54 protein-coding genes and 6 pseudogenes are annotated in these 55,967 nt (G+C 60.1%); 35 read left to right on the top strand and 25 right to left on the bottom strand.

Annotated elements, in window-relative coordinates; genetic code table 11:
• Nucleotides 1-348: 348 nt before the first annotated feature.
• Nucleotides 349-570, top strand: a complete 222-nt coding sequence (locus ACZBJS_RS33455) for a DUF3606 domain-containing protein (RefSeq protein WP_316398717.1) — start codon at nt 349-351, stop codon at nt 568-570.
• Nucleotides 571-1,973: 1,403 nt separating this feature from the next.
• Here ACZBJS_RS33455 and ACZBJS_RS33450 read toward each other — a convergent pair.
• On the bottom strand, nt 1,974-2,171 hold the full coding sequence (locus ACZBJS_RS33450; protein ID WP_229184635.1) for a hypothetical protein: 198 nt from the start codon (nt 2,169-2,171) through the stop codon (nt 1,974-1,976).
• Nucleotides 2,172-2,456: 285 nt separating this feature from the next.
• Here ACZBJS_RS33450 and ACZBJS_RS33445 point away from each other — a divergent pair, with 285 nt between their 5' ends.
• Nucleotides 2,457-2,642 (top strand): hypothetical protein, encoded by a 186-nt coding sequence (locus tag ACZBJS_RS33445; RefSeq protein WP_316398749.1) that lies wholly within the window; start codon nt 2,457-2,459, stop codon nt 2,640-2,642.
• A 73-nt stretch (nt 2,643-2,715) separates the two neighbouring features.
• Here ACZBJS_RS33445 and ACZBJS_RS33440 read toward each other — a convergent pair.
• Nucleotides 2,716-2,832, bottom strand: a pseudogene (locus tag ACZBJS_RS33440) (SANT/Myb-like DNA-binding domain-containing protein); the annotation flags it as partial.
• Between the two features lie 144 nt (nt 2,833-2,976).
• Here ACZBJS_RS33440 and ACZBJS_RS33435 point away from each other — a divergent pair.
• On the top strand, nt 2,977-3,546 hold the full coding sequence (locus tag ACZBJS_RS33435; RefSeq protein WP_316398718.1) for a peptidase S14: 570 nt from the start codon (nt 2,977-2,979) through the stop codon (nt 3,544-3,546).
• A 97-nt stretch (nt 3,547-3,643) separates the two neighbouring features.
• Here the strand turns inward: ACZBJS_RS33435 and ACZBJS_RS33430 are convergent, their stop codons facing one another.
• The 3 genes from ACZBJS_RS33430 to ACZBJS_RS33420 form a co-directional block, all read right to left on the bottom strand.
• Nucleotides 3,644-3,874, bottom strand: coding sequence for a hypothetical protein (locus ACZBJS_RS33430; protein WP_463439791.1), 231 nt, complete (start codon nt 3,872-3,874; stop codon nt 3,644-3,646).
• Nucleotides 3,875-3,902: 28 nt separating this feature from the next.
• On the bottom strand, nt 3,903-4,724 hold the full coding sequence (locus tag ACZBJS_RS33425) for an ATP-binding protein (RefSeq protein WP_463439792.1): 822 nt from the start codon (nt 4,722-4,724) through the stop codon (nt 3,903-3,905).
• Between the two features lie 680 nt (nt 4,725-5,404).
• The gene (locus tag ACZBJS_RS33420) at nt 5,405-6,103 is read right to left on the bottom strand and encodes an NAD(P)-dependent oxidoreductase (protein WP_410469815.1); all 699 of its coding nucleotides are present in this window, start codon (nt 6,101-6,103) and stop codon (nt 5,405-5,407) included.
• 52 nt (nt 6,104-6,155) lie between these two features.
• Between ACZBJS_RS33420 and ACZBJS_RS33415 the strand changes: the two genes are divergently transcribed.
• Nucleotides 6,156-6,503 (top strand): winged helix-turn-helix transcriptional regulator, encoded by a 348-nt coding sequence (locus ACZBJS_RS33415; protein ID WP_316398720.1) that lies wholly within the window; start codon nt 6,156-6,158, stop codon nt 6,501-6,503.
• A gap of 407 nt (nt 6,504-6,910) precedes the next feature.
• Here ACZBJS_RS33415 and ACZBJS_RS33410 read toward each other — a convergent pair whose 3' ends face one another.
• Together ACZBJS_RS33410 and ACZBJS_RS33405 are read right to left on the bottom strand one after the other, a co-directional pair.
• A complete protein-coding gene (locus ACZBJS_RS33410; protein WP_316398721.1) occupies nt 6,911-8,512 on the bottom strand; it encodes a DHA2 family efflux MFS transporter permease subunit in 1,602 nt (533 codons plus the stop codon).
• A complete protein-coding gene (locus tag ACZBJS_RS33405; RefSeq protein WP_316398722.1) occupies nt 8,502-9,653 on the bottom strand; it encodes an HlyD family secretion protein in 1,152 nt (383 codons plus the stop codon). The genes ACZBJS_RS33410 and ACZBJS_RS33405 overlap by 11 nt, the downstream gene beginning before the upstream one ends.
• Before the next feature lie 172 nt (nt 9,654-9,825).
• Here ACZBJS_RS33405 and ACZBJS_RS33400 point away from each other — a divergent pair, with 172 nt between their 5' ends.
• The 3 genes and pseudogenes from ACZBJS_RS33400 to ACZBJS_RS33390 all read left to right on the top strand — a co-directional run bounded on the left by ACZBJS_RS33400 (nt 9,826) and on the right by ACZBJS_RS33390 (nt 12,394).
• Entirely contained in the window at nt 9,826-10,602 is a 777-nt protein-coding gene (locus ACZBJS_RS33400) for an AraC family transcriptional regulator (RefSeq protein ID WP_316398723.1), read from the top strand.
• Nucleotides 10,603-11,272: 670 nt separating this feature from the next.
• Entirely contained in the window at nt 11,273-11,566 is a 294-nt protein-coding gene (locus tag ACZBJS_RS33395; RefSeq protein WP_463439790.1) for an aldehyde dehydrogenase family protein, read from the top strand.
• Nucleotides 11,536-12,394 (top strand): annotated as a pseudogene (locus ACZBJS_RS33390) (aldehyde dehydrogenase family protein). The gene ACZBJS_RS33395 and the pseudogene ACZBJS_RS33390 overlap by 31 nt, the downstream one beginning before the upstream one ends.
• 310 nt (nt 12,395-12,704) lie before the next feature.
• Here the strand turns inward: ACZBJS_RS33390 and ACZBJS_RS33385 are convergent.
• Complete coding sequence (locus ACZBJS_RS33385; RefSeq protein ID WP_316398725.1) at nt 12,705-14,273, bottom strand: AMP-binding protein; 1,569 nt, start codon at nt 14,271-14,273, stop codon at nt 12,705-12,707.
• A gap of 230 nt (nt 14,274-14,503) precedes the next feature.
• On the opposite strand from ACZBJS_RS33385, the gene ACZBJS_RS33380 reads away from it, so the two are divergent.
• From ACZBJS_RS33380 to ACZBJS_RS33345, 8 genes are all read left to right on the top strand, one after another.
• The gene (locus ACZBJS_RS33380) at nt 14,504-15,694 is read left to right on the top strand and encodes an ABC transporter substrate-binding protein (RefSeq protein ID WP_316398726.1); all 1,191 of its coding nucleotides are present in this window, start codon (nt 14,504-14,506) and stop codon (nt 15,692-15,694) included.
• Between the two features lie 36 nt (nt 15,695-15,730).
• Nucleotides 15,731-16,522 carry an ABC transporter ATP-binding protein gene (locus ACZBJS_RS33375; protein ID WP_316398727.1) on the top strand — a complete coding sequence of 264 codons (792 nt, stop codon included), beginning with the start codon at nt 15,731-15,733 and terminating at the stop codon, nt 16,520-16,522.
• Nucleotides 16,519-17,238 (top strand): ABC transporter ATP-binding protein, encoded by a 720-nt coding sequence (locus ACZBJS_RS33370; protein ID WP_316398728.1) that lies wholly within the window; start codon nt 16,519-16,521, stop codon nt 17,236-17,238. The genes ACZBJS_RS33375 and ACZBJS_RS33370 overlap by 4 nt, the downstream gene beginning before the upstream one ends.
• Nucleotides 17,238-18,107, top strand: a complete 870-nt coding sequence (locus ACZBJS_RS33365) for a branched-chain amino acid ABC transporter permease (RefSeq protein ID WP_316398729.1) — start codon at nt 17,238-17,240, stop codon at nt 18,105-18,107. The genes ACZBJS_RS33370 and ACZBJS_RS33365 overlap by 1 nt, the downstream gene beginning before the upstream one ends.
• Nucleotides 18,108-18,130: 23 nt before the next feature.
• Nucleotides 18,131-19,171, top strand: coding sequence for a branched-chain amino acid ABC transporter permease (locus tag ACZBJS_RS33360; protein WP_316398730.1), 1,041 nt, complete (start codon nt 18,131-18,133; stop codon nt 19,169-19,171).
• Nucleotide 19,172: 1 nt separating this feature from the next.
• A complete protein-coding gene (locus ACZBJS_RS33355; protein WP_316398731.1) occupies nt 19,173-20,009 on the top strand; it encodes an AraC family transcriptional regulator in 837 nt (278 codons plus the stop codon).
• 121 nt (nt 20,010-20,130) lie between these two features.
• Nucleotides 20,131-21,156, top strand: a complete 1,026-nt coding sequence (locus ACZBJS_RS33350; RefSeq protein ID WP_316398732.1) for a glutathione S-transferase N-terminal domain-containing protein — start codon at nt 20,131-20,133, stop codon at nt 21,154-21,156.
• Nucleotides 21,157-21,173: 17 nt separating this feature from the next.
• Nucleotides 21,174-21,875 carry a glutathione S-transferase N-terminal domain-containing protein gene (locus ACZBJS_RS33345; RefSeq protein WP_410469816.1) on the top strand — a complete coding sequence of 234 codons (702 nt, stop codon included), beginning with the start codon at nt 21,174-21,176 and terminating at the stop codon, nt 21,873-21,875.
• Here ACZBJS_RS33345 and ACZBJS_RS33340 read toward each other — a convergent pair.
• Nucleotides 21,853-22,989 carry a CaiB/BaiF CoA transferase family protein gene (locus ACZBJS_RS33340; protein ID WP_316398733.1) on the bottom strand — a complete coding sequence of 379 codons (1,137 nt, stop codon included), beginning with the start codon at nt 22,987-22,989 and terminating at the stop codon, nt 21,853-21,855. The two genes, ACZBJS_RS33345 and ACZBJS_RS33340, sit on opposite strands and share 23 nt — an antisense overlap.
• A gap of 279 nt (nt 22,990-23,268) precedes the next feature.
• Between ACZBJS_RS33340 and ACZBJS_RS33335 the strand changes: the two genes are divergently transcribed.
• Nucleotides 23,269-25,350, top strand: coding sequence for a PQQ-dependent dehydrogenase, methanol/ethanol family (locus ACZBJS_RS33335; protein WP_316398734.1), 2,082 nt, complete (start codon nt 23,269-23,271; stop codon nt 25,348-25,350).
• Between the two features lie 434 nt (nt 25,351-25,784).
• On the opposite strand, the gene ACZBJS_RS33330 is transcribed toward ACZBJS_RS33335, so the two are convergent.
• Nucleotides 25,785-26,330 carry an MFS transporter gene (locus ACZBJS_RS33330; RefSeq protein ID WP_316398747.1) on the bottom strand — a complete coding sequence of 182 codons (546 nt, stop codon included), beginning with the start codon at nt 26,328-26,330 and terminating at the stop codon, nt 25,785-25,787.
• A 25-nt stretch (nt 26,331-26,355) separates the two neighbouring features.
• Nucleotides 26,356-27,252 (bottom strand): branched-chain amino acid ABC transporter permease, encoded by an 897-nt coding sequence (locus ACZBJS_RS33325; protein ID WP_316398735.1) that lies wholly within the window; start codon nt 27,250-27,252, stop codon nt 26,356-26,358.
• On the opposite strand from ACZBJS_RS33325, the gene ACZBJS_RS33320 reads away from it, so the two are divergent.
• The 4 genes from ACZBJS_RS33320 to ACZBJS_RS33305 all read left to right on the top strand — a co-directional run bounded on the left by ACZBJS_RS33320 (nt 27,239) and on the right by ACZBJS_RS33305 (nt 29,944).
• Entirely contained in the window at nt 27,239-28,189 is a 951-nt protein-coding gene (locus tag ACZBJS_RS33320) for an Ldh family oxidoreductase (RefSeq protein WP_316398736.1), read from the top strand. The genes ACZBJS_RS33325 and ACZBJS_RS33320 overlap by 14 nt on opposite strands.
• Before the next feature lie 58 nt (nt 28,190-28,247).
• Entirely contained in the window at nt 28,248-28,907 is a 660-nt protein-coding gene (locus ACZBJS_RS33315; RefSeq protein ID WP_316398737.1) for an MFS transporter, read from the top strand.
• 13 nt (nt 28,908-28,920) lie between these two features.
• Nucleotides 28,921-29,571, top strand: coding sequence for an MFS transporter (locus ACZBJS_RS33310; protein ID WP_316398738.1), 651 nt, complete (start codon nt 28,921-28,923; stop codon nt 29,569-29,571).
• A gap of 139 nt (nt 29,572-29,710) precedes the next feature.
• Complete coding sequence (locus tag ACZBJS_RS33305) at nt 29,711-29,944, top strand: UxaA family hydrolase (RefSeq protein WP_225649235.1); 234 nt, start codon at nt 29,711-29,713, stop codon at nt 29,942-29,944.
• On the opposite strand, the gene ACZBJS_RS33300 is transcribed toward ACZBJS_RS33305, so the two are convergent.
• Nucleotides 29,902-30,174: a histidine kinase dimerization/phosphoacceptor domain -containing protein gene (locus ACZBJS_RS33300; protein ID WP_316398739.1), complete on the bottom strand. Its 273-nt coding sequence runs from the start codon at nt 30,172-30,174 to the stop codon at nt 29,902-29,904. The two genes, ACZBJS_RS33305 and ACZBJS_RS33300, sit on opposite strands and share 43 nt — an antisense overlap.
• 527 nt (nt 30,175-30,701) lie before the next feature.
• Between ACZBJS_RS33300 and ACZBJS_RS33295 the strand changes: the two genes are divergently transcribed.
• From ACZBJS_RS33295 to ACZBJS_RS33280, 4 genes are read left to right on the top strand one after another with little or no spacing between them, the layout of a single operon-like run.
• Nucleotides 30,702-31,685, top strand: a complete 984-nt coding sequence (locus tag ACZBJS_RS33295) for a DUF3618 domain-containing protein (protein WP_316398740.1) — start codon at nt 30,702-30,704, stop codon at nt 31,683-31,685.
• A gap of 10 nt (nt 31,686-31,695) precedes the next feature.
• Nucleotides 31,696-32,265: a hypothetical protein gene (locus tag ACZBJS_RS33290; protein ID WP_141340627.1), complete on the top strand. Its 570-nt coding sequence runs from the start codon at nt 31,696-31,698 to the stop codon at nt 32,263-32,265.
• A complete protein-coding gene (locus ACZBJS_RS33285; protein WP_141340626.1) occupies nt 32,262-32,678 on the top strand; it encodes a phage holin family protein in 417 nt (138 codons plus the stop codon). Before ACZBJS_RS33290 ends, ACZBJS_RS33285 begins: the two co-directional genes overlap by 4 nt.
• Nucleotides 32,675-33,394, top strand: a complete 720-nt coding sequence (locus ACZBJS_RS33280) for a hypothetical protein (RefSeq protein ID WP_316398742.1) — start codon at nt 32,675-32,677, stop codon at nt 33,392-33,394. The genes ACZBJS_RS33285 and ACZBJS_RS33280 overlap by 4 nt, the downstream gene beginning before the upstream one ends.
• A gap of 50 nt (nt 33,395-33,444) precedes the next feature.
• Here ACZBJS_RS33280 and ACZBJS_RS33275 read toward each other — a convergent pair.
• Nucleotides 33,445-33,669, bottom strand: a pseudogene (locus tag ACZBJS_RS33275) (ATP-dependent DNA ligase); the annotation flags it as partial.
• 1,679 nt (nt 33,670-35,348) lie between these two features.
• On the opposite strand from ACZBJS_RS33275, the gene ACZBJS_RS33270 reads away from it, so the two are divergent.
• Nucleotides 35,349-35,531 (top strand): hypothetical protein, encoded by a 183-nt coding sequence (locus tag ACZBJS_RS33270; RefSeq protein ID WP_158074179.1) that lies wholly within the window; start codon nt 35,349-35,351, stop codon nt 35,529-35,531.
• Between the two features lie 901 nt (nt 35,532-36,432).
• Nucleotides 36,433-36,906, top strand: coding sequence for a hypothetical protein (locus tag ACZBJS_RS33265; protein ID WP_316398743.1), 474 nt, complete (start codon nt 36,433-36,435; stop codon nt 36,904-36,906).
• Between the two features lie 24 nt (nt 36,907-36,930).
• Here the strand turns inward: ACZBJS_RS33265 and ACZBJS_RS33260 are convergent, their stop codons facing one another.
• Both ACZBJS_RS33260 and ACZBJS_RS33255 read right to left on the bottom strand, forming a co-directional pair.
• Nucleotides 36,931-37,113, bottom strand: a complete 183-nt coding sequence (locus ACZBJS_RS33260; protein WP_076826811.1) for a hypothetical protein — start codon at nt 37,111-37,113, stop codon at nt 36,931-36,933.
• A 269-nt stretch (nt 37,114-37,382) separates the two neighbouring features.
• Nucleotides 37,383-37,667: a hypothetical protein gene (locus ACZBJS_RS33255; RefSeq protein ID WP_316398744.1), complete on the bottom strand. Its 285-nt coding sequence runs from the start codon at nt 37,665-37,667 to the stop codon at nt 37,383-37,385.
• A gap of 273 nt (nt 37,668-37,940) precedes the next feature.
• Between ACZBJS_RS33255 and ACZBJS_RS33250 the strand changes: the two genes are divergently transcribed.
• The 3 genes and pseudogenes from ACZBJS_RS33250 to ACZBJS_RS33240 all read left to right on the top strand — a co-directional run.
• A complete protein-coding gene (locus tag ACZBJS_RS33250) occupies nt 37,941-38,132 on the top strand; it encodes a hypothetical protein (RefSeq protein ID WP_253638711.1) in 192 nt (63 codons plus the stop codon).
• A 471-nt stretch (nt 38,133-38,603) separates the two neighbouring features.
• Complete coding sequence (locus ACZBJS_RS33245; protein ID WP_316399202.1) at nt 38,604-38,945, top strand: hypothetical protein; 342 nt, start codon at nt 38,604-38,606, stop codon at nt 38,943-38,945.
• 217 nt (nt 38,946-39,162) lie between these two features.
• Nucleotides 39,163-39,396 (top strand): annotated as a pseudogene (locus tag ACZBJS_RS33240) (DNA polymerase/3'-5' exonuclease PolX); the annotation flags it as partial.
• Between the two features lie 1,382 nt (nt 39,397-40,778).
• Here ACZBJS_RS33240 and ACZBJS_RS33235 read toward each other — a convergent pair.
• On the bottom strand, nt 40,779-41,216 hold the full coding sequence (locus ACZBJS_RS33235; RefSeq protein WP_316399204.1) for a hypothetical protein: 438 nt from the start codon (nt 41,214-41,216) through the stop codon (nt 40,779-40,781).
• A 769-nt stretch (nt 41,217-41,985) separates the two neighbouring features.
• A pseudogene (locus tag ACZBJS_RS33230) lies at nt 41,986-42,612 on the bottom strand (PHP domain-containing protein); the annotation flags it as partial.
• 317 nt (nt 42,613-42,929) lie between these two features.
• Between ACZBJS_RS33230 and ACZBJS_RS33225 the strand changes: the two are divergent.
• Entirely contained in the window at nt 42,930-45,140 is a 2,211-nt protein-coding gene (locus ACZBJS_RS33225; protein ID WP_316399206.1) for an ATP-binding protein, read from the top strand.
• A 488-nt stretch (nt 45,141-45,628) separates the two neighbouring features.
• On the opposite strand, the gene ACZBJS_RS33220 is transcribed toward ACZBJS_RS33225, so the two are convergent.
• Nucleotides 45,629-46,105: a hypothetical protein gene (locus ACZBJS_RS33220; RefSeq protein WP_316399208.1), complete on the bottom strand. Its 477-nt coding sequence runs from the start codon at nt 46,103-46,105 to the stop codon at nt 45,629-45,631.
• Between the two features lie 148 nt (nt 46,106-46,253).
• On the opposite strand from ACZBJS_RS33220, the gene ACZBJS_RS33215 reads away from it, so the two are divergent.
• Nucleotides 46,254-46,619: a nuclear transport factor 2-like protein gene (locus ACZBJS_RS33215; RefSeq protein WP_253589123.1), complete on the top strand. Its 366-nt coding sequence runs from the start codon at nt 46,254-46,256 to the stop codon at nt 46,617-46,619.
• Nucleotides 46,620-47,576: 957 nt separating this feature from the next.
• On the opposite strand, the gene ACZBJS_RS33210 is transcribed toward ACZBJS_RS33215, so the two are convergent.
• On the bottom strand, nt 47,577-47,786 hold the full coding sequence (locus tag ACZBJS_RS33210; RefSeq protein WP_156436216.1) for a hypothetical protein: 210 nt from the start codon (nt 47,784-47,786) through the stop codon (nt 47,577-47,579).
• A 550-nt stretch (nt 47,787-48,336) separates the two neighbouring features.
• On the opposite strand from ACZBJS_RS33210, the gene ACZBJS_RS33205 reads away from it, so the two are divergent.
• The 3 genes and pseudogenes from ACZBJS_RS33205 to ACZBJS_RS33195 all read left to right on the top strand — a co-directional run.
• Nucleotides 48,337-48,693, top strand: coding sequence for a hypothetical protein (locus ACZBJS_RS33205; RefSeq protein ID WP_092088757.1), 357 nt, complete (start codon nt 48,337-48,339; stop codon nt 48,691-48,693).
• 388 nt (nt 48,694-49,081) lie between these two features.
• Nucleotides 49,082-49,330, top strand: coding sequence for a hypothetical protein (locus ACZBJS_RS33200; RefSeq protein WP_456828002.1), 249 nt, complete (start codon nt 49,082-49,084; stop codon nt 49,328-49,330).
• A gap of 844 nt (nt 49,331-50,174) precedes the next feature.
• A pseudogene (locus ACZBJS_RS33195) lies at nt 50,175-50,366 on the top strand (epoxide hydrolase); the annotation flags it as partial.
• Between the two features lie 395 nt (nt 50,367-50,761).
• On the opposite strand, the gene ACZBJS_RS33190 reads toward ACZBJS_RS33195, so the two are convergent.
• The 3 genes from ACZBJS_RS33190 to ACZBJS_RS33180 form a co-directional block, all read right to left on the bottom strand.
• The gene (locus tag ACZBJS_RS33190) at nt 50,762-51,295 is read right to left on the bottom strand and encodes a hypothetical protein (RefSeq protein WP_253589125.1); all 534 of its coding nucleotides are present in this window, start codon (nt 51,293-51,295) and stop codon (nt 50,762-50,764) included.
• A gap of 94 nt (nt 51,296-51,389) precedes the next feature.
• Nucleotides 51,390-51,887, bottom strand: coding sequence for an Hsp20/alpha crystallin family protein (locus ACZBJS_RS33185; protein WP_253589126.1), 498 nt, complete (start codon nt 51,885-51,887; stop codon nt 51,390-51,392).
• An 84-nt stretch (nt 51,888-51,971) separates the two neighbouring features.
• Nucleotides 51,972-52,421: an Hsp20 family protein gene (locus tag ACZBJS_RS33180; RefSeq protein WP_253589127.1), complete on the bottom strand. Its 450-nt coding sequence runs from the start codon at nt 52,419-52,421 to the stop codon at nt 51,972-51,974.
• A 23-nt stretch (nt 52,422-52,444) separates the two neighbouring features.
• Here ACZBJS_RS33180 and ACZBJS_RS33175 point away from each other — a divergent pair, with 23 nt between their 5' ends.
• Nucleotides 52,445-52,615, top strand: a complete 171-nt coding sequence (locus ACZBJS_RS33175) for a hypothetical protein (protein WP_316399212.1) — start codon at nt 52,445-52,447, stop codon at nt 52,613-52,615.
• 279 nt (nt 52,616-52,894) lie between these two features.
• Here the strand turns inward: ACZBJS_RS33175 and ACZBJS_RS33170 are convergent, their stop codons facing one another.
• The 3 genes from ACZBJS_RS33170 to tnpC all read right to left on the bottom strand — a co-directional run.
• On the bottom strand, nt 52,895-53,527 hold the full coding sequence (locus ACZBJS_RS33170; RefSeq protein WP_301322286.1) for a MarC family protein: 633 nt from the start codon (nt 53,525-53,527) through the stop codon (nt 52,895-52,897).
• A gap of 38 nt (nt 53,528-53,565) precedes the next feature.
• Nucleotides 53,566-53,787, bottom strand: coding sequence for a hypothetical protein (locus ACZBJS_RS33165; protein ID WP_092088749.1), 222 nt, complete (start codon nt 53,785-53,787; stop codon nt 53,566-53,568).
• An 872-nt stretch (nt 53,788-54,659) separates the two neighbouring features.
• The coding region (gene tnpC / locus ACZBJS_RS33160) for an IS66 family transposase (protein ID WP_463439789.1) at nt 54,660-55,967 on the bottom strand (1,308 nt) is incomplete at its 5' end.

Below are 55,967 nucleotides of genomic sequence, written 5' to 3'. Positions count from 1 at the left end.
TCGAAAACAGCGAAACGAATATCAACTGACTTCAACAACCAGGCAACCAAAAGCCAGCGCCGCCACGCTGTCCGCGATTTAGCGAAACTGCTGTCCGTCAGTTAGCGAAACTGCTGTCCGTCAGTTAGCGAAACCGCTGTCCCGTTTTTGCGAAATACGCAATGAAGCCGGGGAAGAGTGCCTTCGCTCCGATCGCCTCCGGCTTCCTCCGCTGAAACGCCACAACGCAACTCCACAAACAATGAGCTGATTCAAACGGGCATGATCGCAATCGTTCCGTCGATCGAGGTCCGCATTTGGAACTGGCGATCCTAACCTGCGTTGGCCTTCACTAACAGGGAGGCCAAGATGGCGAAGAAGCAGACGGTGCGGGGTCGCAAGCAGGATAGGGCTCGTGTCGCTGGTGGGCAGGACTACGAGGTGAGCTATGAGGCCAAGAAGACCGGGAAGTCTGCCGCCTCTGGGAAGAAGGCGGTCAAGAAGGTCGGCAATAGCCGGAATCGAGTTGAGAAGCGCCTCGGATTGGCAATGAAAAAGTCTCTAGGCGCGACGCGGTCGAGGTCACGCTAACCTGTGGGGGGACGAAGGAGCCGCCCATAGCGGGGCTCTGTTTTTGCCTCACTGGCATCAAAGCCGCTTTGTGAATCAAAGGCCCCAATTAGCGAAAGCAAATGCGTCATCGACGATGGACACCTGAAGAAATCGAGAGACTAAAAGCTATGATTGTCTCTCGGGCGAGTGCTAACCGCATAGCGGTTGCGCTGAAGCGACCGATTAACTCTGTTTTCGAGCGAGCGCGTGCCGTTGGTATGCCCCTCCCGACAAAGACCGAGGAGCGGAGACGCGTGAGGATCTCGCTCAATCAGAGCGGTCCTCGCAATCGCTAGGCGGCTCGGTTCAATAGTGAACACTTGGCCCGACGCCGGCATAGCTGGACCGACGTTGCGAACATCGATTTAGCCGGGCGGGCGCCCGCGACGGGGCAGTCTAGGGCCAATCCGTTTATCCGCGGCCGAGTGAAGCATGCCGGCGAATCTCATCGCTTCTATCCTGGCTGGTCAAGGCGGCAGAGATTATCGAGCGCGAGCGCCGCTTACTTAACCTGGATGAATGCGGCAGAACCACCCGAAGGATGGCTCGGCCTGTGGATGCGAGGCACGCCGGATCATCCGGTAGACGGAAGATTGTTGAAGAGCCTCGACCTGGCAAGCAACATTTCTCCAGTTATCGGCAACCTCATGGAAGCGCGTCCAGTTCGACTGGTCAGGCCGTCCGGCCATTGCCTAAGCTTCAGCAAGTTGCATCATTTCAAATGGTGACATGCGATCAGTCTGAGCCACCCGGGAAATTCGGGCGATTACACAGAGCAACAAGTAGTCTTGTTGCCATGCATAGGTAAATGCGGGAACCACCATCCCCCTGAGACTAAGCCCCATGTTCGAGTTCAATCACATGGATGGTGTGGAGTACGGCTTCGTCGGGCTGGCGGCTGGTTCGTCCGTCGCGCTTGTCGTCAGCGTGATCTGTCTCCTCATCTGGTGACGCTCGCCACCCCTCAGGCGTCACCCACGGCCCCAGCGATTGCCCGTCGCTGGGGCCGTTCTCGTTTCGGGAACAAGTGGCAATTTGCGGCGTTGCAACAGCGGTCGGGTTGAGGGGTGGGACGACCATCGGCCTCAGCGCTCTCCCCGGGGCGCTGGGGCCGATCTTTGAGCGGCGACTGTAGTAGCGTCGCCGGCAGATCTTTATGAGTTACATTCTCGGCTTGAAAACATCTGCAAGAGAACTGCGCCCGAACTATGAGCTGGTTGCCGAACGTGAGACGAACGGGGCGGTGCCTTGCAGGCACCCGATCTGGCCAATGAAAATAGGTCATTCCTCCCGCCACGGCCGCGACGACGAAAGCCAAAGCGGCGGCGGCGAAAATCCAAGGCATGTCCTTGCGCTCTTGGGGGGTCATCAAACAATGCCTTCTAGGGGTGTAGAAGTGAAAGCAGGCGTTGCCGGTTCTGCTCTCTGTCAAGCTGATTTTTGCGCATCACTTCGAGTTCGGCTTCAACCTTGGTGACGTTTTCATTCAGCCGCTTCGATTCGATCAGCCGCGCCTCAAGCTCAGCGAGCCGCCTTTCACCTTCGACCACGTCGAGTTCAATCTGCCTCAGCTCGTCCATGATCGCGTCTTTGTACATCCTAGTCCAGCGCACCTGTGCAGTTTACAGCCGTGTGAGCTCAACCTCTTCCCAGAGCTAGTCGTTCCTTAAAACCTTGCGCTGGAGGGTTTTGGGCGGAAGGTCATCGTGGGAATAAGCGGCAATCGGAGAGGCAGGACGAAGGGCTGCTCGGCTTACCTGCGAGGATGGCACACGGCGGCGAGGTGCGCTTGCACCTTCATCGGGCCGCCGGATGCCCCTGCTGGCCCTCAGGAACGCTCCGGAGGCTGATGAATTTTTCCGGTCATGAGTGTGGACGATTATCTGGAGAGGGCTGAACACTACCGGCGGGCCAAAGAGACCGCCGACGACACGTTCACTCGCCATTTTCTTGAGCGGATGGAGCACAGTTATCGCGTCCTGGCTGCGAGCGAAGCAGCCCTCGCGGCTTCGCATAACGTGGAAGAGAAGCTGAACGATCGGCGCGACTAGCTGAACCCTTCAGCTTATTTCCCGTTTTCCCGTTACTCGCAATCAGCTTGCGGATGATAGCCAGTCGGGCGCTGACGGCCGCCTCGGTACGACCCAGCTTCTGGGCGATCTCGCGCTGTGTCAGCCCGGTCTCCCGGATCAATTGCAATAGCTTTTGCTCTTCCTCAGCGGAGCACGATCCTGCCGGCATGGGAACTCTCCAAATAGTTCCGTGATGAAATGCCACTAGTAATTGCAGATTCCTGGAGCCGCGTCTGCCCGGTGCGCCGGCCGATCGGGAACCGGTACGGCATCTGCATGTAGTCAGAGACCAAAGCCGCAAAAGGATTGTTAGATGCAACTCGCAACGCTACCGGCCACTGCCTTCAAGTCTCCGGCCATAAGCCTCTCTGGCATTGTCGACTATAATATGTACACCGCCTTTCGAACGCAGTTCGACAACGCGGCCGACAAAGACCTTGTCGTGATCGAACTGTCGACCCTGGGAGGCGACCCCGAGGTCGCCCGAATGATGGGGGAGGACGTGCGGTTCGCGAGTGAGATGGAGCCGCAACGCCGCTTCGTATTCCTCGGTAAGGCTGTGATTTATTCGGCGGGCGTTACGTTCATGAGCTTCTTTGCGCGGCCAAACAGATACCTCGCGCGCGGCACGCGACTGATGATCCATGAACGCAAGCTTTCGAAAACCTTGGTGATCGATGGCCCTTTAACAACATGCATTGCTGTTGTCAGGGCGACGCTCAACGAAATCGAATGCTCGATCGCCATACAGAATGAGGGCTTTCAAAATCTAATCATGGGCTCGAACGTGACAATCGATGAGGTCATGCAGAAAGCGCCATCAAACTGGTATTTGGAGGCGCAGGAGGCGAAGACGCTGGGTCTGATCGAGACAGTTCTGTAACGCCCCGAAACGACGCGACAACGTGGTACCAGCGAGGCCTCGCGTAGGGGCTTCGCCCGTCCCTGCTCGGCGGGACGCTGTAATGAAATCGTGTCGCTTACCAATCGAATCGGACCGAGTACCGCTGCTTCAGCCTCAGTTCGGTGGTCTTTGCCGATATGAGGTCCTGCGCCTGATCAGCGCCATCACGCATGACGGGCACCAAAGTCCAATCAGTACCGGAGGGGTTGATTTCGACGTGGCAGACATACTCTCCGCCTGGGAGACTGCGGATTTCGCGCAGTGCGATGAGTTCGAGATCTTTGGCGCATGCCATTGTCACGGGCACGGGAGTGCTCCTAGCCTCTCACCCGGAATCAACTCGGGTTGCTCCCAGCTGTTCCTTTCGATACCTGATGCAGGGATCCGCCGGCCGGATGGCGCTGCGCTCGATCCGGCAGACGATCTCGGCGGGTGGAGCATGAATGTCTCTCCTCAAAAGGCCGAACGGCGCAACTCACGGGCGGGACCAAAAGGAGCTGACGGCGACGTAGCGGCGCGCTTCTTGGTCCGAGCCACGACAGCGCCAGCCGCTGATCCAGCAGTTCCGCGGTGCCGTGCACACCATAAGCCTCCACCCGCCTGGCCGCGAGTTCGATCGCAAGAGCAACGCCATCCAGCCTGCGACACATATTTGCAACGACAGGCGCCTCGTCGTCACTGAAATGCAACTGTGCTCCGCTGGCGCGTGCACGTTCGACAAAGAGTTGGACTGCTGGAAACGTCCGGGCTACTTCCGCAGTAAGCCCCGTGCCCTCAGGAGGGTAGGCAAGGGCGTCGAGCCGATAGACATGCTCCCCGTTGGCCTGCAGCGCCTCTCTGCTTGTCGCCAGAAGATGGACTTTCGGCGCAGACGCAAAAATCGCAGATGCGAAAGTTGCAACCGATTCCACGAGGTGCTCACAGGTATCCAAGATGAGCAAGATTCGTTTATCTCGTAGAAAGGCAGCGATACTGGGCGCCGCATTTTCCGATTGCACCGACAAGCCCAGTAGGGAAGCAACGATGATATCTACCAGGCCGGAATCGCTCACCATGCTCAAATCTACGAAAACTACGGCTCCATCGAAGCTTTCCATCAACTGATGACCGACTGCGATCGCGAGCGTCGTCTTGCCGACACCGCCTGCGCCCACGATTGTGACGAAGCGCGACGTCCGTATCTACGTCGAGGTGAATGACCTTAATCTCTCAAAAATTGCGAGCGTCGGCAGTCTGTGGGTGTGGGTGTTGCGCGTCCAGGATTTGAACCTACTCGCGGACCATTTCTCGCCGGCGAGGGATTGCTTCGAACGGCGGCTTTTGACGAACTACCAAGGCACGTCTCGAGTTAGGCTGCGCTTCGATAGGAAAACAGGACTCCGAAATAGTGGGTCTCGCGATGTGCCGGAAATGGGCATTGGGCCATCCGTTGCATCATTCGAGTGCCGAATAAGCCCAATTCGTGCCAGCCGGCTTCCGTAGCGGGGCGGCGAGCGGCTACCCGAACTGAAACGAACGTGCCGCTAGTTCCTCATTGTGGCGAGGAGCGCGGGTCGCTGGGTATGAGAATCGCTGGAGGATGCTGTGACTGCAGATCGCGATCAGACGTACGAGAACGTGCTTGTCGAGGTCGCCGCAAGTGTTGCGTGGGTCACGTTGAACCGGCCCACGAAGCGAAATGCGATCAGCCCGGCGCTGTCCTCTGAAATGTTACTGCGAGACCAGAGGGCGATTAGCGAGGGATATGCGGCCAACGTGAGCCCAACCGTCCTAGACATCGCCGACCGCGAGCCGACGAGTTCACTAAGTTTGTGGTACAGAACACTGAGGCGTGGCTCTAGGTTGGCACGGCAAAAGGGGCTTGGTGAGCCCAATTTGATCCGAAAAGCTCGGCGACGATGGCTGTCGCCGCAGCGCCGTAACCGACCACCTCCCAAGGTGCTGCCGGGGCTGAGGCAAGTCGAGCCCGTCCCGTGTAATCCATCACCATGCGAGGGAGCCGAATGATGGTCCAAGCCAAATTGGAGCTGGCCAGCGCTCGCATCTGCGCTTCTCCGTCCAGGATTAGGTCTGACATTTGAGGCATAAGGGCAGCACGGCGAGCGAGGAGGTGGGGGTGCTCCACGCCAATCTCTCGGTCCTCACGTGTTGCTGAGCCAGTCGTGGCGACGAGCCTCGACAGCCGAAGTTGTGGCATGGTCAGAACTAGATTGACTGCCGCAGCCGTGCAGACGTCCGCCACTTCGGCTTCGGCACTGCCGAGGGTTGAGACGACCACGTCGGCGCCGGTCAACAGCTGGAGGAGAGACACGGGATCGTGAGCATCGCCGTGAATGAGCACCAAGCGCGAACAATTGGTGTTTACAGGACGTCGGTGGACAAGAGCTCTGATCCAGTGCCCTTCCACCAACAGGGATTGAACCACGAAACGACCGAGGCGTCCGCTTGCGCCAAGGACCGCTACCGTGACCGGGTTTCGTGGTGCTCGCGTCCTTTCGAGACGCTCCCTGGATGTGCTATGAACTTCGGGTTTCATCCGGAAAACCTGCCGAGCCGGCGCCAGTCAAGCAACGCACCACGAGGTAAGTTTGGATGCACTGAAGGACCATTGGGACGGCAATCCCGCTTCCTGTCCTCTGGGCTTGGCAATCAACACCATTGGTGGACGCTGGAAGCTGCACATCCTGCGCACGCTCGTGCTTGATGGGCCCCAGCGATACAACAGGCTGCTTGAGAGCATCGAGGGGATTAGCGCCAAGGAACTCACCCGGAATCTGCGACAACTGCAGAGCGCCGGTCTTGTCAAATCGATCACGATCGATTCAGGCAATGCCTATGCTCTGACCGCGCTCGGGCGTGAGATTGAAGCTCCTTTCCGCGCGCTCGGCATCTTCGGTGCGGCATTGGCGGACGAGCGGCGCGCAAGACGTTCATAAGTTCGTGCTTTTTGCGGGCCTCCGTGGGCCGGTCTCCTGGCGTCGAGGGGGACCTCGCTGACCATGCATTTTGGCTTGGGAACGAGCCCGATTGTATACCCCAACTACGCCCGCGCGGAGGCCGCTTACGTGGTTCAAGATCGCTTCAACGATATGCGGCAAGACGCTTGGGTTGGTGCCGAACACCGGGTTTCCCGGAATGTCGAGCCGGGACGAAGCGTCGACTTGGCGCAAGAGGATTGCTCCGGCTAGGTCGGCCTCGCCCGCCTTCACGAGGCGGACACACTTCATGACCTGGACCTGCGCCACACTTGATTTCGCCCTTCCTCAGCAGATCGATCGGCCTCCGACCACCTAAAGGGGGCGAACTCCCACTTCATTGTCCCCGGCCTGATGGCAATATCCGATTATGCTTTGCTGCTCGGTGGACCACCGCGCAGGGCGAGGGCGCCGGCGACGCAGAGGGCCATCGCGATCCCTGCCAGCAGGAAGGTATCGCTGTAGGCCAGCAGCCGCGCCTCGCGGTGGACGAGGCTATCCAACACTTGCAATGCTTGCTGGCGAAACGGTTCGGCCGACGCTGCGTGCATTGCATCGAAGCCATCGATCTGCGTCCCGCTGAACCGACGGACGAGAGCGATGATCCGCTCTCGTGTCTCCGGACTGAAAACGGTGACCGTCTCGCCCACTCGCATGGCGTGGAGTCTTTCTCGTTCGACCACGATCTGGCTGGCGATCGCAATCCCGATGGCGCCGCCGACGTTGCGGACGGTGGAAAACAACCCCGATGCAGAACCGAGCTGCGATTTTTCGATGCCGCGCACCGCCATCACCGATAGGGCGACCACGACGAGCGATTGGCCGATGCCGCGCACGATCAACGATGGGATGATCACGTTGCTCGCGGCGTTGGCGTCGAGGTGGATGTTCATGAAGCATCCAAGCGCGACGAGGGCAAAGCCGAGAATGATGACGGACCGCGCGCTAGTCCGCTTGATCAGCGGCGGAGCTGCGAACGACATCGCGAACTGGACCAGTCCATAGGGGATCATGGCCAGCCCGATCTCGCTGGCGTTGTAGCCGTGAAGCTCGGCAAAGTAGTTAGGCACCAGAAAGACGACGCCAAACACAACAGCGCCGAAGGCGAATTGCATGAGGCTGGCGAGGCCGAAATTATAGCGCCCCAGGAGGCGAAGATTAATGAAAGGATTGCTCCGCCACAATTCGATCGCGACGAATGTCAGCAGGCCGATGGCGGCAATCAGCATCATCGTGGTGATCTCGGACGATGCAAACCAATCCTTTCGCCCGCCTTCCTCGAGCACGATCTGCAGCGCGCTCAATCCGATCGCCATGGTGAGGATTCCGGCCCAATCGCCGTTGCGCAGCTTGTTGGTCTGCAACGGCTGTGGGTTGATCGACCACAGGATGGCGGCCAGCAAGGCAATCCCGGGTGGAATTTGCAGATAGAAGATCCAGCGCCAGGAATAGGCGTCCGTCAGCCAGCCGCCGATCGAGGGACCCGCCGCTTGGGCGACATTGTTGGCGACAGCGAACAACGCCATGCCGAGCGGATGTTTCGCAGGGGGCAGTTCGGTAACGATCAGTTGGAAGGAAAGCGGAATGAGAACACCGCCGAACGCTCCTTGCAGCGCACGCGCAACGATCATCGCTGCAATGTTCGGAGCGAGTGAGCAGGCGACCGAGAAGATTAGAAAGCCCACGGTTCCGATCACCAGCACCCGGCGGATGGTGAACACCGCCACCAGCCAACCGGTCAGTGGAATGACGATGATCTCGGCGACGAGATACGCGGTAGTGATCCACGACCCTTCCTCGAAACTAGCGCCGAGCGATCCTCTGATGTCCGGCAGCGATGCATTGGTAACGTGCACGTTCATGCCGGCCATGAAACAGCCGAACACGCCGCCGATGACGGCGACCCAGGCGCGCAACGAAACTTGCGCGTCGTCTGGCCCGCCGCCGGGCGCCGATGGCTTACCGGGCATGGTCGTGATGCTCCGTCCGGCGGGTGTCGATCCGGGTCACCGCCGACATACCGGGGCGCAGCCGTTGTCGATCCGGCTGGTCCGGATCGATCACAATACGGATCGGCATGCGCTGGACAATCTTGGTGAAGTTGCCGGTGGCGTTGTCTGGTGGCAGCAGCGCAAACTGGGCGCCGGAGGCCGGCGCGAAGCTGTCCACATGGCCGCGCAGTGCTTCGCTTGCGAAGGCATCAATCTCGATTTCGACCGGCTGGCCGATCGAGATGCGGTTCACCTGGGTTTCCTTGTAGTTGGCGACCACGTAGCTTGCGTGCGGCACCACGGCGAGCAGCGGCGATCCCGGTTCGACATATTGCCCGGGACGGGCAACGCGCTGCCCGACGACGCCGTCAGTCGGGGCCCGGATGGCTGTAGACGCCAAGTCGATTGTCGCCACCTCCAGCGTGGCCTCGGCCTGCTGCAGCGCTGCCCTCGCCTTGTCCAGGGAGGCAGCCTTGCCCTGACGTTGCACCGTCAGGACCGCCAGGTGCTCGCGCTGGCTGCCCAGGGCGGCCTGCGCACCCGCTTGGGTGGCGGCCGTCTTCCTTTCATCGGCTTCGGCGTTTTCCAGGCGCTGGACCGTGCTGATCTGCTGCTGTGCCAAGATCTGCTGGCGCTGCAACTCGAGAGTGGCACGCCGGGCATCGGCTTCCGCGGCCCGAAACCGTGCCTCAGCCTCGACAATGAGGCTCCCTTGTTCGGCAATCTGCGCATCGAGCGTTGCGATGGCAGCGGTCTCGACCTCGATGTCGGCACGGGCGGCCGCGACTGACGCTCGGGATTGGGTGAAGCGGGCCTGATAAGTTGCGTCGTCGATCTGCGCCAGCAGGTCGCCGCGATGAACGCCCTGATTGTCGCTGACCGCGACGTCGGCAATGTAGCCCGCAACACGCGGACTTATGACGACCACGTCGGCGCGGACATAGGCGTTGTCCGTCGTCTCGATGAAGCGGGCGGCGAGCCACCAATGGAGACCATAGCCGAGCGCAAGCACGCCGGCCGTTGCGCCCGCGATATGCGGCACGAAGCGGCGCGCGGTCCGCCCTCGCCTGCGTTCTGTCTGGGATTGGGGCTGCGCGGTATCGAATGTGGCTTCGGTCATTTGCTGGTGGCTCGAACTTGGGATGGAGGGCGAACGACAACGGCTCCGCGCCTCTCGTCGGCCTGCACCGCAAGGTGCCGGAACACTCAGAGCGCCCGCTGGCGTCGCGACGGATGCCTAGCACCCGGAACGCTTGTCTTGCGCACCCTCATTGGACAATAATCATCGCAAAATGGACATCGAGCGCACCCATGAAGCCTGCCAACTGACCCCACGCCCTGTGGCGGCGATGGCCAGCAGCCATATGGATGGCGAGTTCATTTCTCCCCATCATCACCCGCGGGCCCAGCTCGTGCATGCGATCGCCGGCGTCATGACGGTCAGATGTCCGCAAGGAAGCTGGGTCGTTCCAAGCGGCCGTGCTGTCTGGATGCCGGCCGGCATGGATCATTCCATCCGCATTTCGGGCCAGGTCGAAATGCGGACGGCGTTCGTTGCGCCTGACGCCCGTCCAGGCCTGCCGTCAACGTGTGAGGTGATCGAGGTCTCGGCGCTGCTGCTGGCGCTGCTTGTCTCGGCAACGCGCATTCCGTTCGAATACGACACGTATGGTCGCGACGGCCGGATCATGGAGCTTATCCTCGACGAGGTGCAGTCGGCACGGCGGTTGTCGATGCATGTTCCCATGCCTCAACATCCCCGCTTGGCAACGCTGTGCGAGCGTCTGATCGCCGATCCCTCGGCGCCGGCGACGCTGGAGGAATTGGCAGGCGGTCTCGCCATGAGCGGACGCACGCTCGCGCGGTTGTTTCACAGCGAGCTCGGCATGAGTTTCGGTGAATGGCGGAGGCGGATGCGGCTGCTGCTCAGCCTGCCACGCCTTGCTGCCGGCACGTCGATTCTCGAAGTCGCGCTCGAACACGGCTATCAGAGCCCGAGTGCGTTCGCAGCCATGTTCAAGAAGACATTCGGCGTCGCGCCCAGCCGGTATCTGGACGACCTCGCGTAGGAAAATGGGGACCATGCCGGCCACAGCTTTGACACCTTGGCGACATTGGCACGGCGGGCGGAATATGCTTGGTGGAACGTAGCCTGTCCATATACGCTCGGCGTTTCACTTCCACGACGAAGATCAGCTGACGCTCGTGATCCACGGCCGCTGCATCTCGGCGAGGCTGGGTTTACCAGAGACGGGAACTTATCTCTACATCACAGGCGGTGCGGAAAAGATCGGGCTAGATCTAGTCTCGGCGAGTCAAGGAGTCGAGCCCAACGCATGGTCGCCGGTTCGTTGAACAAACAAGTAAGGCCGCGGCCGGCAGAAATTAGGTTCTGTTGATCATCGCACCAGCACCTAGGCGGACATCGTGAATGTGCTAAAGCCAGCGAGTTCGGCCTTACATTCAGCCAACCTCTTTTTGGACACCGATGAGATCAAGCTTGATGGGCAATTGACAGTTCGGCGGGATTGAGCGGCGCGCCCGAAGCATTCCTCTATCGCAATCGTCGCTATCGTGTCGAAGATGCACATCAGCGGGAGGAAAAGGTGGCGCTTACCAATCTGCTCGCGACTACGCAGGCGTTTCTCGACAGACCTCATGGCCACGTCATAGGAGATCAGCGCGTCGGTTCAACCGATCGAGGACTGATAGCTGTGCGCGATCCAGCATCGGCATCGGTTGTCGCGCACGTGCCTGGCAGGGGGAGCCGGCGAGATCGATTCCGCCGTTCGAGCGGCCCGGGATGCGCTGCAAGGCCCTTGGGGAAAGATGACCCCGGCTCAACGCGAGCATGCCCTACTTCGTGTTGCGTTGAAACTGGAGCAACATGCCGAGGAACTGGCTCAGCTCGAGGCAATCAACCAAGGCAAGAACATCGTCGCAGCTCGGGCGATCGATGTGGGCTTCTCGATGGACCGGCGCTGCGTTTCGCCGAGCTTCGTTTGGAGTCAGAGTTGCCTCCGGGCGTCCTGAACGTAATTACTGGAACTGGAGAGCAAGCAGGTGCGCCCCTCTCGCGTCACCCGGGCGTCGACAAGGTCACGTTCACTGGATCAACGGCTGTAGGCAAGCTGGTTGGTTCGGCGGCAATCGCGAACGTCAATCCCGTCTCTCTTGAGCTCGGCGGAAAGTCACCCTTCATGGTATTCGATGACGTTGACGTGAACCAGGTCGCAAAGTCTGCCGCAAGCGTGATATTCTTCAATGCTGGTCAGGTCTGCGCTGCGGGATCTCGGCTTACGTTCAAAAGCGTGCGTTCGATCGCGTGGTCGAGGCGGTCTGCGCACTCGGAAAGAGCATGAAAATGGGGCCCGGATTGGACCCGGACTCCGAAATTACGTCCTTGGTTTCGGCCCGACAGCTGGAGCGGGTGTCGAAATACGTCGACATCGGCGTCGAGGAGGGAGCAATCGTGGCACTCGGCCGTCCTCCCACCTCGGCGACGGTTATTTTTTCCCTCCCACTGTTCTGGTGGACGCGTCGCATCGTATGCGCGTCGTGCAGGAGGAGATCTTTGGTCCGGTCTTGGTTGCATGTCCCTTTGACAATGTTGATGATTTGGTGGAAATGGCCAATGGTACGCAATACGGCTTAGCGGCCAGTGTCTGGACACGTGACATCAGCCGCGCGATGGAAGTTTCGAGCAGAGTTAACTCGGGTCTGATGTACATTAATACTCATGGCCTGATCGACCCAAACATGTCCTACGGTGGACAAAAGTGCTCAGGTATTGGAGTCGAGATGGGAAGGGCCGGCGTCGAGGCGTATACTCGCTCCAAATCCGTCTGCATCGCTTATTGACCTTGTATCGCCGCCGCCGGTGAACCCGCGACACTTATTGCTGTCTCCTCGTTGTTCAACGAGGAGATACTAAGCGCGATGTGAAGAGGTTGAATCGTCATCGCGCTTTAGCTCCTTGAGTATGATCATTTCGGAAAACTGCTTCACACTCTTTCCGGACAGTGTTCCACGGTAACGAAGCGATCAAGCGTCAGGAATCAATGGCTGCCCATCCATCTGCAGTCGACGCGTGTCGGTATCAATATGCTGTCAAGCAGGTAGACGACACCATCCATCGCAAATCTCTCGGCTACGACATCGAGCCTCTCCACTACCCGACCTGCCGTGATTGATCGCTCCAGAATCGCGCACGGACTGCCTTTCGATCCGGTTTACCGACCGCAGTCAGTGGAATAGCATCCACGCATTCAATGGATTTCGGGGCGGCGATCGAACCTTTTCGGGCCTTGACGTATGCAACAAGCTCAGCCTCGTCGATCGCGGCGCCGTCTCGCGAGACGACCAGCGCCTTGACGGCTTCTCCCCACTTCGAGTCGGGAACTCCTACCACTGTCGCGCTTGCAACCGAGGGGTGTTCCATTAAGACGTCCTCGATCTCTCTCGGGAAGACATTGAACCCTCCCGTTATGATCATCTCCTTCTTCCGATCGACGATATAGAGAAATCCGTCGCTGTCTTGATGCGCCATGTCTCCGGTGTGCAGCCAGCCATTACGAAGGGTTTCGCCCGACTCGTCAGGACGTTTCCAATAGCCTCTCATGATTGACGGGCCACGGAAGCAGACTTCTCCCACCTGACCGCTTGGAACGGGCTGATCGTCGTTATCTAGAATCGCCACTTCGATGCCAGCAAGTGGGCGACCGCAGCAAGAGAGCCGGACCAGGTCTGATCGCGTGTGCTCGGACCGGCGGAGTATGGAAGCACAATTCGGAGCTTCCGACTGGGAGTAGATCTGCATGAACTTTGGACCAAATACAGTAATCGCCTCTTGCAATCGCTTGGGCGATATTGGCGAGCCGCCATAGATGATGACTTGAAGTGATGACAGGTCGAACGAGCGCTTGGCGGCCTCATCGAGCAGGACATAGATCATGGTTGGAACGAGGAATGTGGCGGTGATCTTCTCCGCTTTGACGGCCTGGGCAAATCGCTCTGCCTTGAAGCCATCCTGCAGAACGACGGTGCCGCCTCTGAGAAGGACCGGAATCAGCATGCAGCCGGTCGCGTGCGTGATGGGTGTGCTGCAGAGGAAACGAATCTCCTCCGGCCACTCCCACTCGCTGAGCGTGAGAAGCACGTTCATGACCATCGCCGAGCTGGAAAGCGCGACGCCTTTGGGGCGTCCGGTCGTGCCACCGGTGTAAAGCAGTGCGACGATGTCGGTTGGTTTGGACAAGGTCGACAGCGGACGAGGTTCGAACGAGCTGGCAAGCGCAAAGAGATCTTCGCCTAGTTCGCATTTCAGGTGCGAGAACAAGGTCATTTCGGGAGCCGCCTGTTCAAGCATTGTCTTGACGTGCTGAAGGAAATGAGCCGAATCGAAAATGAGAGCGGCGCTCTCTGAATCCGCCAGAATATGCGCGTGATCTTCGCGCGAGCCGAGGGGATGAAGCGGCGTATAGCGCAGGCCCATCGCGAAAGCCGCGAGCTGGACGCTCGCCGCGGCTATGGAGTTGCGCGACAACTGCGCGATCCCGTCTCCCGCGTGCAGCCCTCTCTGCTCGAAGGCCTGCATAAGCTGGCTGATCTGGCTCGCGAGCTCTCGGTAGGACAGTCGTTGGTCGTCCTGCACAAGCGCGATCCTGTCCGGATATCTGGATAGCGCCTTGATCAGGGTGCTGGCGTAGGTGGTGGATGTGTGCAGTTGATCTTCTACCATTGGTTTCCCCAGGATTTGCCGATCGGACCCTACTTGGGGATCCGGGGCCAATCTCCCGCGTGCCAGACAGATAATGCGTGCGACGGGACACGGATCGAATGCCGCTATTTGGCTGGGACGGCGTATGCGTTGTCGCGCAGCCGTTAGCCGCCTCTTGCGGCTGCTCATAAGCTCAAGAACGACGACCGTGTGCGGCCAACGACAGCACGGCGCAAATCAAGGGAACGCCAATGTGTGCAAGCAAGGTCGCCGGTCTTCTCTTCTGGGCCGTTGCTCTGCTTTTTATCGCAACGCAACAATCACGGGCCGGGAGTGCTGATCCGATCCTGATTGGCCAGACGATGCCTTATAGCGGCCCTGCATCGTCATACGGTACGATCGGTCGCGTGGAGGCCGCTTACTTCGACATGATCAATGCCGAAGGAGGCGTCAATGGTCGCAAGGTCAAGCTGCTGTCGCTTGACGACGGCTATAGTCCGCCGAAGGCATTTGAGCTGACACGCAAATTGGTCGAGCAGGACAAGGTTCTGCTGATCTTTGGAACGTTCGGTACGCCGACCAACGCGGTCATCAAGAAATATCTCAATTCAAAGCACGTTCCTCATCTCTTCGCGACCGGAGGGGCGGTGCAGTGGAATGATCCCCAGCACTTCCCGTGGACGTTCGGCTGGCAGCCCAACTACAAGACCGAGATGGCGATCTATGCGGCGTATCTGCTCAAGCAGAAGCCTCAAGCCAGGATCGGCATCCTGTACCAAAACGACGACGTCGGACGCGACAATCTGCAAGGTCTCAAGGATGCCTTGGGTGAACGCGCTGTCGATCTGATCTTGAAGGAAGTCAGCTACGAATCGACGGATTCGTCGGTCGAGTCCCAGGTGATCAGCATCAAGGAAGCGGGAGCCGATGTGTTTTTCAACGCGGCCGCGGGCAAGTTCGCCGCGCAGGCCATTCGTAAGGCCGCCGACCTGAATTGGACGCCGTTGCAGTTCCTGAACAATTATTCCAGCTCGGTCGCGACCGTCCTCAAGCCCGCTGGCCTGGCGCAATCCAAGGGCATCATATCTTCCCAATTCCAGAAAGATCCGACCGACCCGCGTTGGAAGGACGACGCTGGATACAGGGATTGGGTGGGCTTCATGGACCGGTACTACCCGGCCGGTGATAAGCGCGACATCTTCAATGTCTACGGGTATCTCTCGGCCATGACCCTGGTGGAGGTTCTGAAGCGATGCGGCGATGACCTGTCGCGCGAGAACATTCGCAGACAAGCCGAAAGCCTCCGGGAAGTCGCTCTGCCGCTCCTTCTGCAAGGAATTTCGCTCAATACCAGCAGCGCGCAGCATGTTCCGATTCATCAGCTGAACATGATGCGGTTCAGCGGTGAGACCTGGGAATTGTTTGGAGAGACGCTGGAATAGGCGCGTTCCGGATCACGCAAGAAGTGGGTGGTGGGCATGTCGTTAGAAACGTCAGAGCGTGAGAGCCTGCTCAGTATCTCCGATCTGTCGCTGCGCTTCGGAGGCATCCTCGCACTGGACGGGGTTTCGTTTGACGTTGACCAGGGGCAGATCTGCGGAGTGATCGGTCCGAACGGCGCCGGCAAGAGCTCACTGTTTAATTGTATCTGTCGACTTTATGAGCCTGAGCGGGGACGCATCGTCTTCGATAAGGCTTGCCTGCTGACATCGCCAGCCCATGAAATAGCTTCGCTCGGTATCGGACGGACTTTTCAGCATGTCGCCTCCTTTAAGACAATGTCGGTCGCGCAGAACATCATGGTCGGCGCATATCATCGTTCGCTTGCCGGGTTTCTCGGCAGTGCCCTTGGCCTGGCGCGTGTCGCGCGAGACGAAGCACGCATGCATCGGATGGCGAGCGAGCTCGCGGCTTTTGTCGGACTGGAAAACATGGTGGAGAGCAATGTCGCGCATCTCCCCTTCGCGTATCAGAAGCGTGTGGAATTTGCTCGCGCGCTCGCTTCCAAGCCGAAATTGCTGCTGCTGGACGAGCCGGCAGCAGGGCTTAACCACGAAGAGCTCGAATCCCTGGCTTCCCTGATTCTGAAAGCTCGCGATCTGCTTGGCCTTACGGTGTTGCTGGTTGAGCATCATATGGGGTTGGTCATGGGGCTCTCGGACAAGATCGTGGTGCTGAACTTCGGTCGGAAGATCGCCGAAGGATCTCCGGGCGAAGTCAAGAACAACGCGGAGGTCCTCAGAGCCTATCTGGGTGGAAGAAAGCGATGACCGCACCGATCTTGAACGTGTCGGGACTTCAGGTCTTCTATGGAGACGTTGCCGTGGTGCGTGGTGTCGATTTCCACGTTCCACAGGGAGGCGTTACGGTCTTGCTTGGTGCGAACGGAGCCGGGAAGACCACCGTGCTGCGAGCGATCAGCGGTCTGGCCCGCCGCTATGGTGCGATCTACTTCGACGGCCGCGCCATCGAGCACGCCTTGCCACATTCGATCGCGCGCCTCGGCATCGCACACGTACCGGACGATCGCGGCACTTTCCTCGAGCTCGACGTGGATGAGAATCTCCGCCTTGGAGCCATTGCCCGGCGAGACACTGCCGAGGTACAAGCCGATTTCGATTTCGCATTTGAGCTGTTTCCGCGGTTGCGCGAGCGACGCTCACAGCAGGCGGGCACCCTGTCGGGCGGCGAGCAGCAGATGCTGGCGATCGCGCGGGCTCTGATGCTGAGGCCGCGGCTTCTTCTGCTCGACGAACCCTCGTTTGGCCTCGCTCCCATGATCGTGGAGGAGATCTACGAGATTCTGCAGAGGATACGCGTTCTACGCGAGATCGGCATCCTGCTGGTAGAGCAGAACGCCGAGGTGGCGCTCGATATCGCCGAGCACGTCTTCTTGCTGGAAACGGGCCGCGTCGTGCTGGCTGGACCACCGCACCTGATGCGCGATGATCCTCGCGTGCAGGAAGCCTACCTCGGGTGCAAATGATGGACGGGTTTATGCATCAGGTTTTGGCGGGCCTGGCGTCTGGGGGGACCTACGCGTTGTTGGGGTTGGCCGCGGTGATGATCTACCAGTCCACCCATCATCTCAATTTCGCGCAGGGCGAGATGGCTATGTTCTCTACCTACTTGGCGTGGACTGCGTTGCAGGCTGGTTTTTCGTATCCGGCATCGTTCGCCATCAGCGTCATCGTGTCGTTCTGCGGAGGCGTCGCGATAGAGCGATTCATAATTCGGCGCGTCCACGGGCGCCCGCAATTGACAGTCGTAATGCTGTTCGTGGCCCTGCTGTTCATTTTCAATAGCCTCGCCGCGCTCCTGTTTGGCTATACGCCGAAGACCTTTCCAACGCCCTTTGCCCAGATCCCCGCGATCGGCAGTTACCTTTCGCCGCACCAGCTCGGCTCGACCCTGGTCACGCTGCTGCTGATGGCCGCGCTCTACTGGTTCTTTGCCTTCACCAAACTGGGGCTCGCCATACGTGCGTCTGCCTTCAATCCAAAGTCGGCCCATCTAGTCGGGATCTCGGTTGGATCAATGTCCGCTCTCGGTTGGGGCATTGCGGCGGTCCTTGGCGCGGTCTCGGGAATGATGGTGGCACCCGCGGTGTATCTGGATCCAAATATGATGGGCGGCGTCTTGATCTATGGATTTGCGGCGGCGTTGCTGGGAGGCTTGGACAGCCCATGGGGTGCGGTCCTGGGCGGCTTCCTGGTCGGGGCGATCGAGAACGTGGTTGGCACATATCTGATCGGCACCGAACTCAAGCTGTCCGTCGCGCTCGCGCTGATCGTTGTTGTCTTGATCTTTCGGCCGCAGGGACTCTTTGGCCGAAAAATCGTCTCAAGAGTCTGAGGGCTGCTGCGGTGATGCCATTCATGCGAAAACGCTTTCCCGTCTATGGCGCCGCCGCATTGCTTCTGGCTGCTCTCGTAGCCCTCGCATTCGTTCTTGAGGACTTCCAGCTCTTCCAACTCACGATGGTGATGGCGTACGCCGTAGCCTTGCTGGGCTTGAATATGCTCGTGGGGTACGCGGGACAAATCTCGCTGGGGCACGGTGCCTTCTTCGCGCTCGGAGGGTATGCAGCCGCGATCTTCATGAATTACGTCGGGCTTCCCTATTGGGCCGCAGTTCCGCTTGCCGGTCTTTTCGGGTTCATTTTCGGGTTCATTTTCGGGATCCCGACGCTCAGGCTTCAAGGCCACTATCTTGCGCTTGCAACATTCTCATTGGCAGTGGCAACGCCACAGATCCTCAAATGGAAAAGGATCGAGGACTGGACGGGTGGGGTGCAAGGCGTCCTGCTCAACAAGCCTGAGCCGCCTGCCGCATTGGCCGCGACGCCCGACCAATGGCTCTATCTCCTTGCGCTCGGCGTCGCTGCCGTGCTGTTCACGTGCGCCTATCGCTTGCTACGCGGCCAGGTGGGGCGTTCGATCGTTGCTGTTCGGGATCATCCGATTGCCGCGGCTGCCGTCGGCATCGACGCCGCGCGTGTCAAGTGCCTGGTGTTTGCTGTCAGCGCGCTCTACACCTGCGTGGGCGGTGCAGTTGCGGCGGTTGCCGTGCAATTCGTGTCCCCGGACACCTACAATTTCTTCCTTTCGATCTCGCTTCTCGTCGGCGTCGTAGTTGGCGGTATTGAGACGATTTCGGGAGCGGTCGCGGGAGCAATATTCATCCAATTTATGCCGACGCTCGTTGGAGAGTACTCCAAGGCGGCTCCTTGGGCGATCTATGGCCTGATTCTGATGGCGGTTGTCTTCGTCGCGCCCGGCGGTGTCGCGCGCGTTCTTCGCCGTCGTGCCGGAGGCGCGTCAGGTCGAGGGCGGCGAGCCCGCCCCGAGGAGGATACCTCCCTTCAAGGAGATGGCTCCATTCAATCCAAGTCTATGCAACGCGTCCCAAATTCGTGATATGCTGACTCAACTGAGCGAGGAAACCAAAGGCATCAATGACCGGTCTTACATGGACAGGCTGCTAATATCTGCCTCAGAGATCGCAGCAATCGAGGCCGGGTTGGCGCCCGGGCCTATTGTCGGGGTGGCGCGCGATGTGCCCGCCGGGACGACGATCGAGGCCCACTCGCACGGCTGGGGGCAGCTGATGTTCTCTAGTTCGGGTGTGATGCTAGTCGAAAGTCGTGGCCTGTCCTGGGTTGTCTGGCCAGAGCGAGGGGTGTGGGTTCCGGAAGGCGTCGAGCATACGTTTCATCCGATCACCGGTATTTCCTTGCGTAATCTTCTGGTCCAGCAGCAGATGGAAGTACAATTGCCGCAGAGTTGCTGCTTCGTAAAGATCACCCCATTGCTGCGGGAATTGGTCCTTCGGGTGACCGAGCAGGGCCGTCCTTTCAGAAACAGTTCGCATAAGGACCGGCTGATGCAGCTTGCCGTCGACGAAATGGAGATCTGTCCGGCCGCGCCACTCCAGTTACGCATGCCGAAGGATACTCGCTTGCTGCGCATCTGCCAGATCCTAAGGTTCAATCCATCCGATATGAGAACTCTCGACGATTGGGCCGAGGTCGCCGGAGCGAGTGCGCGCACATTAAGCCGCCTTTTCATCAAGGAGACCGGGCTCTCATTTGCTCATTGGCGTCGCCAGGCGCGGCTGATATCGGCCATGGTATTGCTGGGCGAAGGCAAATCGGTCACGACCGCAGCGCTCGATGTCGGCTATGAGAGCACGAGCGCTTTTATCGAAATGTTCAAGCGACGGGTAGGCCAAACGCCGGGCCAATACGTTAGCTGACCCTGCCTGAATAGAGAACGTCGCCGTCCGGTACGACGTATCGATTGGCGACGGTGCAGGAGAACCTGGATTCCCTTCGCTGTAACGTGGGCTATCTCACTAGCTAACGTTGCGGGGAAATATGGAAAATCGGTATCAGCTGTACGGCGTTCTGGGGTCACCCTACGCGGCCAAACTTCGCGCCCTGTTGCGTTATCGACAGATCCCGTTCGATTGGGTGCCGGCCGGCTTTGATTGGGCTCCGAGCTACTATCGCGTACGGCCCGAGCTGTCCGGGATCGAGCCCAGGATAATCCCGACGCTGCGATTTCCGGACGGATCGTTTCATGTCGATTCCACCGTTATCGCCTACGAGCTCGAACAATTGCACTCAAAGCGTTCGATTATTCCGGGGGATGCCGGCCTCGCCTTTCTGTCTGATCTCATTGACGATATGGGCGATGAGTGGGTCCTGAAGATTGCGTTTCACTACCGCTGGGGAAACGAAGAAGATCGAAATTATACGAATCGGCTGATTCTTGGCGAGCTTCTTGGCGGTGGTGTACCGCAGAAGACGATTGTCGCGGCCGCAAATGAATTTCGCGATCGCCAGATGTCCCGGATGCCCCTGGTCGGATGCACGCCGCTGAACGCTCCGTTGATTCAGAAGACCTACGATATCATCTTGGACGCAATCGCGAGCCTGCGCGAGCGGTCGGCCTTCCTGTTCGGCTCGCGGCCTTCGCTGGGCGATTTTGGCCTCTTTGGAGCCATGTTCACATGCCGCAACGACCCGACACCGGGTGGCATCATGCGTCGAAGTTCACCGGGGACGCTCGACTGGCTTTATGCCCTCGATGAGGGATCCGGAATCGAAGGGGACTGGGTCGATCCAGCCGCCATCGACGAAGGGGTGAAGCAACTGCTGCGCCTGGCAGGCGACGTATACTTGCCGTTCCTTCAAGCCAACGAAACGGCCGTCGAGTACCAGGCGAGCGTCGTCGAAATGGAGGCGCTTGGATTTCCGTTCCGGCAAGCGCCGTTCAAATACCAGGCGAAATGCTTCCGGGTCCTCCGAGACAAATTCAGGAAACTCGAAGGCGCTGCGCGCGCGCGGACCGTTAGTATTCTCGAAGAGACCGGATGTCTGAAGGCGTTTGTCGGATGAGCGATTCGGAACAGATGGTGCAGCCGGCGCTCGATCTCTATTATTGGCCGACGCCCAATGGTTGGAAGATCACGATTCTCCTGGAGGAACTGGGGCAGCCCTACAATTTGATCCCCGTCGATATTCGCAAAGGTGCTCAATTCGACCCCGAGTTCCTTGGCATCAGCCCGAACAACAAGATCCCGGCACTTGTCGACCGCATGCCGGGCGCGGGATCTGCGCCCGTGGGGATCTTCGAGTCCGCGGCGATCATGATGTATCTCGCCGACAAGTATCGCATGCTTTGGCCAGAGAATATGGCTGCGCGCTATGAAGTTGCGCAATGGCTTGCTTGGCAAATCTCCGCCCTAGGTCCGACTGCGGGACAAGTCCATCACTTTCGCGAATATGCTGTCGAGAAGAACATGTACGCGATCAAGCGTTTCACAGACGAAATCAATCGCCTCTATGGCGTGCTCGACAAACAACTTGCAAACCGCGAATACATCGCTGGCTCCTACTCGATAGCGGATATCGCGTGTTGGGTTTGGGTCCGATTGTGGCGGCATCATGGGCAGAACATCCAAGAATTTCCGCATCTGCATCGATGGTTGGACGCCTTGGCAACACGCCCTGCCGTCAACAAGGGATTTCGGATCGGAAACGAACTCAGAGGTGGGAAGTCATCCATGACTGAGGAGTCCCGGAAGCACCTTCTCAATCAACGCGCGAGGTCATAGGTGTCGACGCGGCACACATGAGAGCCAGGTCGTCTTCGTTGATATTCCATTCCCTTAGAGCATCACCGAACGCTCGGCCTTCTCTTGGAGGTTGCGCCGGTGTCCCGCTGAAGCGGGGCGCCGGCGACCCCTGAGCATGACGGCCCGCCGAAGTGAAGACATGGCGAGCTCTGAGATGTGGATGATTTAGAGCTTCGTCGAGCGTAAGAACGGGTGTTGCGCAGGCCTCCACGCCGTCAAAGGCTGTCGTCCATTCATCGCGTGTTCGACCTTTGAACTTGGTTTCCAACTCCGTCCTGAGCATATGCCAGTGCTCCAATGCATGTTGGTGAGGGAGCCAAGCAGCATCTAGCTCGAGGACCTTCAGCAGGTTTGCGAAGAACTGCGGTTCCAGGCAGCCGACTGCGAAGTATTTGCAATCCTTTGTTTCGTAGACGTCGTACCAAGGCGCTTTGCCTGACAGGACAGCTTCAGATGTGGCATGCGCCGGTCCGCCGGCCCGGGCGCTGAACAGGCTTGCCATGAGCAAGGCCAAACCATCGACCATAGCCGCCTCGACAATCTGTCCACTGCCGGATGTGCGCGCGTGATGAAGCGCCGCGAGAAGCCCCACCGTCAAGAGCATTCCCCCGGCCGCAAAGTCACCGAGCATGTTGAGCGGGGTACTCGGCGGATAGCCGGCACGGCGGATGGAATCCAGTGCGCCGGAGAGTGCAAGGAAGTTGATGTCGTGGCCTGGCATCCGGGCCAGGGCGCCATCTTGCCCCCAGCCATTAACCCGGCCGTATACCAATCGTGGGTTGGCCGCGCGCGCTGCATCAGGTCCGAGTCCGAGCCGCTCCATCGCGCCGGGGCGGAATCCTTCGATCAGCATATCTGCACGTTGAATCAGCCGGTTCACGCATGACAGACCCTGCGACGTTTTCAAATCCACTGCGATTGCAGATCGGTTGCGCCGAAGGACGTCGTAATGCGGAGCCACAAGCGGCGTAACGGACAAGGGCCGATCGATCGTAATGATGCTGGCGCCCATGTCGGCGAGCATCATCGCACAGAACGGAGCCGGACCCGCCGCTGCGAATTCAATGATCCTAACGCCAACGAGTGGACCCATGCCCTGTCGAGCTCCCTGCCATGGTTGCTTCCAAGCTTACTCGGGCTGGCAGGTTCGAGCTCCGTTGAACTGGCCAATGGATAGCTTTGGCCGGTCAGTTCAAATCCTCTCACTATGCGGTAGTTCTGAATTGGCCATCCAGCGCTATCGATTGTCTCGCACGATAAAGCGATCACACTTGAAAATCGGCAATTCTCTTCTTTCGGTATGCATGACCTCACTATCAAGAAGAGCCGTAAGCGGACCGACGGTCATTGACGGCAAGCAAGGGGCGGAATCATGTTGAAGCTGGACCATCGAGTTCTGATTGCTTTGATCGCGGCATCGGCCGTCGTCTCGTTTTGTCCCGCATCTGCGGGGCCCGCATTCGCACCGGTTACCCGAGCAGAATTGGAGCATCCGGCAGGCTCGGGAACGGAATGGCCGTCGTCCGGCCGTGACTATCACGGCAGCTATTTTAGTCCGCTGTCCCAAATCAACCCGGACAATGTAAAGAATCTTGGTCTCGCCTGGCATCTGGATCTCCCGACGGATCGAGGTCTCGAAGCAACGCCGCTCGTAGCCGGTGGGGTCATGTACTTCTCCTTGCCGTGGGGCCATGTACTCGCGGTAGACGCCGCTTCGGGACAGCAACTGTGGCACTTCGATCCAGGCGAAGTGAAAAACGTATCGAAAGACATTTGTTGCGATGCAGTAAATCGAGGTGTCGCGCTATGGGGCGATAAAGTATTCGTCGGTACCATCGATGGCCGGCTCGTGGCGCTTGAGCGTCGTACCGGCGAACCCGTCTGGCAGGTGCAGACCGTGGACAGAACAAAGCCCTACACGATTACAAGTGCACCGCTGGTTGTGAAGGGCAAGGTGATTATCGGAAACAGCGGTGCTGACTTCGGTGTCAGAGGCTACATTACTGCTTACGATGCCGATACGGGAAAGCAACTGTGGCGCTTCTATACGGTACCTGGCGATCCTTCCAAGCCCTTTGAGCATGAAGAGCTCGCGATGGCCGCGAAGACCTGGAAAGGCGACGCATATTGGAAGTTCGGAGGCGGCGGCACGGTCTGGGGCAATATGGTCTATGACCCAGAACTCGACTTGCTTTATGTCGGCACGGGAAACGGATCTCCTTGGAATCGCGAGATCAGGAGTCCGGGAGGCGGAGATAATCTGTTTCTGTCGTCGATACTCGCCCTGAAGCCAGACTCTGGTCAGCTCGCTTGGTACTACCAAACGACGCCTGGAGAGAGCTGGGACTACACGTCGACGATGAACATGATCCTCACGACCGTGAAGGTCGCTGGAAGCGACCGGAAAGTGCTGATGCAGTTTCCAAAGAATGGCTTCTTCTACGTTCTCGATCGCGAGACTGGGAAGCTCTTGTCGGCCGACAAGGTTGGCAAAGTTACGTGGGCTGAGAAGGTCGATTTAGCCACGGGTCGGCCCGTCGAGGCACCGGGCGTTCGCTACGAAAAAGAGCCGATCGTGATGTGGCCTGGCCCGTACGGCGCTCACAGCTGGCAGCCGATGGCCTTCAGTGAGCAATCCGGGCTCGTTTATATACCGTACCAGGAGATGGGGGGAAGGTATCGAAACGAGGGCAGTGAGTTCGTTTACCGACGGCGAAACTTCAACACAGGAAGTGCCTTCTATGAGGGGACTTCCTTCCCCAAGAGTCTCGCCACAGGGGCACTCGTTGCTTGGGATCCGGTCAAGAAAGAGACGGTCTGGCGGGTGCCGCTCGACTCCGTTTGGAACGGCGGAGTACTGGCCACAGCCGGCAATCTGGTCTTTCAAGGAAACGCTTACGGCAAGTTCGTTGCCTACGCCGCCGACACCGGCAAAAAGCTCTGGGAGTTTGACGCGCAAACCGGAGTATTGGCAAGCGCCTCAAGTTTCGTGCTCGACGGGCAACAGTACATCGCATTGCTCGCTGGTTGGGGTGGTGGCGGACCCATGGTCGGTGGAGAAGCAGATAACTTCACAGGCGTTCGTAATGTGAGCCGGCTTCTTGTGTTCAAGCTTGGTGGTAAGGATGAGTTGCCGCCACTACCCGTCCGTGCCGAGAGCCGTCGCATTCCACGCGGAACCGATGCCAGCGCCAAAGTCATATCGAAGGGGGAGAGATCCTTTGGCATCTACTGTTCGAAATGCCACGGGGTTGGCGCCGAAAGCGGCGGGCTTGTTCCGGATCTGCGCAGGTCGGATGCCATACTGAGCGAAGAAGGCTTTCGGGAGATCGTGACGGGTGCGCTCGAATCGCAGGGAATGCCCTCCTTCTCTGCTGACCTGTCCACTCGGGATATCGAAGACGTGAGAGCTTATCTTTTGGATAAGGAGAAGAGGGACTTTGGCGCACGGTAGTAGTAATGTGCTTCGGTGTGGATTGGCTCACAACCTTGACCGATGGATCTGAGGTCAATCAAGGCGTTAGGCCCATGATCGGCCCCGGACCCCACGCCGAAGCACACATTTCGTACAGGGGCTGATCGAGTCCGGCGGGCAGCGGATCTCGTCCAGGATTCGAACCTAGCCAGGGGTTCGAACAAGTGGCGCGTTCTGGCAGGCCATAGGGATGCTTCCCAGCGAGCTAGGCCGAAAGCCGACAACAAAGCGCTCCCGCGATAAGGGTTTCGCGAGGTAACGAACTTCCGCCGCTGTTCCAGGCGTTCACGCCACCATACTAAGGACAAACAGCGGTTCCTCGTTTCGGTGGTTGCGTATGATTCCCCCCTGGGCACCAAAAATACGCTTTTCCACGCTGGAGTACGATCTTGTACGATTGCGTTCGCTTGATGCTAAGCGCGAAGAGCGCTCGCGAATTTTTCTCCGTCCTCACAACCACCGACGCTTGCGATAACTGAGACGTTGACCGTTGCGAGGACGGCGATCCATGAAATGCCTGCGATCAGGCATGCCGCGAGTGCGATCTCTGTGTAACGCGCGATGCCCAGGAGGATCAGACTGAGCGCAGTGCCGGCGGTGCCGGCAGCGACGAGCCCGTCGGACCCGAAGGTCGCCTTCATCCAGGACAGCATGAACGCACCGACGACGGCGCCCACGCCTATCGCGCCGAGCAAAAAGCCGTAGAGTTCTAGACCGCCTGCGATCTGATTGCGCGCGACGAGTGGGAGCAGCGCCCAATAGGCGCTCGCGAAGAAGAAGAACGCTGCCGCCCTAACGAGTGTGGCACGGAGCCTCGGATTGAATCGCGCATGGCGGAAGCCGATCACCATGGCGCCGGCGAGACGTTCCGGTGGCAGTGCGCTTCCTTGCGAGGACGCCGGGCGCCACCAAAGCAGCTCGTGAAGGAGGCGAAAGCATCCTTCAACGCCGGTTGACACGTGCGCGATTGGCTCTCCGTCAGGGTCAAATCTGCCGACGGAAACGCGCGGCAAGACCGGCCATTCCTGTTGGTGCCATGAGCACGATGCCAATGAGGATTGCGCCAAAGATAGCGGATGGTGCAGCTTTGGAAATCTCGTCTACGACATTCGGAAGAAGGACAACGAATGCCGCGCCGAACGGAGCACCCAGGATGGACGTATTTCCGCCGACGACCGAACCGACAAGCAGGCTTATGGAAAGAGCGACGGAAAACGTGTCCGGGGAGATAAACTCGGTCGCCAAGGCGCTTAGGGACCCGGCTAGACCCGCATAGAGCGCTGCCACGGCAAAGGCCGTCGACTTCGTGATCGCCAGGTTAATGCCCATCGCCTCGGCGGCTGTCGGGTTGTCCCGGATGGCAAGCAGCGCGCGGCCAATCCGACCCGTCACGATGTTCCTGCCGGTGCCAAACATGACGGCCGCAATCGTGATGCAGAGAAGGTAAAGCCATTGATCGTCAGTCAGCTTCAGCGGGGAGGGGGCGTGAGGCTTGCTGAGGAGCAGCCCTTGGACGCCGCCGGTCCACGGCTCCAGGGCATGTGACTTGAGAAGATACGGTGCGGTTACCGCGAGGGCGAACGTCGCAAGGCCGAGGTAGATTCTCTCGAGACGCAAAGCAGGGAACCCAAACAGAAATCCCAGCGCGAAACAGCCTGCCGCCGAGACAGGTATCGCGACCCAGTAAGGGGCGGCCTCGTTGGCCAGCAAAATGCCTGTGACATAGGCGCCGGCAGCAAAGAAAGCGCCTTGGCCCAGCGAGATCTGGCCGTTGAATCCGGCAAGGATGTTGAGACCCAGGATCGCAATCGCATAGATCGCGATGCTGGACAGGACGAACAGCTGGTAGCCCGTTGCGAGAAATGGCGTGAGACAGGCCATACTGGTCGAGGGCGACGGCTTCGGGAAATCGATCCATGGGCTGGCGCTCCTGCCTCTCTATCTGCGCGAGATTAAGAGTGATGACATGTCTGTTGTGGGCGAACCCGAAATCGTCAATGGCTTCGGCGCCTGCCTGACTTGGGATGGGCACAAGCTTCCCGGGCCCTGGCTGTTGCGGCGCGCGACGCAAGAAGCAATGTCGCGGGCGGCCCGGTTCGGGATGGGGGCGATCGCCATCCAGCGCAGCCACCATACCGCCTGCCTCGCCGCCTATCTGAGGCCGGCAGTTGACGCCGGCTACATGATGCTTCTGACACTGACCGATCCCGGCCATAGCAGCGTCGCGCCGTTCGGTGGGGTAACGCCGGTTCTGACGTCGAACCCGATGGCGTTCGGCGCGCCCGCCGCCAATGGACCGGTGATGGTCAACATGTCCACCGCGCTGTTGACGAACCGCGCGATCGCCGCCTATCGGCAGCGCGGTGAGCAGCTGCCGCACCCCTTTTTGATGGATAGCCAAGGCCATCCCTCGACCGATCCCAACATCATGGCAGCTATCCCGCCGGGTACGGTTCTGCCTCTCGGTGGTCTGGAGGCCGGCCACAAGGGCTATTCCCTCGGTCTCATCGTAGAACTGTTGACGGGCTGCCTTAGCGGGCGGGGACGTGCTGACGCAACCGACGGCTGGAGTGCGGCGGTTTTCATCCTCGTCATCGACCTCGCCGCATTCGGGAGGGGCCGACGCTTTCCGGCGTCAAGTAGCGCGCTTGCCGGCATGTGCCCGCATCTCGAACGTGTCGAACTGCCAGGCGCTCACGCTCTTGCGCGGTGGGAGTGGGAGCTTCGGGACGGCGTCCGACTGTCAGCCAGCATCAGCGCTGAAATAGTGGAATGCGCGAGGCGCTTCGAGGTGCCGATGCCGGATCCGATTCCTTGAGACCGGTGCCGAGCAAGACCCGATCGATCCAGAGAAAAACATATTTGAGGAAACACCCATGACGATGTCCATCGCGGTAGACAAGGCGCCCGCCGAGCGCGCCAACATCAGACGCGCTGTGACTGCGGCGACCATCGGCACGATTATCGAGTGGTTCGACTATGCGCTTTACGGCGCCGCGTCGGGCTTGTTCATCAACAAACTGTTCTTCCCGCAGTTCTCCGCCTCGGCGGGAGTGCTGGCGGCGTTTGCGACGTTCGCCGCCGGCTTCTTCAGCCGGCCGCTCGGCGGCATCCTGATTTCGCATTTCGGCGATCGCTTCGGGCGTAAGCCCGCGCTCATCTTCACGGTCTCGCTGATGGGCCTGTCCACCGTCGCGATGGGTCTCTTGCCAACCTATGCTCAGATTGGGGTGTTAGCTCCCATCCTCTTGGTCATTTGTCGCTTGCTGCAGGGTTTCGGCGCTGGTGCGGAATATGCGGGAGCCGTGACGCTCGTCTCCGAATACGTCCCCGCTCATCGCAGGGCGTATTTCACTGCCTATCTGTCGTCGGCGACTGTCGTCGGCATCATGTTTGCGACGCTGCTCTTCCTTCTTGTTGCCTATCTGCCTGAAGAAAACCCTGTTCGGCTGGGCGTGGCGCGTGCCGTTCCTCGTCTCGGCACTCCTCATTGGCGTCGCGCTCTACATTCGCCAGAACCTCGACGAGACGCCTGAATAAGTCGAGGCGATGGAGCGTGCCGCCGCCCACCGCCGCGAAGCGCGGGTGCCAGTCGGCGAACTTATCCGCAATAGCCCGCGAGAGGTCGTGTGCGGCTTCCTTTCGATCACTGGGCACAACGCGAACGCGTACATCCTCAGCGCGTTCAGCCTGAGCTACATGACCAACACGCTGGGCATGGCCCGGACGGACGCGCTGACGGCTGTTATCATCGCGACGCTGACCGGCATCGTGCTGACGCCGCCTGTTGGTGCGCTCGCCGACCGCGTCGGCCATGCGCGAGTCTATCTCTTCGGCGGCGTTTTCACAATGTTGTACGCGTTCCCAATGTTCGCGATACTCGGCACGAAGAATGTGGTGCTGGCGACGCTGGCTCTGAGCATCGGCTTCGGCATCGGCTATAGCGGGCTTGCCAGCGCGCAGGGCGCGTTCCTCGCCAACCTGTTCCCGACCCGCTACCGTTTCTCTGGCATCGCGCTGGCGCGTGAACTGAATGCTCTCCTGATCGCCGGTCCGACACCGTTCGTGGCATCGGCGCTCGTGGCCGCCGGCAATGGCAAGCCGACGTGGGTCGTTGCCTATCTGATGGCTTGCTGCGCGATCACCGTCGTTTCGGTTATCGCCATTCGGTCGCGGTCCTACGAGCGAGGCAGCGACTGACGCGGGTGCAAGGGTCATGCAGATCCACGATCGAAAGGGAGGGTCGATTGAGGCTTGTTCCTAATGACGGGGGTGGCGCGCGAACGCCAAGCCTGAACAGAGCGACTCGCGGCTCCTGCTGCTTTCCAGCGCCGACAATGTGCTGGTCGCACGCGGCAAGGTCGCTGCAGGGGAGACCATAGTTGTCGATGGCGTGGCGGTAACGCTCGCGATCACGATCTCGCTTGGCCACAAGATCGCCCGCTGCGGCATCGGGCTAGACGAAAGGATCGTCAAATACGGTGTGCCGATCGGTTCGGCGACGGCGCACATTGCGCGCGGCGAACATGTTCACGTCCACAACGTGCGAGGATTTGCAGGCCAGCCCGCATGATAAACAACCGGCGTGTCGCGCAGGCGATCATGGATCTTCGCGACGACCTCGATCCGCGCCAGCGCGGACGTAATCGCCGCCTGCACGTCGGCATTAGGGTCCGACCGCGCCTGCAAACGGAGGATCGACATGATGGTCGCGAGGTCGTTCCTGGTCCGGTGAGCCAACTCCATCATGAGAACGTCCGCGTAGGCCTTCGCCTCCGAGTGCTTCTGGAGCGCTGCGCGCAAGGCTTCCGTTACCCCTGCAAGACATAGCCCGCTCGCCAGGAAGATGAGGAGCGGCAGGATCGCGGCGCTCGGCGGCGGAGGGATAAAATATCGCGCCGCCAGCGCCGCGCTCGCCGGTGGCCAGAAAGCCTGAACCGCGATCGAAGATGACAGAGGCCAGGAAAATGGCCGGGATGAACAGCACCAGCGGATAGGGTCTCAACTGATCGTCCAGCAGGAGCTTGGCGACAAATGCCAGCCCGACGAGCCCGAGGCTCAAAAGGTACCGCGCCCACAGGGGATATCTGGGCGTGACGGACATGAAGCGAAGCAGGAGCCGGTCCATTGAAAGCAACGAACCGGCTTGTCGGCCCGTTCCTGTCGCTTGCTTCAAGCGCTTCGGCCGGCGCGTGGACTGTTGAGCCTAGACCAAAGTCTGGACGCTGTTTGCCGCAGGGCCTGCTGAGGAACGATTCAACAAAGCTTGAGTTCGTCCCAAAAGAACCGACCAAAAAATCCAAGAGGGTAAAATCCAAGAGGGTAAAGCCATGACGCGATCAGTGGAGGAGCTGAGGCGGCAGTCCGAGCGAAGCCGTGCCGAACTCGCGGTGACGGTCGATAGGTTGAGGGAGCGGATATCGGATACCGCTGACGACCTCCGCCACAAGGTCTCGCCGCAACACATCAGATCGGAAGTCTCCGATTACATCAGCAACAAGACCCAGAGTTGGGTCGAGGCGCTGAAGCAACAAGCGATGGATAATCCGATGCAGGCGGTCGCTGCGGGGACTGCGGTCGCAATCCCGCTTCTGCGCCTGGCGCGCGGTTTTCCAGTGCCCCTTCTGATGATCGGGGCTGGCCTTGCCCTGACCTCGAAGACGGTGCGCGACCGGGCCACGGAAGCGGCTGCACCGGTGATGGAGAAGGCGGGAGAGATGCTGGATCAGGCCGCCGACCGGGCCGACGCGCTGGGCAGCGACGTGAGAAACCGGCTGACTTCGGCTCAAAACCAGGCCGGCGATATGGCTGGCGACGCGCAAGATGCCGCCGCCGCCCTGGCCGACGACCTTGGCAGGCGAGCGGCGCAGGCCGCCGGCACCGTCGGCGATACGCTCAAGAGCGGCATGGATGCCGTGAAGGACAGAGCGGGCGCGGCCAAGAACGCGGCGGCCACGGTGCCTGCGAAGGCCCGTCAGGTCATTGGCGACAATGCCGCCTTGATCGGCGGTCTTGGGATCGCGATCGGCGCCATCCTTGCCGCGGCTCTTCCCGAAACCAGCGCCGAAGCCAAGGCGGTGGGCCCGGCGAGCAACAGCGTGAAACGAGCGGCGGGCGAGGCTGCACAATCCGGTTTCGAGGCGGCCAAGGACGCGACGATGTCAGCGGCCGACGCGGCGGCGCGAAGCGTCGGCGAGGCCGATCTCGGGGGGCATGCCGGCCGGATGACGGAAAACGTGGCCGACAGGCTCAAAGAGGCTGCCGACGACGTCGTCAGGGCGGCCTTCAGTCCTTCCCCAAACCCGAACACCTGAAAGAACGATCATGAGCGATGTGGACCTGAGTAAAGAGACGAATTCCACGCAGAACCGGAATACCGACCCCTCGCAGACCCTCAAGGAGCAGATGGCCGATGCCGGCGCCGAGGTGAAGCAGCGCGCCGGCGATGCCCTCCGAGCGTCGACCGATGTCGCCAACGACAAGTTCAAGGAGGCGGCTGATGCCGCCAAAGACGTGGCTTCCGGAACGGTGGACCAGATCGAGGGCCAGGCGCGCGACAAGCAGCGGTCGGGCGCGAACTTCATGGCACGCCTTGCCGGTAACATTCGCGAAGCGGCGCGCGCCTTCGAGAGCGATGCGCCGTTCGCCGCCCGTGGCATGACTTTCGCCGCCGAATATGTCGATGACGCGGCCGATAAAATCCGTGACGGAAGCTTCCGCGACCTCGTCGACGGCGCCACCGATTTTGCGAAGCGGCAGCCGGCCGCGTTTCTGGGGATCTCGGTCCTTGCCGGTTTCGCGGCAGTCCGTTTCCTGAGGGCGTCGGGCGGGCGGTCTTCATCCTCGAAACGGCGCGAACAATCGTCATCCTCGCAGCAAAGCAACGTGTCATGAGCATCCAGAACGATATCAAAACGAGTCAGAACGATCTTCGAACCATCTCGACATTGCTCGGCGATGCGCTGTCGCAGTTCGCCAAGCTGTTCCAGAACGAGGTGGATCTCGCCAAGGCCGAATTCGGCGAAAAAGTTCAGAAGGTCGGCGGCGCGCTGGTCTTCATCGTTGGCGGCGCCGTCCTTGTGATCCCAGCCCTGGTGATGGCGCTGTTCGCCTTATCGGCGGCAATGATTGGGGCAGGGTGGTCACAGCCGCTCTCCTATTTGACGTCGGCGATCATGGCCGTGATGATCGCGGCCGTACTGTTCGCGATCGGCATCAACCGGCTAGATGCCCGCAACCTGGTGCCACGGGAGACCATTCGGCAACTCGATAAGGACAAGGACACCGTGAAGGGGATGGTGAGATGAGCAGCACGCAGGCGGGCTTTTTCGACAGTCTGGTGACCGCGGTGCGGGAAAATCCCCTCGCCGCAGCACTTATCGGAGGCGGTGCGTTCTGGCTGTTGGCTGGCGACGAGAAGCTGAAGAGCGCGGCGCGATCGGCGACCGCGGCGGCTTCGCCGATCGTCGATCTCGGCGTGCGCAATGTTCGCGCGGCCGCCTCCGAGCTCCAACGGACCGCCGCGCCACCGACCGCGCCTGAAACGGATCACGACGACGCTACGGGCTTCGGTGAAACCGTACGCGAGGCCAGTAGCGCGGCTTCAGACGCCATGTCGGGAGCGGCCGACGACATCAAGGGCCGGTTCGACGAAGGTATCGCCTATGCGCGCGAGAACCTCGGCATGCCTGGAAAAGAAGCTCTCACGAAAGCGCAATCATCGTTGGCCGACGTGCTTGACCGGCAACCGCTCGTCCTTGGCGCCGTGGGCTTGGCAATCGGTGCGGCCATCGCGGGTGCGTTCCGGACTTTCGATCTCGAGAACGAATGGGTGGGCGAGCTCAGCGACGATATCAAGGCTGATTTGAACACGCGCGCCGACGCGGTATCGCAAAGCCTACGCGAAGCCTCCGATACGTTGAAGGTCGAGCTCGGCGACGTCGGCACAGAGGCCGTCGATCGGGTGAAGCAGGCTGGCATCGATGCTGCGGATGCTGCACGGGAAAAGGTGAAGTCGCCATAAAGGAGGCGGTTCCAAGCCTCATAAGCTGCGGATTCGCCTAGGACGATGGCCTCACCGTCAATCACGAACTGCTTCTGGCGGTTCTTCAGCGCGGCCTTCACAATCCAAGGGAAGCGCTTCGTCCAGTCATGGCCGCCCTTCGTGATCAGCCGGACGCGGTCTCCGTCGCGCTCGACGCGCAGGCGGTAGCCATCGTACTTGATCTCGTGGAACCACTCCGGGCCGGCCGGAACCAACTTTCCAACGGTCGGCAGGCAGAACTCGAATTTAGGCATGACCGGCACATGGGTATGTGTTGCCGGTTTTGCGAATCCGCAGCAGAGGCCCCGATGTGGCGCTTCTCCGGGGCCTCGGGTTCTCGGCCTGGAGAGGACCGAGGAGTTACTTCAAACTCCCATCGACGACGGCGTCAAGTCTCGGGAAAAAGCGGAAATTGTCTCGCCGGGATTCACATGGTTTATTTTCGGACCGGAGCGTCGTTTGGGATGATCCGAGCAACAGGGCAGCTAATTTTCATTTCGTATTTTTTCAGCCCTAGAACGACGACCGTTGCTTCCTGGCGAGCGGCTCGGCGATCCAGCTTGGCCCCAGCATGATCCGGATGCTGGGGTCTCTTTTATGAGTAGGAACGAAGCGCAAGCATTGGCATTGGTCGCCCTGTTCAGTGCCGCACCGCTACAGGCACCCAGACGCCCAGCTACACACTGGCCCCAGCTTCACCGCTGGGCCCTTCCTTATTACGCCGTCCAGACAGGACACTTGCTGGGGCCGTTTTCTGTTAGAGGCCGCCAATTGGGGCAGCCTACACAGGCCTAATTTTCGTTTTCAGCTTACGATCGATCAGCATCTCGGCCCGGCGCTTTGCTAGTTCTGCCAATCGTGTGCGCACGGTATGGCGGGTCGTTTCTCCGCCGATCTCAATGATGATCTCGAACTGATCATCATATAGGCGTTTTACCTCGAACGTGACGCCCCTGTGGGTGAAGGTGCTTGGCATACGCAGGGGATAGCAAATCGATGTGCGGTCCTTGCACCGGGATGCTACGGGAAATTGTCCCACTGTAGGAATGGAGCCATGCAAGGCCGCTTGCGGAGGTGGCCTTAATCTCCCGCGTCGCTGGTTAGCGGACTTCCTAGGTCGAGGCCTTCATGGTCCGCTCGACCTCATCAGCTAGCTCCCGGTGGTGGGCCGCCAGCTTGGCAAACAGTTCTTTCTGTCGGATTGGTCGCCAGCTTGCTGATCAGCTCGCACTCCTCCGCTTCGACGCGCTTCTGTAAGTGCGCGCCTGCATGTCCTTCATTTTGGGCTCCCGATGCCGAGATGTTATCACGGTTCCTGCCGACAGAATCTTGGAGAAAGTGGCAATTGCATAAGGGCGTGCTAACGTTGGTTCGTCGGGTCCGCACCCGACTATCCCGCTGGCCTCAGCGCCGGCCTTAAGGCCCCCAAAGGTGCTGGGGCCTTTTCTATGGCTGCTAGGAACGAACGTAGCTGAAGCTTGTTCGTCTGTCATCCGAATGCAGCTCTCACCATCCCGCCGACCAAACCGCATTCGGACAGTGTGCGTGGAAAGCCGATGGCCCCAGCGTGCTCCCAAGCGCTGGGGCCGTCTCTTCACTTCAGGACACCCAATGCCGGCGCACTTCTCCGGGCTCCATGTTGAGCGCTAGGACGTATTCTGCGGCGAGCTGTCGCTGATGAGGCTAACAACCCATCCTTCCGGGATGATTAGGAACAGGCAAGCGCGAGGGCGGTTATCGGCAGGTCCGCATGCTTTCCCCCGAGGCATCGGACACCATGGAGCCACGAACCCCAGCGACGCGACCGCTGGGGTTTCTCTGACCCCGGTCACGCGAACAGGTCTTGCCGGCCTGCGGCGTACTCCACGTCAGCCCAATACTCAGCCGGCGTCGCCTTGTCCTGTTAGATCATAGAAGGCATCTGGATCTAGGGGTGCAGAAGAGAAAGCAGGCGCTGGCGAAGCCTCTCGCGATCAAGCTGTACTTCGCGCATTACCGCAAGCTCGGCTTCAATCTTGCTCGTGTCCTCATTCAGCCGCCTACATTCGATGAGCTGCGCTTCTTTCTCCGCCAGCCGCCTTTCTCCTTCGACTGTCGCGAATTCAATCTGCCTTAACTCGTCAATGATCGGCTCTTTGTACATCTCGTTGCGATGGCTGAACCGTGCGTCATGCTCGTTTGTCTTGCAATCTCCAAACGGCTCAACAACGCTTCAAGTTCCTAATGAGCCTAGCGATAGCGGGAACGACCGCAAGCGCTGCACCTGATGTGCGCCGAGTTTTCAGGCGAGTCCCAATCCAGGCAGATCGGCGAGCTTCAGCCGGCCGTTGTGCTGGCACCCGACGCAGAACATGAGCACTGTCTTCCGCCGTTGCGATCGACGGGGCCGGACAGTAGCGGAGATGACGAGCGGGCTTGCGGCGCCAGGGCATGCGCCAATGATCGCGAATATCTCGCGCCGAGTGAAGCCGCTAGAGTTCGCGACCGCGATGCGCAGTTATCGCTAGCGATTGGTCAAGTGGCGGCGTCCTTTTCAGTCGAGGGGCCGCCTAGCTTTTTCATGATCCATTCCATGGCTGGATTAGGATAGCGAGAGTCCGTCGAATTGACATCCATTCGAGTGGCTGGGTTGAACGTCAGTTCATAGAACGCCGTTGCCGCTATCCCTTGCTCTAGCTCTGGTGCCTGCTTCTTGAAGCCCTCGACCGATGAGGCCACGGAGAATTTGTAAGCGTAATGCTGACGCAGTCTAAACAAGCGTTCATGACGGGCGCCGGCAAAACGAACTAACCAATGCCAAGAACCCCAGCCCAAGCGCTCCGCGGGCATATCGAAAATGGTCGCGTCGGGCTAAGCGGCTGGCGGATGATCTCGAGCTTACACCCAAGCTTGAGCACTATGAGATGGCTCAAAAGTGCTATCGAGGTGCGCAGCATGGCATCGGTTTAGTGCGGGCCAGAGATCTCTCCGAACTTGCTGTAAAATCGATGGCCTCCATGGCTTTTGAGGGGGCGGCCTTGGGCGACGCCAAGGCGCAGTATCGCCTGCGCGACGAGAAGCAGATCGTCGCATGGTCCGTCGCGTTCGATCTCATATTGCTTGCTGGTAACCCGGTTGCCGCCTCAGCGTTGAATCGAGGAGGGCGATCACCGCAGGCCACTGATCCGGCTTTGGAGGCCATCGCAAAACACCAGCAGGCGGACGCGGACCACAATGCAGCCATCACGGCGACCGACGCCGAATATCGCTCTGAGGCCTATTGGCAGGCCGACGACCATCAAGGAGCATGCTGCCATGCGGAGGCCGATGCAGGTTGGGATCTGGCCTGGACAATTCCGACGACATTGGGCGGCGTTGCTGCGGTTCTCGAGTACTTGAAGCAGTACGAAGACAAGGGCGAGGAATGGCCCGACAGTGACTGCATCGGTCGGGAGGGCTGGCATTATCAGCTACGGCAGATGATGGCCGCTGCAGCCGTCAACTTAGCCTAGCGTGAAGGCGAGGCGCCCGCCGGTTCACGCCGGCGGGTTTTCCCCTGGCTCAATTTCCATCGTTTCCGGTGTTCGACGGTGGCGCGCGCTATGTTCGGCCATGGCTTTCACCGCCTCATCTTCGTCGGCGCAAAAAGCGATGCTTCGCCGATCGGCAAACACGAGCCACTGACGAAGGCCAACTTCCCTGATGACGTACTCGGTCATTTTCGAGCGTCCCGCAGCGAGTGGGCTGCATCTTATGCAAACGACGTTGCTGTTCCATTAATCAGAAGCCGGCCCAGACGGTGAGCGCGGGCGGCGGCCTGGATCTGATCAAAAAGTACGCCGCCGGGCTTGAATGCAGCATCCCGGCGGCGGTCTTCCAGCTGGCCCTGCGATCCCAGCAACACTGCGGTAGCAGGGCGGTCACACACGCGAGTGATGCAGATCAATCTGCCCGCCGGATGATCCTACCGACGGGCTTTTGCGCGAAATCACCAGCGGCGATAACCGCCGTGATAGCCGTAACCCCTATGATAACCGTAGCCCCTGTGCACGTATCCGTAGCGACGGACGCCGTAGCCACGATAGCCGTAACCGTAGCCGTACGGCCTGTAGACGGGCGCCGTGCGGACACAGCCGTTCGGGCCGCAGACTACGGCGACGTTCTCGATGTTTGAAGCGGGAGAAAGTGTCGCGAGCGGCATCGCTGACGCGCTTCCTGCCGCAGCAAGGCCGCCGAGCGCAGCAAGTCCAACAAGTGCAAATTTAAGCTTCATGGTTTCCTCTCGTGGAATCTAAGGCACCCCACACTGTAGGAAGTTGAACGTGAATGCTGGATGAGCAGGCCAGCCGTTTTTGCGTGATGAAAATGCGGCATGCTTGTGCTCTGCGCGGGGGTGTCCCCAAGCGGTCCCCTAGGAGTATCCGGAACGATGAGGGCGCCAAGGTCAGACTAGCTAAATGCGACAACGAGCAGGCCCGAGCACAACAGCACAAGGCAGGTCGCGATTAGCGCGAGGAACCCATCGGACACGAAGTCATGATTACGCATGACACACCTCCCTGTCGCGGAAGGAAGCTGGTCCGAATTTATTAAAGATTTCGGAATCGAGTTTTTGAAGGGCGGGCAACTACTGTCTTTGCTGCCCAACTTCACGAAAGCCGTGTGGATCATCGAAATAGTCCCAAGAAAAGACGCCGCCGGTCTCAAAAATACACGCCCGGCGGCGTTTCCTTCCTGAACCGGGGGCCCTGAAATCCCCAGCGCAGAGTCAACCGCAGAACCTGTGGCCTCGGTGATCGGCCGAAGGGCACTTCTTGTTACGCACTGTGATGTTGCGAGAGGAGCAGGAACAAGTGGCAATGTCGGGAATCTTACACAGGCTCCCGCGATAGGTTGCCCCCGACCGGGAGTTTAAACGGCCTTGGCGTTCCCCGCGCCAGGGCCGCTATCGTTGTTGTGCGGCATCGCCATCCTCAGGAACAAGTGGTCGGGCCAATGAGTCCCTTCATTGCTCCCGGAGACAGGTGGCGCGCTCGACCGGGAGTCTGGAATGGCGGCCTCGGCGCGCCGCGTCGGGGCCGTTCGTGTTTGTGGGCTGGACTGTGGGCTAATTTCGGTAGCTTAGATTAATTGTATTGTTTTCAACAGCTTAGGTGTGTATTGATCGGCTGATGCCGCAGCGGCGCCGACTACCGCAACAACTGTTTCCTTGGCCAGTCCAGATGCCGAGCTGATCGACCTGGGGAGCCGGTTCGTCGAAATATCGCGGCTTCGGGATGCCGCGAACGATGAAACGGGCCGCCTGGTTGAGATCGCCCGCCGGTCATACCCGCCCGGGACCTATCGGGACGCGTGTCTGCGCGGCGAGGAGGCGCGCAGCGCGTACAATGCAGCTATAGCCGACGCTAACGAGCAGTCGGGCTTAGCAGCGGCGCAAGAGGCGTTTGATGGCGCCATGGATCAGTTGTGCGCGCACTACGCCCGCATGATCGCAATGCGCCCGACGACGATCGACCATCGCTTCGGCGGTATTCCATTTCGAGTGGGATAGGGTCGAATACGCCGAGGGGGCCATCGAAGACGCAGCGCTCGCCGTGCTGGTCGCCGGCCTACTCGATAAGTCACTTCCGGATCATCTGCCAGTGTCGAGGCGGAAGAGTGCGAACTAATCAGCAAGCTCGCGACCAACGCGGCAAAGAAAGCGCTGTTCGCCAAACTGGCAGCGCATCACCGAGCACTCGCTGACGAAGTCGCGCGCGCAATGATTCCTGCGAGAGTACGCGCAGCGCACCGCCTTGCGAGGCGGCAATCCCCACAGGGCGAAAGCCTACTCTCGGGCCGCCGACAGCCTGGCGGCTCTTGCCGTCCCGCTGGACGTGCTCATCGCCGAGGATCGTCTTACGGAGATCCCGGGCGTCGGCAATGCGATCGCCGACATCATCACCAAGCTTCAGAAGACGGGCAGTCATCCCAGCCTCGAAAAGCTGCGGAAGGAGATCCCCACCTTCGCTTTCGCAGAGCTTAAGACGATGCCCGATGCGATCCGGCAAGGTCGGCAGGTGATGCCGCCGCAGAAGGCTTCGACCGCGCTGGTCTCGGCGGCGGCAGAACCGACGCCGGAAATGCAAACTGTCTTCATGCTGCGCTCTGCGTGGTTTCGTGACGAGCATGGGCAACGGAAGTTCGCGGGCCAATACGAAGATGCGACCATGCCGATCGCAGCGGCACTCCGTGCCCTGGACCAATGCATCGCGGTCGACGTGACCGATCCGCGCCGCGCACAGCTCTGTGGCGTGCGCGGCGGGGACTTCAATCCGCAGGCGGCTGATGTGATCGATCTCGACACCATCGAGGAGCCGATGAGCGCGACGCCCGTCGAGCTCGATCGGGTGCTGCGCGATGCCGTCTTCACCGTGATCGACCGCAGCGCAGATGCGCGCACGATCCAGATTGAGGTGCCGCGCCTGTGACCGCGAAAACCGCACCTCCCGGCTGGGCCATCGCATCGAAACGCGTATCGACGGCTACATCGCAGCGCGGGGAGACCGCATCCCGGTCGCCGTGGCGAAGATGATCGCCCGCGCTACGTGGCAGCCGGGGCACGGCGCCGTCGCAGCTAGCGGAATCCGATTCCCTCAACGTGTCGCAGGTCTGAAGCCGGACGACCAGGATGCGGCGCGGCATACGGCTACAATAAACGTGGTCCGGATCGTGCCGACGGCTCGGGAGATCGCCCAGGCCGGGACCGTTGCGGATTGGCCGGCATTGTTCGGGCATCAACAGCGCGACGGCGCGACAAAGCGGGTTGAGGAGCGCCGATGATCACCTTGCCGATTACACGAAGCCGATCCGGATTCAGCTGAAGTCTGAGGCCAGCCGTTGCTAGGCTGCAGCGCTCGGTGCCCGCCGCGGTCGAGAGCGCTCTCTGGATGCCTGATGGAGGCATAGCGACGACTGCCAAGGCGGTTCAATGCGACCTGGTCCTCCATGCAAGGGGGATGGTTCGTGGTTGGGTCTGAAACGGCCACAGCAGCGGTCGAACTGGCCTTGGTGCGCATTCGCTCGTTGGCAGCCATGGCATGGCACGACCAGCTAAAACGGCAACACCGGGAATAGGAACAATCCCTTAACCGGTCGGTTGATCGTCTGTTCAGTGCCGACCGTCATCGGCGTTGAACAAGGGATGACGTAGAAAACTTGGTCTCGGCACTTAACCGTCTCGTGCTGAGGCCTTCCTTTGCGCGAAGCGATGCGATTTGAGAGAAAGCTGTATGACGCCTAATGAACGCCGTGACATGCCATGGATTATTGGGGCTGCTGCTTTGGCTTTTGTCTTGTCGATCGTTGCCGGCGGCATGACGTACTTCCGGTAGCGGCCGGTCGGTTAGCCCGGGCGAGTATCGGGACCATTCACGAGTTGCCTCTCTAGCTCGGAAGCGCGACTTTCCAAGTCATTCATCTCGAGCCGGATTTTGAGAGCTAAATCCGTGTCCTTGCTTTGCTTAGCCAGGGCGAGATCCGTCTCTAACTCGCTCAGGTCCATCAAAATCTTCCCCAATTCCACGCTCGTCGCATAGGTCGGATCATCTTCAAGGTGGCTGTATCGGCTCCCGACCGCTGTACGAGATCGAGCCTCCTCATCGCGTTCGCGGTCGCCGATTGCGGAGAGAGCGCTTTGCGGGCTAGCGTTCTCGTGACGTTCATCGGCGATATGTTGTCTTTGGCTATCGCGCTCACGCCGGGTTTTCCTCGCCAGCAGGTAAACGACCATCACAGTGGCTAGGCCGATAACGATCGCAATGGCTGGACCGATGACGCTCATTTGTTACACCCTTATCCTTCTCCACAGGTCCAGACCACGAACTGACTTTCGACGCAGCCGATATTTGCTCGCAAATCAGCTTGAGTGAATAGATGCGCCCGCGGCACAGCCGCGGAGGGTTTACCGCGCGTTTTCAAATGAGCACGCCAGAAGACGTTCCAAAGAAGAGAGAAACAGATGGCGCACGGGATCAAAATCGGCTGCCGCAAGAAAGGCACGCCGAACAAGTTTTCAGGGCAGCTGAGCGCTGACCGAACCGGCGCGGTATCGCCAGGCGCGACCGTCCCGCCGGCCCGCACCACGCCAAGCACCCCGGATTTGAACGGAGGGTCAGTTTCCGCCGACGAGAGCATGTGCCGCTTAAGGCCGGCTCGGAAGCGGTCCATGAGGACGCACGGCGTCTGGAGGCCAGTCAGCTCTATGATCGCCGTGGGTCCGAGCTTGATGAGGGACCCGAGCGGCATTCGCTCAAGGTCCAGGCCGGCAATATGTTCTCGGCGAGATCGCCCGCGCCGACGTCGAAGCCAGCTTCGAGAAGGGATGCGAAGATTTCGGATTGGATCAGATGGACCTGTCGGAGATTGGGTAGGCGGGGCTGGCGGCGGGAGAGATAGCGGTGCCGGACGAACGCCGGCGTGGGCGTCGCCTTCGACGCCGTGACCTTCCACCAGGACTATGCAGTCCTGCGTCGGTTTGCTGAAGTGGTGCCCGCGGTCAGCCGCGACCGCCACCACCGTTCCTTCGAGCGAGTGGTCTTGTGCCAATGGCATTAGGCGACGCGGAAGAGCGAGCGCCGCCTCTGGCCGAGGTAGCGCGTGATCTCGGGAAGCGTCATCGCGTTCAGGACCCTGTCCGGCGGCACACCGCCTTTGCGCGCCATCTCTACACCCCAATGCATGTGATTGAGTTCAGGCGCCGAGTGCGCGTCCGGATTGATGCTCATCATGCAGCCGAACTCGAGCGCCGCCTCATGCCAACGCCAGTCTAGGTCAAGCCGCCATGGGTGGGCGTTGGTCTCGACGGCCACGTCATGCTTCACACATGCCTGCAACACTTTCTCAACGTCGATTTCGTAGCCTGGCCGCCGCTGGATTTGCCGTCCGGTCATGTGGCGATGATAGTGGTTTGAGGATGCGAGATGGCCCGGAGCATGCGCTGCGTCTGGGCCTTGTCGGTTCAATTTGAACCGGCCGCGAATGCTCGCGACCACGAAGTCGAATCGCTCCAGCACGTCGTCGGCATTGTCGAGCGACCCGTCGGCAAGAATGTCGGACTCGATTCCTTTGAGGATCCGGAAATCCTTGCCGAATCGCTTGTTCAGCCGGTCGGCTTCCCTGTGCTGCTGCGCGATCTCCTCGACAGAAAGACCGCCAGCATAGTGGCCGCACGTGGAATTGAGCATCAGCCGAACGCCAGCTCAGGCGGACGGCGTCCATCACCGAGGTCGGACAATTCCTGCGGCCTTCCGTCATGGAACCTGAAAAGATGGCTAGGGAAGGGCCGTGATGCGGTTCTTTGTTCCGCATTGTGTTGACGTTCTGAACGAAATTTTGTGCCCCCACCGTACCCGCTCGAAAGGGAACTCACCGCTGGGACCCTGCGTTGGCCAAGTGTACTTCTACAGCCGCCGGGGGCCGTCAAGAAAGTCGAGCTACTGACGCCGGCCTGCCTCCTTCCGGGATGTGGCATCCGCACTTTTGTCAGGGAGCATCGATGATCGAAGCTGACGACCTCGCAAGCGCGCCCGATGAAATCAGCGCGGCCCAGTGGCGTCAGATCGTCAATGGCGCGACTGATACGGCCATCATCAGCGCCGATGAACGCGGACTCGTTACCAGCTGGAATACCGGCGCGAGCCGGATCCTTGGCTGGAGCGAACCCGAAATGCTCGGCAAGTCCTTGGACCGGATCTTTGCCGCAGACGCTGGCCAGGCGCAGTTGCGCAAAGAAATGGAAGATGCGACCGCGCACGGTAGGGGCGGCGGCGAGGAAGGCTGGCGCCTCCGCAAAGACGGGAGCCGTTTCTGGGCGGTGGGCGAACTGAGCCCGATCCGCGAGGGCGGAAAGATCGTCGGTTTCGTCAAGATCCTGCGCGACCGCACGATCCAGCGGGAGGCCGAGGAGATGATCCGTGAAGAGCGGCATTCGCTCGAAGTGCTCAATCGTGCCGGATCGGCCCTTGCCCTCGAGACTGATCTCCAGCGCCTGGTGCAAATCGTAACGGATGCGGGCGTCGAACTCAGCGGTGCCGAGTTTGGGGCGTTTTTCTACAACCTCACCAACGAGGCCGGCGAAAGCTACATGCTCTACACGCTTTCGGGAGCGCCGCTGGAGGCATTTTCGAAGTTTCCGATGCCGCGAAATACCGAAGTGTTCGCGCCGACCTTCAACGGCGAGGGCATCGTGCGCTCCGACGATATCACCAAGGATCCCCGCTATGGCAAGAATGCGCCGCGTCGAGGCATGCCCGAAGGCCATCTGCCCGTCCGGAGCTATCTCGCCGTTCCCGTGATTTCGCGGACGGGGGATGTGATCGGAGGCCTGTTCTTTGGCCACGGCAAGCCTAGCGTCTTTTCGGAGCGCTCCGAGCGGGGCCTCTCGGGGCTCGCCGCCGAAGCGGCCGTGGCAATCGACAATGTCCGTCTTTCGCAGGCGTCGCACCGCGAAATCGCAGAACGCAAGCGCGCCCAGGAGGCGCTCGTCGAGTTGAATGCCACGCTGGAAAAGCAGGTGATCGAGCGCACCGAACAGCTTAAGCGCAACGAGGAGGCGCTGCGGCAGTCCCAAAAGATGGAAGCGGTGGGGCAGTTGACGGGTGGGGTCGCCCACGACTTCAACAACCTTCTCCAGGTGATCATGGGAAATCTCGACACGTTGCAGCGTAATGTTCCTTCGGATTCCGCGCATCTGCAGCGCGCCGTGCGTCACGCGATGAATGGCGCCCAACGGGCGGCCTCGCTTACCCAGCGCCTTCTCGCGTTCTCGCGCCGCCAGCCCCTCGATCCCAAGCCGATCGACGTGAACGTTCTGGTCAACGGCCTTTCCGAGATGGTCCATCGCACGCTCGGCGAGACGATCGCCGTGGAGACCGTGCTCGGCGCCGGGTTGTGGCGCGTGGAAGCCGACCCCAATGAGCTCGAGGCTGCCATCCTCAATCTCGCCGTCAACGCTCGCGATGCCATGCCAAATGGGGGAAGGCTGACACTTGAGACCGGTAACGCCCACATCGACGAAGCCTATGTCGCGGCACATAGGGAAGTGGTGGCGGGCCAGTACGTCGTCATATCGGTCACCGACACCGGCGTTGGCATGGACCGGCAGACCGTGGCGCAAGCGTTCGAGCCCTTCTTCACGACGAAACCCGTCGGCAAAGGCACGGGACTTGGGCTGAGCCAAGTGTATGGCTTCGTCAAGCAGTCGGGCGGTCATGTGAAGATTTATTCGGAACTTGGGCAGGGCACCACCGTCAAAATTTACCTGCCTCGTCTATTAGGTGACTCGTCGGATGACACCACACCTGATGAGACGCTCAATCCGGAGGCGACCCAGGAAGAGACCATTCTCGTCGTCGAGGATGACGCCGACGTCAGAGCCTACTCTGTCGACAGCCTCCGCGAGCTCGGCTATCGCGTGCTGGAGGCCCATGATGGGCCGGCTGCTCTGCGGATTCTAGACCGGCAACCCCGAGTGGATCTCCTGTTTACAGACGTGGTCCTTCCGGGCGGTATGACGGGCGCGCAGGTCGCCGCTCAAGCCAGAGCCATCCGCCCCTCCTTGAAGGTGCTGTTCACTACCGGATATGCCCGCAACTCGATCATTCATCACGGCCGGCTCGATAAGGGCGTGCAATTGATCGTCAAGCCCTTCAGCTTCAATGAACTGGCCGCCAAGGTACGCGACGTGATGGATCAAGTCGAAAACTGAGCGATGGGGCGCGCAGCAGAACGAGTTGGCTTTTCTGCCGTGACACGTCAAGGATGATCATCGGCATCGAGCATTGGCCGTGGCGCCACCGATCGGGTCAAGTCAGCGCGGCGGCCGACGCTCGCGGGCGAGCCAGCCCACCGCATCTGACTTCACGGGGTCAACCTCGATCGTAACCTTTTCCGTCCTGCCGCAGGTAGAGCACTCGAACGTGCGCTCCTCGAATCCCCGCTCGCCGGAAGAGATACGCGACAGCGCGAGCCCGTGCTTGCACACCGGGCACATCGGACGATCGTTTAGGGACTCCATGCGACTGGCCTCGAAGGCAACATCGCAGGCGCTGCGGAGGACGGTTCGACTCTTACGCCTGGAGGAGGCCGCCGCCTTTGGCTATCCTCGCGAGCGCTAGTTCTGAATAGCGGGCCGTGAGACCTTTGGCTATCCGCGACAGGCGCCGTAGTTCAACGGCGGGCGACGGTCCCTGCAGTTCAATGGGGCAGGACGATTATCGTTCCTTCGACCTGGCCCGATCGCCGCTGAAACCGTCGACGTCCCGCCGACGTTGCTTTCAGGAGGTGGGTCGCAACGAGATTGCTCCGATGCTGGGGGGGCGTCGACAGCGGTCCGCAACACAGCGGGTCAATTGTGCGGGAATCGGCGGGCGGCTGCATCAAGGAAAAGCCGGAATTGTCGGCCGCCCTGCGTCTGCAATTGGAGCGGCTCCCGAAAACCGAAGCCCCCTGACTCGGCCCCCTCGGCTCGCCGATCTGTGGTTCACGCGGTAGCCGCCGCCCGCCCGGCGTCGGTGATGCGATACTCGATATCTCCGGATGGAAGTGGTTCGGTTTCCACGTGACCCGGCTCCACGAGCCGCGCCAGATTTCGTGGTCGAACGTCGGCGGGCTGACCAAGGATTCGCCGGGGAGCTTCCTCAGAAAATCGCGCTCCAGATCGGTCAGCTCCATCTTCGCGCTCCTCTGCGATCTCTTCCGGGCGACGCTGCGGGACCCGGTCGGCGCAAGAAGGACTCGATTCCGGAACCCGGCGCGGTTCACCTGCAGTTCAGGCCGGAACACCTAGTCTGTCATGGGGCGTTGCAGAAAGAGGGCCGTGATGGGTGCACCCGAGACTTTCGATGCCATGGCCATCGTCGTCGATTTGCTCGACGCGTGCCGGGACCGGCGAATGTCCGATCTGCTCGGCCTGTACGACGAAGACACCACCGTGGAATGCTGCGAAGGCGGGAGGTTCGAGGGCAGGCGGGCATTGCGTTCCTATTGGACACTGAGGTTGGCGGATCAGCCTCCCGGCCCCTTCCAGATCGAGGCGATCGTGCCGGAAGACGGCGGCATCTACCTCGAGTACCGCGATGCAGGGGGACGGCTGTTCCGGACGCGCCTCCGCTTGAACGCCGCCGGCAAGATCGTGCACTCGACCTGCAATCCGCTGGTCACCAACGATGAGGCGTTTACGGTTTGATGCCGTGACGACTGTCCGTTCGCGGCGGCCTAAGCCGACCGCTCCAGCTGCCGCCGTTGTCGATTGCGCCGTCGCCCCTCGCGTCTGCTTGGTCGCTGTGCCGGGATCGCGCGTTCGAGCAGGCGTGGCGGAGGCGCGGTCAGTGCATCGGGCTGCGGCGGCGCGGATACAGCTGAGACCTCCGGCGCGACCGGCTGGGGGGCCGACGATTCCGCAACACTGAGGATCTCGCGGCCGGCGTCGGTGAGCTGCCAGCCCGTTTCGTCCCGCAGCACCAAGCGCGGCCCGAGGTCCAGCATCCTCACGAAGGTCCCGCTTTCGTGATACTCGAGCCAGCCCCGATCCCTCCAAGCCAGCCCAATACTCAGCCGGCGTCGCCTTGTCCTGGTAGAGCATCGGATAGTTGATCTTTTCGATGCAGATCCGGCCGATCCTGGATCGGCTCGAAGGCCCGAGCGTGCTCCATGATCCTGCGCGCGGCTTTTTCGGATTCGGAGTAGGGGCGGTCGCCAACGTGTTTCATTGCTATGAATTTAGAGAGTTAGAAACGGCCGCAGCAACCTTTGGGGGCCAAGAGGCAGTCGCTGGGGCCGCTGTCTCGGCCGGTTCGCTCCGGCCGACTCGCGAATGAAACCGTGTCAGCTTTGCACGAGCAGAGCAATTGCAACGATTGCGAAAGGGCAAAGCCCCAAAAGGACGATGCCTACGCGGACGAATGTTTCGGCCATGGCACACCCCGACAGTGCAGCATTTGTCACATAGCTTAAGCCCGGGCGTCTCTCGCTGAAAGCGCAATTTATGCCGGATGCACGTAGCCCGAATAGGCTATAAAACCGCACGTCCAAAGCGCTCCTCGCAGACGCTAGGACCTATTGTTTTAATGTCTCGGGTTCAAATCGGCGGAGGGCCGCCGACTCGGCCCCAAGGGGCTGCATGGAACTTCCGCCGCCAAAGCCACTAATAGCGAGCCAGATTGGCAGGCCCCCTACCTTCGAGATGCTTGTCGATTGTCCGTTTCGCTGCAGCGATCGCTTCCTGGGTACGTTGATAGGTCATTGTTCTGATCGTTTGTCCGCCAGCGATCGGCGTCGCTTCCACCAAGAACCCGCCGCCGGGTTGCTCGATAATCACCAATCGGTGCGCTAGATATTCAAGTTCGTCCGTCACGTTGGTGATCTCGTTCTGGATTTCGGAACAAGCGGGTAGGCCCGGAATGTTCCAAATGTCGAGGTCGGTCTTCCGGGCGCAGCAAGCTCTGCGTTGGTGTCAGCGCTCTCACAACTCGATGGCGGCCGCTTCCGGCTTTAGGTGGAGGGCGCGACGCCGCCCGCTTAAAATACACACGGACCGTTGGCTCTAGCCCCAGGATGTAAAGTGCAAAATCCTGACGAGTTGATGACTGCGGCGGTACGTAAATGTTTCTTACCTAAGAAGGAGTAGGCTCTGGGCTTGACCGACGCCTCGGGTCGAAGCTGGCACTGAAGCGCTAGCCGTCGTGGGATTGAAGGTCGCACGCGACGCAAAACAAGCCGCTAGGAATTCGCCATTCCGCGCAGGTACGCAATCCGTGGGTCAAGGCGCGCCGCCGGTCAATGAAAGAGTTTTTCGAGCTCTACGAGAATATGCATATGATCCTTCGTGGTAACCGTCATCGCGCGCTGCGACCGTGTTGGATCTTGTCGGGGTTGACTGGCGAAATGGTGATCACGATTGCGGGTTGGACCACGCAGACAATGGACACCGCCCGACATTGCCGGGTGGGTGGCCGCGGGTCGATGCTGAACTCATCGGGCTCGCTGCGAAGTTTGAGCCGTTAGTGCGCGAATACTACGCGCGGCATGTAGAATGGGCGCGGTTGCACACGAAGATGCATGAAGAAATGGACGAGCGGTTTGGTGAGGGTGCGCCGATCGATGTGTGGGATAAAGCAAATAACAGATCTCTGACCGAAAAAGGCAGGTTCTTTGAGGAGGCCCGCGACAGGCTGGGTATTACGGAGATTTGCGAGCATCGGCGGACTGAAGGCAAAAGCACTCGTTGCATTCTGGCACGCCAGTCCGCTTTGTGCGGGTGATGGCGAGTTCTACTTTCAAGACGAAGCCGCCTTTCAGAGTCTGTTCCAGTCGCTGAGTTCTGTGGGCTTGCGGGTAGTGATCGGGCCACGGGGTATGCAATGCCCGAGTGGCCGAACGTCGAGCAGCAAGATGAAGACGACGAGGCGGTCTGAAACGGGCTAGCTCGCGCTGGCTCAAGAAAAAGACGCCGCCGGTCTCAAAAATACACGCCCGGCGGCGTTTCCTTCCTGAACTGGGACGCTGAAATTCCCAGCACCAAGCAAACTGCAGGGGCTGTGCCACGGGCCGATGACGCATCAAGTGCGCGTGATATGTGAGACCGTTCACACGCGATCATCGCGAGTCGGCCTAACGCACCGATGGGTGGCAACTCGGTGTCGGAGAATCATGATGCCGTTTTTCAGCAGCCAAAGCTTGGCGTCAGCAGCCGCCGCTTCAGTGCTCAGTATTCTCGTCGTGGGAGCGCTCGCCTTTTCGGCCGTTGGTTATGTGGAGTGGTCATCGGGCGTTAATCTGACCCATTTCATGGGCCGGACTGCCGCGGATGCCTCAACGCCGGTTCTACCGCTCAAGGGGCGAACAGGTTGCGAGCAGGGCAATAGGCCGCTGCCCGCGCTTTCTCTACCGCTCGAATGACGCCGACCTAAAGCGACAGCGCCGAATGTCCCTAGGAGACTAAACCGCCAGACGGGCAGGCAGGGCCTCATCGCCTGCTGGCGACGTGCATCGGCGAATTTGTGCCTGGCTCGGGCGCCCCCATAGTTGCCCATATGGCAATGCCTATGGCGAGCGCTAACAGCACGGTCTTTGTAGCAATCTTGTCGCCAGACATCTTGAGACGCCTCTCATGCGTCAGCGCGGCAAATCTCAAAAACTACGCCGCCGGGCCCGAAATGGTTTGTCCCGGCGGCGCCCTGTCATTCCCAGCGCTAGGGCCCTGAAATTCCCAACGTCACTTGCTTAGCAGGTACCCGGAGTGACGGCTGTTGCCTAACTCACACAAGGTCCAAAAGAGGAGCCGACGCTCAGGGCCGGTGCGCCAGCTCCTCCGAAACGTGACCGTGCTGCGTCCCCAACGGTCCCGTCCCTCAGAGAAGCCTGCGCCGATCACGTTGCTGATTTGCTAACGCCTCGGGAACAAGTGGGAATGCGAAGAGTCAATTCGTTGCTCCCGCGATCAGGTGCCCCCCCGACCGGGAGTTCAGTGGCGACCCTGGTGCCCCCAGCGCCGGGGTCGCTTGTAGCGTCCCCCCGAGGCCCTCGGCAAGTGCGCTGCGACGTCGAGTGCAATTCAGGCTGCCGCGGATGTACCGGCATTCTGCCTGAACCGAGGTGGCTCTTGCTCACCGGCGCCCGCGCCCCCAGCAGACGAAACGACGGCCTCAGCGATCCCTAAGCTGGGGCCGTTTTCGCGTTTTGTGTGTAGAATTGGCCGCGGGCGCGGAAGACACGCCATCGGGGCCCGGGCTATTGCGGCGAACAGGGAGGCGATTGGGGAGCGTTTGTCGTCGACCAGATGGGCTTACAGGCACCTGCGGGATTGCTTGCCATCCACACCAACATGCCCGCCACCGTTCCAGCCGACGTCGACAAGGCCTTCAAGGCCGGCAACCCACGGCCGTCCAGTCTCTCCGCAGAGGAACGACGCGCCTATGAACAGCTGGTCAGAACTCTGGCGCGAACATGCTCACCGGAGGTCACCCATGAAAAGATTGGAGGCGATGCGCCAGTTTTCGGCGTAGCTCGAGTGGTAGGCTTTAGCCCACGAGCGATGGGAGTGCTGTGGTCACCATTGTCAATTGGGGATTGGAGGACGTTTCATTAGTGCTCGACCAAATGCGCCGATCATTGCTGCCGCCTCATGATCTCCACGATCATCGAGAATGCGATGAAGCGTGCTCGCACTTTCTTGGAATACGGGCAAAAGCGATGGGTCACGTTCGCACAAGACACCTGCGATACACAGTGCAAGGGCCTCCACACCCATCTTCGCTTGAGCTAACGGATCTGCTGCCATCTTTTCCTGCCTTCATCGACAGTTTATTCGTACACTGCGCGGTCCCGGGCTCAGTTTTTGTGATGACGCTCGCTCCGGGAGGTGATCAGGCCCTTCAATTCCTCGACAAGACGCCGCCTGATGAAGCTGCGTTCTGCGTCAGTCAGTTGAGTGTCCAACAGCTTTCGGTATCGCCGTACATTTGCTTCGCGAGTCCACCGAGCATCCGCGCGGGATACTTTCAACGGCCGATGCCGCTTCGTCGCAGCATGTCGTTCGGAATCGCAAACGGCGCGCACCGGCTTGCTCAACCGAGGCAGCTGCATCGCCATTCCGCCGCGCGGCGGCGGATCATCCTCGTCGTCCAGCCGCTTCAGGGCCGCGAGGATGTCGGCAAGGCGCAACCGATGTGGAATGCCAGGGATCTCCCGCAGGGTCGGTTGCGATTCGATGACGTACATATCCGATGCCCAGGACGATAGGATGACGCGCTTCTCGTCCGTCGAGAGCCGCGCGTCATTCAATACATCGCCGGGTGAATTGTAGTGGGATACTGAATGAAATAGCGACTCATTGATGTTGGCATTGCGATTGACATGGCTCATGTCGTGCCTCCTGTTTCTCCTTTCGCCCAGAGACGCGTTGCTGAAGGCTTGGATATAGAGGTCGGCGACGGTCGTGCGCCGCCGACCTCTGGCCTTAGTTGCTGTTGATCACGATACGCTTGACGTTCGACCGTGACTGCTCGGACCTCGGTAGCGTCACGGTGAGGACGCCGTTCTTGAAGTCGGCCTTCGCCCTATCTTCCTCGACGCCATCAAGCGGAATCTGGCGCTCGAAAGAGCCGTAATATCGCTCGCTGACGAACTTGGAATCGTCGCTGCGTTCTGCTTTCCTTTCACCCCGGATTGACAGGATGCCATTGGCAATTTCAACCTGGACATCCTTTTCGCTGAGGCCTGGAAGCTCGGCGGAAACCGTAACCTCCTTGTCGGTTTCATTCAGTTCAAGGCGTGGCCAACTAAACTGGCCCTCCATCAACGGAGCGTTGATGCGACCGAATGAGCCGAAGCCGCGAAAGGCGTCATCGAACAGACGGTTCATCTCACGGTGAAGCGTGAGAAACGGATCGAATGCCTCTCGTCCGGTTGAGAGTTCTTGCCCTTTGCCCCAGGGAACGAGATCCCGAATACCCATGATATCCTCCTTAACTTGACATGCAGCTGGTCAGCGCACGGACGGGTACCGTCCGTGCGTGTTTTGGCCCAATAGGAAGCGGGCTCAGGCCGCCTTCTGCGTGATTTGTCCGCCAGGAGCGCCACTTCCGATGGCAATACGCCGAGGCTTCATGGCCTCGGGGATTTCGCGCACGAGCTCGATCCGCAGCAGACCGTTCTCGACCATTGCCGATTTGACCTGCACGTGGTCGGCGAGGCTGAACTGTCGCTTGAACGGACGCGCCGAGATACCCTGATAGAGGTATTCGTGCTGGTCCTTGTCGCCCTTGCGGCCTTCCACGGTCAGCACGTTCTGCTCAGCCGTCACCGAAATCTCGTCCTGGTTGAAGCCGGCCAGTGCGACCGAGATCTGGTAACGGTCCTCTCCGAGCCGCTCGATATTGTAGGGCGGGTAGTTGTCTTCGGACCGTTGCTGGGTTTCGTCGAGAAGATCGATGAGGCGGTCGAATCCAATACTCGAACGCCACAGGGGAGCGAAATCGTATGTCCTCATAGCCAAGTCCTCCAGAGAGCAAGATGGATACGAAGGAGCGCAAGACGATCGGTGCAAGACACCTGTCCGGCGCCCTGGTTGCTTTGCCGAGCCCAACCCGGCGCCCGGCACCGCCCGTAAGCGGCAAAAATCCAATTAGAAAAGCGGCGATCAGTTTCAAGAGCGTTCGCAAAAATTTTTTGGCTTGGTTTTAGTCGGGTTATTCCGGCCCGCGCACCGGAACCGAGTTCGGGCAGTTGGCTCGCGAGGGCACGCCGGCCATCTGCGCCGGGTCGGGAGACCGCTCAATGCTGAATCTCGCGCGGGAACGGAGAAGTTTGCACTTTGTCCCCGGGCGTGCCAGTCCCATTGCGGTATTTCCATTTGCTCTGGGGCCGGCTGCCGTGCAAAGGCTCACCACGAAGGCACGCGTCATGTGAGATCCGTTGCGCAGCCGGCGCGGAAGCCTAGCTTGCAACTGACCTGTCAGAATTTCAGCCGGCCAATCCGGGCAATTCGCTCCGCAGGCCAGTCATAATGAAGTTCACGCCTATCGCCGCTACAATGAGCGCCATGGTGCGGGTCATAACGTTGATCCCCGTTTTTCCCAGGAACCGCTCAATCGCCGCCGCCGTCCAGAGTGTCAATCCGATCAGGAATGTTGCGATGATTGACGCCGCAGCAAGCAGCGCCTTCGAAAGCCAACCAGGATTATCATTGGAAAGGGTGATCATGATGCCGACTTCGGCTGGTCCGACGAGCAAAGGGAATGCAAACGGTGTTATCGCCATTCCATGGATATCTACCTCGCTGCTGTCAACTCCGCTGGATTGCAAGAATTTCCCATACTGTGCCTGAAACATCTCGAGCGCGATGACCAGTGCGAGCAACCCGCCCGCGATACGAAAGTCATCGAGGCCGACATTGAAGAAGCCGAGGATCTGCTTGCCGAGGACCGCGGCCCCCACAAAGAAAACCGCAACCGCCGTGCATGCCAAGACGATGATACGATGGATATTTGCGCTTCGCGCCTGCCGCGTGATCGCAAGAAAGACTGGAATGGCTCCGACCGGATTCGTCAGCGCATAGAGCAGCATCGTGATTCCGACGAACTGATTCCAAAGCATAGTCGCAGCCCACCTTGGACAGCTGAACGCCGCCGCCCTCAATCCTTTTCGATGGTAATTTGTGACTCAGCTGCGAGGCCAGCCAGTGAACTCACTATTGTACGACGCAAAACGTCATCTGGAATGTCGGCGGATTTACACACGATAATGCGTGGCGCCTCGCTACGACCGGCCCAGACCAGGCTGTATTTGTGAATTAAACCGCCCGACTTGATGCTTTCAAGGGCCTCGGTAAGTAAATCGTGAAGCTGTGCCGTCATGATGGAGCCCGCAGTTAGGTGCCCGACGTCTCCAATTCAGTCATTTCCAATTCGCAACATCGCGCGAGCGAGCTCGAGCTCACTGATTGCCTGGCGCAATGCCGGCGGGCCGCACTCTTGTCGCCGTTCGCACAGGCTGCGCTCAATTCAGCAAGGTGTCGACGCGCCGTGTCCGCGTGCGCCACAAGATCCGCAGCCCCTGCAAAGCTGGATCCCCGTTTCGGGTCCATGGTCAAATTGTCTCCGAGGACCTTTCGGCAAGCTGAAGCTTGGCCACAACAGACGATAGGAGCAGAGTCAGCCATTTCAAGGGTTCTTGGCTGTGGTCGCAGCCCGGAAGGCTTGTGATTGTAGAGCCGACCGCCTCGAGATCATCGTTACGAAGCAGCGAAGCGAGCCCACTGACTCGTCAGGGGTATTCTGTGACCCCGCAGCACAGCTATGCGCTCGACTTGGTCGCGACGATCACGCGGCTGCAGGCATCGTTGCCGACCAAGCTGGCGGTGCGCTGCCCTCTGGGTGCCGAACCGCGCGATCGCGACCAACATCTCCAAGCCGGTGCAATGCGACATGATGCCGATCAAGCGGGCAGGTGGGTGGTACGAGGCGCCGGGCGCGACGATGGAGCGGGCGGTTCGGCGCGACGATGCTTTGGCATGATTATCTTCTGCGGAGATGGCGAGATCAGGCAGCGTGACAAATGCATAGCGAAAGTGTCATTAGGAGACGAATGAGTATTTTGAACCGTTTGAGTATTTTTGAATGAAAACAATTATTTACGCGAGTAACGTGGGATATAGAAGCCCGCCGCTGCCCCTAGTATTTATTCCTCATCACCGCACGGCTTTGGGGTAAGCGGCAAGCTGAGGCCGTCAGGCTGCGTGGTTCCATGGCATAAGCGCGTCGATTTGGCTGCTCGGCCAGCCGTTGGCGATACGCTGAAGTGTTAAGGCGAGCCAGGCGAATGGATCGACGTTGTTCATTTTCGCCGTCTGCAGCAGTGTCGCGATGGTCGCCCAGGTTCGTCCGCCGCCGTCGCTGCCAGCGAAGAGGCTATTCTTTCTCGTGATTGTTAGTGGCCTGATGGCGCGTTCGACGATGTTGGAGTCGAGCTCGATACGTCCATCGGTCAGGAAGCGTTCGAAGATGGCACGGCGCGAGACGGCATAGCGGATCGCCTCGGCCAATTTTGATTTGCCGGAGATCCGCCGCAAGGTCTGCTGCCAGAGATCGAAGAGATCTGCGACGATCGCCGCGGTGGCTTGCTGGCGGGCGGCAACGCGAGCGTCGGGGCTTTGACCGCGCACGGTTTTCTCGACCTGCCAGAGCCTTGCCATCCGCTCGACCGTCGCCGTTGCCACTTCTGAGCTCCCTGCAACATGCAGCTCGTAGAACTTGCGTCTGCAGTGTGACCAGCAGCCAGCCAATGTGATGCCATCATTGCCGCGATCGGATCGCGCGAGCTTGTTATAGGCGGCATAACCATCCACCTGCAGGATGCCGCGATAACCATTGAGGTGGCGGACCGCGCATTCGCCGGCGCGGCTGTCTTCGAAGCGATAAGCCACCATCGGCGGACCGTTGCGGCCAAAGGTTCGGTCATCTCGGGCATAGGCCCATAAGTAGGCCGTCTTGGTCGATCCGGAGCCCGGAGCGAGCGTCGGCAAAGTGGTTTCGTCGGCAAAGACCCGTTCGGCCTTCTTGACCTCGCTGAAGATGTAGTCGGCAATGATCTCGAGCTCGAAGCCGAGCTTGCCCATCCATTGCGCCATCAGCTGGCGGTCGAGCTCGACATGATCGCGGGCGTAGATGGCCTCCTGCCGGTAGAGCGGTAGACCATCGGCATATTTGGCGACGGCGATGTGGGCCAGAAGCGCTTCAGTCGGAATGCCTCCTTCGATGATGTGGGCCGGGGCCGGCGCCTGGATCACACCGTCCGCGTTCTTGAAGGCATACTTGGGACGGCGCGTGACGATCACCCGGAACTTCGCCGGCACCACATCCAGGCGCTCCGACACGTCCTCGCCGATCAGCACCTTCTGCTTGCCGGCATGCTCCGCCAGCTCTTGCGGCTCAATGACGGTTTCGATCCGTTCCAGATGGGGCGCAAAGCCCTTGCGCCGACGCGGTGCACGCTTGCCATCCGCCTGCGCACGGCCCTTGCTGACCTGGGCCTTGAT

It is taken from the genome of Bradyrhizobium sp. KZN70725, from assembly GCF_055264925.1.
The sequence above is the reverse complement of the archived record's forward strand: the minus strand, read 5'-3'. Positions and strand labels throughout refer to the sequence as shown.

Coding starts and splice junctions, on each gene's coding strand:
- ACZBJS_RS33455 (WP_316398717.1), top strand. CDS start 349: ATGGCGAAGAAGCAGACGGTGCGGGGTCGCAAGCAGGATAGGGCTCGT.
- ACZBJS_RS33450 (WP_229184635.1), bottom strand. CDS start 2,171: ATGGACGAGCTGAGGCAGATTGAACTCGACGTGGTCGAAGGTGAAAGG.
- ACZBJS_RS33445 (WP_316398749.1), top strand. CDS start 2,457: ATGAGTGTGGACGATTATCTGGAGAGGGCTGAACACTACCGGCGGGCC.
- ACZBJS_RS33435 (WP_316398718.1), top strand. CDS start 2,977: ATGCAACTCGCAACGCTACCGGCCACTGCCTTCAAGTCTCCGGCCATA.
- ACZBJS_RS33420 (WP_410469815.1), bottom strand. CDS start 6,103: ATGAAACCCGAAGTTCATAGCACATCCAGGGAGCGTCTCGAAAGGACG.
- ACZBJS_RS33410 (WP_316398721.1), bottom strand. CDS start 8,512: ATGCCCGGTAAGCCATCGGCGCCCGGCGGCGGGCCAGACGACGCGCAA.
- ACZBJS_RS33405 (WP_316398722.1), bottom strand. CDS start 9,653: ATGACCGAAGCCACATTCGATACCGCGCAGCCCCAATCCCAGACAGAA.
- ACZBJS_RS33400 (WP_316398723.1), top strand. CDS start 9,826: ATGGACATCGAGCGCACCCATGAAGCCTGCCAACTGACCCCACGCCCT.
- ACZBJS_RS33385 (WP_316398725.1), bottom strand. CDS start 14,273: ATGGTAGAAGATCAACTGCACACATCCACCACCTACGCCAGCACCCTG.
- ACZBJS_RS33380 (WP_316398726.1), top strand. CDS start 14,504: ATGTGTGCAAGCAAGGTCGCCGGTCTTCTCTTCTGGGCCGTTGCTCTG.
- ACZBJS_RS33375 (WP_316398727.1), top strand. CDS start 15,731: ATGTCGTTAGAAACGTCAGAGCGTGAGAGCCTGCTCAGTATCTCCGAT.
- ACZBJS_RS33370 (WP_316398728.1), top strand. CDS start 16,519: ATGACCGCACCGATCTTGAACGTGTCGGGACTTCAGGTCTTCTATGGA.
- ACZBJS_RS33365 (WP_316398729.1), top strand. CDS start 17,238: ATGGACGGGTTTATGCATCAGGTTTTGGCGGGCCTGGCGTCTGGGGGG.
- ACZBJS_RS33360 (WP_316398730.1), top strand. CDS start 18,131: ATGCGAAAACGCTTTCCCGTCTATGGCGCCGCCGCATTGCTTCTGGCT.
- ACZBJS_RS33355 (WP_316398731.1), top strand. CDS start 19,173: ATGCTGACTCAACTGAGCGAGGAAACCAAAGGCATCAATGACCGGTCT.
- ACZBJS_RS33350 (WP_316398732.1), top strand. CDS start 20,131: ATGGAAAATCGGTATCAGCTGTACGGCGTTCTGGGGTCACCCTACGCG.
- ACZBJS_RS33340 (WP_316398733.1), bottom strand. CDS start 22,989: ATGGGTCCACTCGTTGGCGTTAGGATCATTGAATTCGCAGCGGCGGGT.
- ACZBJS_RS33335 (WP_316398734.1), top strand. CDS start 23,269: ATGTTGAAGCTGGACCATCGAGTTCTGATTGCTTTGATCGCGGCATCG.
- ACZBJS_RS33325 (WP_316398735.1), bottom strand. CDS start 27,252: ATGGCCTGTCTCACGCCATTTCTCGCAACGGGCTACCAGCTGTTCGTC.
- ACZBJS_RS33315 (WP_316398737.1), top strand. CDS start 28,248: ATGACGATGTCCATCGCGGTAGACAAGGCGCCCGCCGAGCGCGCCAAC.
- ACZBJS_RS33310 (WP_316398738.1), top strand. CDS start 28,921: ATGGAGCGTGCCGCCGCCCACCGCCGCGAAGCGCGGGTGCCAGTCGGC.
- ACZBJS_RS33295 (WP_316398740.1), top strand. CDS start 30,702: ATGACGCGATCAGTGGAGGAGCTGAGGCGGCAGTCCGAGCGAAGCCGT.
- ACZBJS_RS33290 (WP_141340627.1), top strand. CDS start 31,696: ATGAGCGATGTGGACCTGAGTAAAGAGACGAATTCCACGCAGAACCGG.
- ACZBJS_RS33285 (WP_141340626.1), top strand. CDS start 32,262: ATGAGCATCCAGAACGATATCAAAACGAGTCAGAACGATCTTCGAACC.
- ACZBJS_RS33280 (WP_316398742.1), top strand. CDS start 32,675: ATGAGCAGCACGCAGGCGGGCTTTTTCGACAGTCTGGTGACCGCGGTG.
- ACZBJS_RS33260 (WP_076826811.1), bottom strand. CDS start 37,113: ATGACCGAGTACGTCATCAGGGAAGTTGGCCTTCGTCAGTGGCTCGTG.
- ACZBJS_RS33255 (WP_316398744.1), bottom strand. CDS start 37,667: ATGAAGCTTAAATTTGCACTTGTTGGACTTGCTGCGCTCGGCGGCCTT.
- ACZBJS_RS33250 (WP_253638711.1), top strand. CDS start 37,941: ATGACACACCTCCCTGTCGCGGAAGGAAGCTGGTCCGAATTTATTAAA.
- ACZBJS_RS33235 (WP_316399204.1), bottom strand. CDS start 41,216: ATGAGCGTCATCGGTCCAGCCATTGCGATCGTTATCGGCCTAGCCACT.
- ACZBJS_RS33225 (WP_316399206.1), top strand. CDS start 42,930: ATGATCGAAGCTGACGACCTCGCAAGCGCGCCCGATGAAATCAGCGCG.
- ACZBJS_RS33220 (WP_316399208.1), bottom strand. CDS start 46,105: ATGGAGCTGACCGATCTGGAGCGCGATTTTCTGAGGAAGCTCCCCGGC.
- ACZBJS_RS33215 (WP_253589123.1), top strand. CDS start 46,254: ATGGGTGCACCCGAGACTTTCGATGCCATGGCCATCGTCGTCGATTTG.
- ACZBJS_RS33200 (WP_456828002.1), top strand. CDS start 49,082: ATGATGCCGTTTTTCAGCAGCCAAAGCTTGGCGTCAGCAGCCGCCGCT.
- ACZBJS_RS33190 (WP_253589125.1), bottom strand. CDS start 51,295: ATGAGCCATGTCAATCGCAATGCCAACATCAATGAGTCGCTATTTCAT.
- ACZBJS_RS33185 (WP_253589126.1), bottom strand. CDS start 51,887: ATGGGTATTCGGGATCTCGTTCCCTGGGGCAAAGGGCAAGAACTCTCA.
- ACZBJS_RS33180 (WP_253589127.1), bottom strand. CDS start 52,421: ATGAGGACATACGATTTCGCTCCCCTGTGGCGTTCGAGTATTGGATTC.
- ACZBJS_RS33175 (WP_316399212.1), top strand. CDS start 52,445: ATGGATACGAAGGAGCGCAAGACGATCGGTGCAAGACACCTGTCCGGC.
- ACZBJS_RS33170 (WP_301322286.1), bottom strand. CDS start 53,527: ATGCTTTGGAATCAGTTCGTCGGAATCACGATGCTGCTCTATGCGCTG.
- ACZBJS_RS33165 (WP_092088749.1), bottom strand. CDS start 53,787: ATGACGGCACAGCTTCACGATTTACTTACCGAGGCCCTTGAAAGCATC.